The sequence below is a fragment of the Flavobacterium daejeonense DSM 17708 genome, assembly GCF_000425425.1.
GTDB lineage: Bacteria > Bacteroidota > Bacteroidia > Flavobacteriales > Flavobacteriaceae > Flavobacterium > Flavobacterium daejeonense.
Window position 1 is genome coordinate 1 of the sequence record NZ_AUDK01000015.1, and the last position, 57671, is coordinate 57671.

General features: G+C 34.6%; 47 protein-coding genes and 1 pseudogene (1 of these 48 running past the window's edge). 13 read left to right on the plus strand and 35 right to left on the minus strand.

Going from position 1 to position 57671, the window contains the following annotated elements:
- Positions 1-328: IS3 family transposase (locus tag H599_RS0111225; RefSeq protein ID WP_026714225.1), on the plus strand; the 328-nt coding region annotated here is incomplete at its 5' end.
- 56 nt (positions 329-384) lie between these two features.
- Here the strand turns inward: H599_RS0111225 and H599_RS0111230 are convergent.
- The gene (locus H599_RS0111230) at positions 385-765 is read right to left on the minus strand and encodes a DoxX family membrane protein (protein WP_026714226.1); all 381 of its coding nucleotides are present in this window, start codon (positions 763-765) and stop codon (positions 385-387) included.
- Positions 766-1157: 392 nt separating this feature from the next.
- On the opposite strand from H599_RS0111230, the gene H599_RS0111235 reads away from it, so the two are divergent.
- Positions 1158-2444, plus strand: a complete 1287-nt coding sequence (locus H599_RS0111235; RefSeq protein ID WP_035141494.1) for an anthranilate synthase component I family protein — start codon at positions 1158-1160, stop codon at positions 2442-2444.
- A 17-nt stretch (positions 2445-2461) separates the two neighbouring features.
- Entirely contained in the window at positions 2462-3775 is a 1314-nt protein-coding gene (gene tilS, locus H599_RS0111240; RefSeq protein WP_026714228.1) for a tRNA lysidine(34) synthetase TilS, read from the plus strand.
- Positions 3776-3840: 65 nt separating this feature from the next.
- Here tilS and H599_RS0111245 read toward each other — a convergent pair whose 3' ends face one another.
- Positions 3841-4446 (minus strand): REP-associated tyrosine transposase, encoded by a 606-nt coding sequence (locus H599_RS0111245; RefSeq protein ID WP_026714229.1) that lies wholly within the window; start codon positions 4444-4446, stop codon positions 3841-3843.
- Between the two features lie 570 nt (positions 4447-5016).
- On the opposite strand from H599_RS0111245, the gene H599_RS0111250 reads away from it, so the two are divergent.
- From H599_RS0111250 to H599_RS0111265, 4 genes are read left to right on the plus strand one after another with little or no spacing between them, the layout of a single operon-like run.
- Complete coding sequence (locus H599_RS0111250; RefSeq protein WP_026714230.1) at positions 5017-7221, plus strand: Helicase associated domain protein; 2205 nt, start codon at positions 5017-5019, stop codon at positions 7219-7221.
- Positions 7211-7393 (plus strand): DNA modification system-associated small protein, encoded by a 183-nt coding sequence (locus H599_RS0111255; protein ID WP_026714231.1) that lies wholly within the window; start codon positions 7211-7213, stop codon positions 7391-7393. Before H599_RS0111250 ends, H599_RS0111255 begins: the two co-directional genes overlap by 11 nt.
- On the plus strand, positions 7390-9492 hold the full coding sequence (gene dndD, locus H599_RS0111260) for a DNA sulfur modification protein DndD (RefSeq protein WP_026714232.1): 2103 nt from the start codon (positions 7390-7392) through the stop codon (positions 9490-9492). The genes H599_RS0111255 and dndD overlap by 4 nt, the downstream gene beginning before the upstream one ends.
- Positions 9482-11059 (plus strand): DndE family protein, encoded by a 1578-nt coding sequence (locus H599_RS0111265; protein ID WP_026714233.1) that lies wholly within the window; start codon positions 9482-9484, stop codon positions 11057-11059. The genes dndD and H599_RS0111265 overlap by 11 nt, the downstream gene beginning before the upstream one ends.
- A 71-nt stretch (positions 11060-11130) precedes the next feature.
- Here H599_RS0111265 and H599_RS0111270 read toward each other — a convergent pair whose 3' ends face one another.
- Positions 11131-12666, minus strand: a complete 1536-nt coding sequence (locus H599_RS0111270; protein WP_026714234.1) for a YifB family Mg chelatase-like AAA ATPase — start codon at positions 12664-12666, stop codon at positions 11131-11133.
- Positions 12667-13068: 402 nt separating this feature from the next.
- Between H599_RS0111270 and H599_RS0111280 the strand changes: the two genes are divergently transcribed.
- The 6 genes from H599_RS0111280 (at position 13069) to H599_RS0111305 (ending at position 19900) form a co-directional block, all read left to right on the plus strand.
- Positions 13069-14538: a sodium:solute symporter family protein gene (locus tag H599_RS0111280; RefSeq protein ID WP_026714235.1), complete on the plus strand. Its 1470-nt coding sequence runs from the start codon at positions 13069-13071 to the stop codon at positions 14536-14538.
- The gene (locus H599_RS0111285; protein ID WP_026714236.1) at positions 14519-14953 is read left to right on the plus strand and encodes a GNAT family N-acetyltransferase; all 435 of its coding nucleotides are present in this window, start codon (positions 14519-14521) and stop codon (positions 14951-14953) included. Before H599_RS0111280 ends, H599_RS0111285 begins: the two co-directional genes overlap by 20 nt.
- 6 nt (positions 14954-14959) lie before the next feature.
- On the plus strand, positions 14960-16114 hold the full coding sequence (locus tag H599_RS0111290; protein WP_035141511.1) for an amidohydrolase: 1155 nt from the start codon (positions 14960-14962) through the stop codon (positions 16112-16114).
- Positions 16104-17255 carry an alanine racemase gene (alr, locus tag H599_RS0111295; RefSeq protein ID WP_026714238.1) on the plus strand — a complete coding sequence of 384 codons (1152 nt, stop codon included), beginning with the start codon at positions 16104-16106 and terminating at the stop codon, positions 17253-17255. The genes H599_RS0111290 and alr overlap by 11 nt, the downstream gene beginning before the upstream one ends.
- Complete coding sequence (locus tag H599_RS0111300) at positions 17255-18328, plus strand: alanine/ornithine racemase family PLP-dependent enzyme (RefSeq protein ID WP_026714239.1); 1074 nt, start codon at positions 17255-17257, stop codon at positions 18326-18328. The genes alr and H599_RS0111300 overlap by 1 nt, the downstream gene beginning before the upstream one ends.
- Positions 18329-18586: 258 nt before the next feature.
- Positions 18587-19900: an ammonium transporter gene (locus H599_RS0111305; RefSeq protein ID WP_026714240.1), complete on the plus strand. Its 1314-nt coding sequence runs from the start codon at positions 18587-18589 to the stop codon at positions 19898-19900.
- 79 nt (positions 19901-19979) lie between these two features.
- Here H599_RS0111305 and ypfJ read toward each other — a convergent pair whose 3' ends face one another.
- The 32 genes and pseudogenes from ypfJ to H599_RS0111465 all read right to left on the minus strand — a co-directional run.
- Positions 19980-20861 carry a KPN_02809 family neutral zinc metallopeptidase gene (gene ypfJ, locus H599_RS0111310; RefSeq protein WP_026714241.1) on the minus strand — a complete coding sequence of 294 codons (882 nt, stop codon included), beginning with the start codon at positions 20859-20861 and terminating at the stop codon, positions 19980-19982.
- Positions 20862-20884: 23 nt separating this feature from the next.
- A complete protein-coding gene (locus H599_RS0111315; RefSeq protein ID WP_162174258.1) occupies positions 20885-24907 on the minus strand; it encodes a PAS domain S-box protein in 4023 nt (1340 codons plus the stop codon).
- 156 nt (positions 24908-25063) lie between these two features.
- Complete coding sequence (locus H599_RS19565) at positions 25064-25816, minus strand: DUF2189 domain-containing protein (protein WP_035141498.1); 753 nt, start codon at positions 25814-25816, stop codon at positions 25064-25066.
- Positions 25817-25891: 75 nt separating this feature from the next.
- Positions 25892-26581 carry an RluA family pseudouridine synthase gene (locus H599_RS0111325; protein ID WP_026714243.1) on the minus strand — a complete coding sequence of 230 codons (690 nt, stop codon included), beginning with the start codon at positions 26579-26581 and terminating at the stop codon, positions 25892-25894.
- Positions 26582-26669: 88 nt separating this feature from the next.
- Entirely contained in the window at positions 26670-27455 is a 786-nt protein-coding gene (locus tag H599_RS0111330) for a glycosyltransferase (protein WP_026714244.1), read from the minus strand.
- 68 nt (positions 27456-27523) lie between these two features.
- Positions 27524-28342, minus strand: a complete 819-nt coding sequence (panB, locus tag H599_RS0111335) for a 3-methyl-2-oxobutanoate hydroxymethyltransferase (protein WP_026714245.1) — start codon at positions 28340-28342, stop codon at positions 27524-27526.
- A gap of 67 nt (positions 28343-28409) precedes the next feature.
- Positions 28410-29705: an acetylxylan esterase gene (locus tag H599_RS0111340; RefSeq protein ID WP_026714246.1), complete on the minus strand. Its 1296-nt coding sequence runs from the start codon at positions 29703-29705 to the stop codon at positions 28410-28412.
- A 92-nt stretch (positions 29706-29797) separates the two neighbouring features.
- Positions 29798-31126: a rhamnogalacturonidase gene (locus H599_RS0111345; RefSeq protein WP_026714247.1), complete on the minus strand. Its 1329-nt coding sequence runs from the start codon at positions 31124-31126 to the stop codon at positions 29798-29800.
- A gap of 165 nt (positions 31127-31291) precedes the next feature.
- Positions 31292-32590, minus strand: a complete 1299-nt coding sequence (locus H599_RS0111350) for an APC family permease (protein ID WP_026714248.1) — start codon at positions 32588-32590, stop codon at positions 31292-31294.
- Positions 32591-32674: 84 nt separating this feature from the next.
- Positions 32675-33370: a sensor histidine kinase gene (locus tag H599_RS19570; protein WP_051590719.1), complete on the minus strand. Its 696-nt coding sequence runs from the start codon at positions 33368-33370 to the stop codon at positions 32675-32677.
- A 492-nt stretch (positions 33371-33862) separates the two neighbouring features.
- Positions 33863-34435 (minus strand): uracil-DNA glycosylase family protein, encoded by a 573-nt coding sequence (locus H599_RS0111360; RefSeq protein WP_026714249.1) that lies wholly within the window; start codon positions 34433-34435, stop codon positions 33863-33865.
- A 229-nt stretch (positions 34436-34664) separates the two neighbouring features.
- A complete protein-coding gene (locus H599_RS0111365; protein ID WP_026714250.1) occupies positions 34665-35156 on the minus strand; it encodes a flavodoxin family protein in 492 nt (163 codons plus the stop codon).
- A gap of 64 nt (positions 35157-35220) precedes the next feature.
- A complete protein-coding gene (locus H599_RS0111370) occupies positions 35221-35790 on the minus strand; it encodes a cysteine hydrolase family protein (RefSeq protein WP_026714251.1) in 570 nt (189 codons plus the stop codon).
- Positions 35791-35833: 43 nt separating this feature from the next.
- On the minus strand, positions 35834-36397 hold the full coding sequence (locus tag H599_RS0111375; RefSeq protein WP_035141500.1) for a GNAT family N-acetyltransferase: 564 nt from the start codon (positions 36395-36397) through the stop codon (positions 35834-35836).
- Between the two features lie 139 nt (positions 36398-36536).
- The gene (locus tag H599_RS0111380; protein WP_026714253.1) at positions 36537-37037 is read right to left on the minus strand and encodes a GNAT family N-acetyltransferase; all 501 of its coding nucleotides are present in this window, start codon (positions 37035-37037) and stop codon (positions 36537-36539) included.
- Between the two features lie 260 nt (positions 37038-37297).
- Entirely contained in the window at positions 37298-40642 is a 3345-nt protein-coding gene (secA, locus tag H599_RS0111385; protein WP_026714254.1) for a preprotein translocase subunit SecA, read from the minus strand.
- Between the two features lie 77 nt (positions 40643-40719).
- Entirely contained in the window at positions 40720-40941 is a 222-nt protein-coding gene (locus H599_RS0111390; RefSeq protein WP_007138072.1) for a DUF2795 domain-containing protein, read from the minus strand.
- 242 nt (positions 40942-41183) lie between these two features.
- Complete coding sequence (locus H599_RS0111395) at positions 41184-41753, minus strand: cob(I)yrinic acid a,c-diamide adenosyltransferase (protein WP_026714255.1); 570 nt, start codon at positions 41751-41753, stop codon at positions 41184-41186.
- An 80-nt stretch (positions 41754-41833) separates the two neighbouring features.
- The gene (locus tag H599_RS0111400) at positions 41834-42523 is read right to left on the minus strand and encodes an ABC transporter ATP-binding protein (protein ID WP_026714256.1); all 690 of its coding nucleotides are present in this window, start codon (positions 42521-42523) and stop codon (positions 41834-41836) included.
- A gap of 116 nt (positions 42524-42639) precedes the next feature.
- Positions 42640-43434 carry an O-methyltransferase gene (locus tag H599_RS0111405; RefSeq protein WP_026714257.1) on the minus strand — a complete coding sequence of 265 codons (795 nt, stop codon included), beginning with the start codon at positions 43432-43434 and terminating at the stop codon, positions 42640-42642.
- A 135-nt stretch (positions 43435-43569) separates the two neighbouring features.
- Complete coding sequence (locus tag H599_RS0111410) at positions 43570-44238, minus strand: 3-keto-disaccharide hydrolase (protein WP_051590721.1); 669 nt, start codon at positions 44236-44238, stop codon at positions 43570-43572.
- Between the two features lie 32 nt (positions 44239-44270).
- Positions 44271-44609, minus strand: a complete 339-nt coding sequence (locus H599_RS19575) for a cupin domain-containing protein (protein ID WP_051590722.1) — start codon at positions 44607-44609, stop codon at positions 44271-44273.
- Between the two features lie 640 nt (positions 44610-45249).
- Positions 45250-46851 (minus strand): annotated as a pseudogene (locus H599_RS0111420) (RagB/SusD family nutrient uptake outer membrane protein); the annotation flags it as partial.
- 18 nt (positions 46852-46869) lie between these two features.
- The gene (locus H599_RS0111425) at positions 46870-50193 is read right to left on the minus strand and encodes a SusC/RagA family TonB-linked outer membrane protein (protein ID WP_081810550.1); all 3324 of its coding nucleotides are present in this window, start codon (positions 50191-50193) and stop codon (positions 46870-46872) included.
- 495 nt (positions 50194-50688) lie between these two features.
- Complete coding sequence (locus tag H599_RS0111430) at positions 50689-51957, minus strand: bile acid:sodium symporter family protein (protein ID WP_026714261.1); 1269 nt, start codon at positions 51955-51957, stop codon at positions 50689-50691.
- Positions 51958-51967: 10 nt separating this feature from the next.
- On the minus strand, positions 51968-52630 hold the full coding sequence (locus tag H599_RS0111435; RefSeq protein WP_026714262.1) for an aspartate/glutamate racemase family protein: 663 nt from the start codon (positions 52628-52630) through the stop codon (positions 51968-51970).
- Between the two features lie 15 nt (positions 52631-52645).
- The gene (locus H599_RS0111440; RefSeq protein WP_026714263.1) at positions 52646-54031 is read right to left on the minus strand and encodes a four-carbon acid sugar kinase family protein; all 1386 of its coding nucleotides are present in this window, start codon (positions 54029-54031) and stop codon (positions 52646-52648) included.
- On the minus strand, positions 54031-55272 hold the full coding sequence (locus H599_RS0111445) for a ribulose-bisphosphate carboxylase large subunit family protein (RefSeq protein ID WP_026714264.1): 1242 nt from the start codon (positions 55270-55272) through the stop codon (positions 54031-54033). Before H599_RS0111445 ends, H599_RS0111440 begins: the two co-directional genes overlap by 1 nt.
- A gap of 387 nt (positions 55273-55659) precedes the next feature.
- Positions 55660-55872, minus strand: coding sequence for a helix-turn-helix domain-containing protein (locus tag H599_RS0111450; protein WP_026714265.1), 213 nt, complete (start codon positions 55870-55872; stop codon positions 55660-55662).
- A gap of 3 nt (positions 55873-55875) precedes the next feature.
- Positions 55876-56355, minus strand: a complete 480-nt coding sequence (locus H599_RS0111455) for a DUF2975 domain-containing protein (protein ID WP_026714266.1) — start codon at positions 56353-56355, stop codon at positions 55876-55878.
- A gap of 86 nt (positions 56356-56441) precedes the next feature.
- Entirely contained in the window at positions 56442-57122 is a 681-nt protein-coding gene (locus H599_RS0111460; RefSeq protein ID WP_026714267.1) for a family 16 glycoside hydrolase, read from the minus strand.
- 49 nt (positions 57123-57171) lie between these two features.
- A protein-coding gene (locus H599_RS0111465; protein ID WP_026714268.1) for a DUF4982 domain-containing protein crosses the window boundary here: on the minus strand, positions 57172-57671 show its 3' end. It continues 1954 nt past the right edge of the window; 500 of the gene's 2454 nt are visible here — the last part of the coding sequence; its start codon lies off the right edge, out of view; the stop codon is at positions 57172-57174.

The window sequence follows — 57671 nt, forward strand, 5'->3', positions numbered from 1 at the left end:
ATTTAAAAAAATACCAAACAATACTAATCTAATCTTACATTCAGACCAGGGTTGGCAATATCAAATGAAACAATATCAATTTTTATTAAAACAAAAAGGAATCATACAAAGCATGTCGAGAAAAGGAAATTGTTTGGATAACGCTATTATTGAAAATTTCTTTGGAATAATCAAATCAGAGCTATTTTACCTTAAAAAATATAACTCTATAATTCAATTGAAAGAAGAAATTCATCAATACATTGTCTATTATAATAACCAAAGAATTAAATCAAATTTAAACAAAATGAGCCCGATACAATATCGAGCTCATCATTATCAAAATTAATTATTAATTTGTCTAAACTTTTGGGTGCAGTCTATTTCGGGACGGGTTTTGTTTTTCTAACCATTCATTTTAAACAATCCTTTGTAGTTTTGCCAGTGCGAATAAATCAGGAAGAGATTCCCTAGAAAAACAGCAATACCAATAGGAAGATTGTTTGGGGTTAAAAAGTAATTAATTAACAGAATATTGATAATTACGGGAAAAATGACAATATTGGCCAGAGTGGTAAATTTTCCGGTAATAAATGACAAGCCACATAAAAATTCAACTGATTTTGCTAAAGGCATTAAATAAGTTGAAGCGATTAAACCAATTTGGAACGCTTTGAAATCTCCTGTAGTTGTTGGTTCCGGATTAGAGAGTACAAAATAACTAATAGAAGTACAAAGAAATATGGCTCCCATGAGCGTACGAACAATAAGGGTTGCAATTTTCATGATATATTAGATTTTATGGGTTAGCAAATCAAAAAAATCAGGTTGCGGTCCGGCACTTTCATTGTTGGTAAAAACTCTCTTTAGATAACCGTTTCAATCAGAAAAAACCAGTATTTGCAGTTAGAACAAACTACTTTTAGCGGCTTTTGTTTTTCTGTTCTATTGTAAATTTACAAAAAATGCAGCTGATTTTGTGTTTTTTAAGAAATTATTATTTGTTGAAATGTTAATTTGATAATCTATTGGTGATTTGCTTTTAAATTTAATGATAAAACTTTTGTTTGTAATTATGATTTTCGAATTCCAAAAGTCATTGTTCTGTGTTAAAATCTGAAAGTAAAATCCCCAATAAGTCGCGTATTTATTGTAATTTTACCCTTTAAAATTTTACTTTGAGAACATTCTTTACAAAAGATATAACAGGCTTACAATTCCTTAAAAAACAGCTTTTGTTGTGGTCACAGCAGTTTCGGGAAGTGACTTTTTTGGATAGTAATCAATACCAACAGGAATATTCCAGTTACGACTGGATTTTGGCCGTGGATGCTTTTACTTCAATTAAAACCGATTATTTTAATGCTTTTGAAGACTTAAAACAATACCAACAATCCAGCAGAGACTGGTTGTTTGGCTATTTGTCTTATGATTTAAAAAACGATACCGAAGCATTAACTTCTGAGAATTTTGACGGTTTGCATTTTCCGGATTTGTTTTTTTACCAGCCAAAAAAGCTTTTTTTAGCCAAAGGAAATAAATTAGAAATTAGGTATTTGCATTTTTGTGATGATGAATTTGAAGAAGACTGGAAGGAAATTATTTCTTTGACAGCTGATTTTGAAGTTACAGCCACAACTTTGCCTATACAGCAACGTATTTCAGAAGAGGCTTACAAGCAAAAGGTAAGTAAAATGCTGGATTATATTCACAGAGGAGATTTGTATGAGGCTAATTTTTGCATGGAATTTTATGCCGAAAACGCACAAATAGATCCATTAGATACTTTTTTAAAACTGAATGTTATTTCCAAACCGCCTTTTGCAGTATTTTTTAAAAATCACAAACAGTTTTTATTGTCGGCTTCACCCGAACGCTATTTGAAGAAAGAAGGAGATACACTTATTTCGCAGCCGATAAAAGGAACAGCCAAGCGTTTTTTGGATCTTGTTGAGGATGAAAAGTCTAAAAACGAATTGGCAACCAATGCCAAAGAGCGTGCTGAAAACATTATGATAACTGATTTGGTTCGGAATGATTTGTCGCATACGGCTCAAAAAGGCTCTGTTCAGGTAACGGAGTTATGTGGGATTTATTCGTTTCTACAAGTGCATCAAATGATTTCAACTATTACTTCAAAACTTGATACGCAATACACTGGTGTTGATGTTTTAAGGTTTACTTTTCCGATGGGAAGTATGACCGGAGCTCCAAAGATTTCAGTAATGAAGATTATTGAAGAACTGGAAGAAACGAAAAGAGGTTTGTACAGCGGAGCCGTAGGTTATTTTACTCCTGAAGGTGATTTTGATTTTAATGTGGTTATCCGTAGTATCTTATATAATCAGGAAAATAAATATTTGTCTTTTTCGGTAGGAAGTGCCATAACTTCGCTTTCGGTTCCGGAAAAAGAATATCAGGAATGCTTGTTGAAAGCAAAAGCCATGTTTGAAGTGTTGCAATAAATTTTAATTGATAATTCATGTTCGAAAAGTTTGAAAAACATATCCGTCAAAATTTTCCTTTTCTGGAAAAAAGTCGCTTGCTTTTGGCTGTTAGCGGAGGAATTGACAGCATGGTTTTAGTTCATTTGTTACATCAATTGAAGTGTAATATTGCGTTGTGTCACTGTAATTTTCAATTACGTGGATTGGAAAGTTTTGGAGATCAGCATTTTGTTCAGGATTATGCTGATGCGAATGCAATTCCGTTGTTTGTAACGCAGTTTGACACCGAAGCTTTTGCGGATGATTTTAAACTATCTACACAAATTGCTGCACGGGAATTGCGTTACAATTGGTTTTACGAATTATTAGAAACTGAGAATTACGATTATATTTTAACGGCGCATCATGCCGATGATAGCATTGAAACTTTTTTAATTAATTTAAGCAGAGGAACCGGATTAGAGGGTTTGACGGGAATTCCGTCTCAAAATGGTAAAATTATTCGTCCCTTGTTGTCTTTTTCGAGAGCTGAAATTTTGGAATACGCTAAAGAAAATCATATTCAATGGCGCGAAGACAGCAGTAATGCTTCGGATAAATATTTGCGAAATAAAATCAGACATCATATGGTCCCTTTGCTAAAAGAATTAAATCCGCAATTTTTGGAAAGCTTTCAAAAAACACAGACTTACCTTCAACAATCTCAGGAATTAGTTGAAGATGCCGCTATAATGGTCTTTCAGCAGGTTGCGAAAGAAGAAGGAGAGATAATTGTTTTTGATTTGAAACAATTGTTGAAATTGCCTAATTATTCTTCGTATTTGTACCAATGGCTGCATGAATTTGGATTTACTGCCTGGGAAGATATCTATGATTTGGTGGAAAGTCAGTCCGGGAAGCAGGTTTTTTCAGCTAATTACCGTTTGTTAAAAGACAGAGGGCAATTGATTCTTAGTCCGCTTCAATTAGAGATCGAAAATTCCGAATACTGGATAGAAAAGGATTGCGGTGTAATTGATACTCCTTTACATCTTCGTTTTGAAAAAGCTGATAATATTGAAAATACTTCGACAAACACAATATTTGTTGATGCGGATAAATTGCAATATCCTTTGGCCTTAAAGCCTTGGCAGGAAGGCGATGCTTTTCAACCTTTTGGAATGAACGGAAAATCCAAGAAGTTGAGCAAACTTTTTAAAGACGAAAAATTATCTTTAATTGAAAAAGATAATTGCTGGGTTCTTTGGTCAGCTAATCAAATTGTTTGGGTAGTGGGAGTTCGTCAGGACGAAAGATTCCGAATTTTGGATAGTACAAATAATATTTTGAAAATTACTTTAGAATTTTAAACCACTAACCCAAGCTCCGCAAAGTCTCCGACTTTGCGGATGTGATTAAAGGTCTGCGACCTTCATTACCAATTGTATATTGTATTGATTGATTGTGGTTTCAAAACGTCTATTACTGGATTATCTACTTTTGTAATTGTTATAATTCCATTATTGTTAACATAATTTGAAGCACTGGAATATAAATAATGAGAAGCTTTGGAAACAATTCCTGCGCGAACAGGATTCAAATGGATATAATCCAATTTCGACCAAAAAAACTTTTCAGAGTAAATTTCTTCGGGATGATTACCATACTGCCAAAACTGATATTTTTCATTTCGATTATGACTTTTACAAGCAAATTCAAAACGTTTCAGCATCCAATTGGCTCTACTTTCTGGCTCTGTTTCTATTTTATTCAAAATGGTTTTTGCTGTAAACTTCTTGAAATCCCGAATCAAATCGGATAATTTACTGTTTTCTGACTGAATGATTAAATGAATATGATTAGACATAATTACAAAGCCATACAAAATCATTCCTTTGTTTTTTATACAAAAATCCAAACTTTCTATTATACAATCTTTATATGTTTTTCTAGAAAAAACATCAACCCAGTCTACAACCGTTGCGGTTATAAAATGCACTTTGCATTGATCTCGAATTATGTATCCTTCTTTTTCTTTCATATTTTTTTAAAGGTCAGTCAGAGACTGAAAATCACATCCTCAAAGTCGGAGACTTTGCGGAGCTTGGGTGATTCAACAAAAAGCATTCTTCAAATTAGTTTAGAACTTTAAGCCGCAAACTACAAATAAAAAAAACATTACCCCAGCCAACCATCTCTGTCCAGACTTCGATATTGAATGGCTTCGGCAATATGAGCAGCAGCAACTTCCGGGGAAGTTTCTAAGTCGGCGATAGAGAGTCTCTTTAAGTGTATTTTTTATAAGTATTAAAAAACAAAAATAATTTTAAATACTTGTAATATTTTAGCTATATTGCAAAATAAATATTAGACTACACAAAATAGTGCAAATGTACCTGGATAGGTATGAATAGTAGGTGTTTAATAGTATAAATAAATTGTATTTAATGCAGGCATATTTGGTTTTTTGTTAATACAAAAGCTAATGCTGAAGAAATCTAAAGTGCTTTTTTGTAACATTTAAAGAAAAGAGGAAAACCATAATAATAAACAATAAATAAAATAACTGTATTTTTAGGATATTATTAAAAATAACTGATTTGCAAAAAGAATGACAATTGACGAAATCTATAAAAAAGAAGAAATAAGTGTTAGATCTTATCACGTTTGCAAATACAACGAATTACACTTTGTATCTGATTTAAAGAAGTATTATTACAAAAATAAATCCTTCGAGAAACTTCGAAATTGCGGTAGGAAATCAAATGAAGAACTCATTGAGATATGTAATAAATATCTAGACGACTATATTGAAAATAAAGATATTGAAGTCAAAAAAGAAAATCCTCTAAAAACAATAATTTCAGAGTTAACAAGAGTTCAAAGGGAAGTAATAAATAGTTTCATTTATGTAAATACTAACAGCTTATCAGTAAGAAGTAAGAATGCAATATCACTGCATTTAAAAAACAACTTAAAGGTTAAAAGCTTTATAGAAAAAATACTGCTTTCCGAAAGTTTCAATGTTCAAAATATAAAAAATGTTGGTGCTAAATGTGTACCTGAAATAGAAGTTTATATTTTAATCATTAAGGATTTCATATTTGAAGTAAGCCAAACAACAGATGAAAATTATTTAATTGCATTAAAAAATAAATTTTTAATACAACGAACTTTCGATATTCCATTAGTTCCTAGTGAAATATTAGAGTCAGAATCAATTTTTCAACTTACAGACTTTCTCTTAAATCAAAACGCATTTTTTGATGAAACTCAAACAGTTATTGTTAAGCGAGCGTTGAAGTTATTCAATAATCAAAAAGAACTTACACTTGATGAGATAGCTGAACAAGTTGAACTTTCTAGAGAAAGAGTAAGACAAATAAGAAAACTTTGTTTTGAAGAATTATTTAACAAGCTACTTTTTATTTCTAATTTCAATGACGATTTATTTCAAAAATATAGCATAGATGTTGAATCAATGTATATTGAAATAAACACAGATATTTTAGATAAAATCAACCAATCAAATAACACAGATTTTTCTAGAGAATTTATCACTTACATACTTTCAGCATATCTAAAAGATAGTTTTTCTGTAGTTGGGAATTATGAAGATGTATTACAACCAAAATATTTTAATTCACGCAACAGACACAATTGGAATAACTTCTATTTAGTAGAAAAAGAATTATCCTCGGAATTTGATTTCACTTCTTTTACTAATGATATTTCAAACAGGTTAAGCGATAGAATTGAAGAATCGTATTTCTTTAATTTCAAAAGCTATTTATCAAAGTTTCTATCAAACAGCAATATTGATATTCTAGACTTGTTGTTTCCAATTTGTGAGAAAATAATTAATGAAGAATTTGAAATTTATCTTGATTTAGATGAAAACATAAATTTCAAAAGAAACACTACTCGACAAGCACACGAATATGCTTTTGAAGCACTTGAACATTTAGGAAAACCTTCAAAGGTTAAAGAGATTTTTGAAAAGGTAATAGAACTGCATCCCAACTATGACACAGAAGAAGCAAAAATCAGAGTTTCAATGAAACGGAAAAATGGTTTTGTGCCAATTGGTAGAAAAAGTGTATTTGGTTTGAAAAAATGGGAAAGTGAATTGGACAATTTCAAAGGAGGTACAATACGAGATATTGTTGAAGAATATTTAATGCAATTTTCTGTACCGATACATATTTCACACATAACAGAACACGTTTTAAAATTTCGTCCAAAATCAAATCAATATAGCATTCTTCAAAATTTAAAACTTGATGAATCTGGATTGTACATATTTTTTAAAGGTTCGCATATAGGATTAACAATAAAAAAATACAAATCTGACTTTAAGAGAATATCGGAAGTCCAGAAAACCGATAAGAAAACGTGGGAAGAAAGGTTTGAAATGCTTCAAAATTTTGTCTCAATAGAAAAAAGGCTACCATTTTCAAATGGTGTGCCTGATAAAGAAATAAAACTTTACCGTTGGCTTAATGTTCAAAAAAGTACGCAAAATAAAGGAAAATTAACTAAAAATAAAGAGGATAAGCTAAACAGCTTATTAGCGAAATATCCAAGTATTAATGGTAGACAAAGATTGAACTCAAATGAGAAGTATCAAGAATTAATCTCATTTGTTACGAATAATCATAGGTTGCCTTCAGCTAATAAAAATGGTGAGGAAAATTTATATCAATTCTTTTACAAACAGAGAAAGCTATTTGATAAAAACGAACTTGACAGCAAAGAACAAAATAAATTTATTGAAGTTGCTAAACTTCTTCAAAATATAAAATATGAAAATTAAAGAAGCTAAACTATTGCAAAATCAAAGACTCAAAGAGATTTGCAATGATAAGGAAGTCAATTTTGAATCTATTGAAACATTATTGGATTCAGTTAAAACAAAGAAGTTGCTGAAAAGAAATAATTACCATCAGCAAAAAATTAATGATGTTATTGAAAAAGCAATAAAATGAAATTCTCAAACATAAAAATTAACAATTTTAGACAATATTACAATGCTGTAAATATTGATTTAACAACTGATACCGACCAAAATATCGTTGTTATAGGTGGTAGAAATGGTTATGGTAAAACAAATTTCTTGTTATCAATAGTTTGGTGTCTTTATGGTGAAAAAATTTCACAAATTGATGATAACTTTAAAAAGGAAATCCAAAAAGAAAAAAACTATTCATCTTTTATGCAACAGTCTATAAATTGGACAGCAAAAAGAGAAAATAAAGATACATTTTCGGTTAGTATTAAAGTTTCAGAAATAGAATTACCAGAATTGAGTAAACTAAATTCAAACTCTGATAGTGTTATTATAACTAGAACATTTAATGTTACTAGTATGAATGAAACACTTTCTATTTCAGATACTAATTCGAATATGGAAATATTTGATGATGAAGCTGATAAAATTAATTTCATCAATGATTATATAATTCCAATAGATGCTGCAAAATTTGTGTTTTTTGATGCAGAAAAAATCTCTGAAATAGCAAATTTATCTATTAAGGAAGAAGGTAGTTTTATAAATGATGCATTAGGAAAAATATTAGGTCTTGATACATACGACACTCTAATTGAAGATATAGAGTTTTACATTAATACCTTAAAAAAAGAAGGAGCAACTAAAAATTTACAAGAACAAATAGTAGATAAAGAAAAAGCAATTGAACTCTCTGAAATTGATATTGAAAAACTTGAAGAGGAAAATGCCGAAAAACTTAAAGAGATTGATGATTTAAAGAAAACCATAAGACAATATGATAATCTTATATCGCAACACAGTAAACAAGGCAATTCAACATTTGATAGAGATTCAATTTTATCAGAAATAGAAAAGTTAAAAGCAAAGGAATCTGAACTATCTGAAAGATTTAATGAATTAAGCGAGATAATTCCGTTAGCAATTTTAACAGGTAAACTTGAAGAGGTAAGTGAACATCTTGAAATTCAAGAGAAAAACACAATATCCCAAAATTCCTCAAAAGAAAATTCTGAAAAAATAGAGAATTTTATTGAACTACTTTTTAATAAACCACCTGAACCTGAAAATTCTACTATGTCATTCAAGGATAAGCTTTTTTATTACGATAAGGCCAAAAATTTAGGTTCAGAATTGTTTGCCTCTAATGGAGATTATCAGGATTTAGAATTTGAACACGATTTAAACAATTCTGAAAAAAGCTTAATCTATGATGCAATTAATCTTGTAAGTTCTCAATCAAAAGACTTATTCGAAACAACAATTGAAGAATTCAACAAGACAAGAATCAAACTTGCAGAATTAAACAAAACGTTGAGCAAAGTTGATGCTGATATGGAAGATGAATTGATTTTAGACTATTCATCAAAAAAAGAAACAGCAGATTACAACATCACAGAAAATAATAGAAAAATTGGAGAGAATAATCAGCAAATAAACAAACTTAAAGGTGACATAATACGACTAAACCAACAGTTATCTGTTTTAGTTAAAAAAGTTGATGTTAATGCCCAAAACAAAATTAAGATTAAAGAAAGTCAAAAGTACATTGACGTCTTAAATTCATTCCTTGAAGAACAGAAAAACAAACATAAAGACAGTCTTGAAAAAACAATTTTAAGCGAGTTAAAAATTTTAATGCACAAACTTGGAAGCGAAGAAAATAGTAGCAAGTTTATTGAAGATGTAAAAGTTACCATTTTAGCATCTGGCCAAGGAATGAAAATAACTCTTTTGGATCAAGACGATAATGAAATTAGAAAGGAGAGCTTATCTTCTGGTGAAAAACAAATTTATATTTCGTGCTTAATAAAAGCAATCTTAAACGAATCGATACAAAGTTTACCAATATTTATAGATACACCTCTTGGAAGACTTGATGAAGAACATAGAGATAATATCACTAAAAAATATTATCCTGCTCTTTCTGAACAAGTTGTATTATTCTCTACAAATAGCGAGATTACGCCTAAAAGGCATAAAGACATTTCAGCAAATATTTCTAAATCCTATTTATTATTTAATGATGGGGCAAACACAAATTTAAAAACAGGTTATTTCCAAGGTTATGAGAATTAAAATAAGCAAAGAAAATGACGAATTATTATATAAGCTAAAAACCTTATACAATTTTAAAAATGACGGTATAGTCCCTCGTATTGCATTTTCCAATAGTTTGCTATCAGGGAAAATATTTGACATTGAAAATGATATTATTCCAAGCTCTGATGGTAAAGAATTTAGAGATGATAAAGCAATTTTTGGAACTGTTATAGGGAATGGTTCAAATACAATAATTTTTAAATCTATTCTTGACCAACATTATGGCAGAAATACATTTGAAGATGAATTTATAAAACTATTTAAGCTTCATCTAAATCACGGATTAGAAATTTGGAATAGTAAAATTGAAAAAGCCAACATATCTAAAGGTGACCACATTGATATTCTTTTAAAAGTTGTTAAAAGCGGACTGGATTTAAGGAAAAACGTTGTTAAAACAAACATTTCCTCAAAAAACATTGATGTCAAAGAGTTTGAAGACCTTTTAACTTTTGAATTAGGCCAAACAGTAGAAGGTGAAAATGTTGTTATAAGAATTAATGATTTAAGAGAGTTTGACAATAGAAATATAGCAATTGCTGGAATGGCTGGTTCTGGTAAAACGCAATTAATGAAAGATATTTTATATCAAATTTCTAAAAACACTAATAATGAACTGAAGTTTATCTTCTTTGATTACAAAGGAGAAGGAAACCCAGAACAATTGAAGCCTTTTCTAGATGCTACTAAATGTGAGTTTGTTGATATTGTAAATGATGGTGGTATTGAGTTTAACCCATTTTTATCTATAAATCTTGACGAAAGACAAAGACCTTTTAGCATAAGAGCTTTTGTTGATACGATATCTACTTTCGTTCCTAGAATGGGTGTGAGTCAAGAGAATATATTAATTACTCTAATTAATGATTTATTAGACAGTAAAAATGGTAGTTATCCCACTATTTTAGAATTATTTGAGGAATTAGAAAACTACTATGAGGAAAACAATATTAGGCAAGATACTTTATATTCAATTATACGTGATTTGTCTACAAACATCTTTAACTGTGACCCGAATAATCTAAACATTTTAGATAAAAGTTTATATCTCAATCTTCCACCAGCTTTGTCTGACACTTTAAGACAGTTGGTTGTATTCTTATTATTGAGATATTTCAACTCTTATTTTAGTTCTACGAATGATTGTGAGCCAAAAGACCATATTTTTCCATTACGTTATGTAATTGTAATTGATGAAGCACATATATACTTAAAAAATAAAAATGCTAGAAAGGCACTTGAAGAACTTTTGAGATTATTAAGGTCAAAAGGTGTTATTATCGTTATGCTTTCACAAGGAGTTGAAGACTACAAAACAAAAGACTTTGATTTTGCTTCACAAGTAAAACTTCCTATTTGTTTGAATGTTCAAAATAAGGATTATAAATCCATTAGTAATTTTGTTGGTACACCAAGCAGTAAGTACAAATTGGAAACTGAAATCAAAAAATTAGAATCAGGAAAAGGACTTATAAATATTGGCGAACCAAAAATGATTGAATTAAGACAATGGTGGAAAACGAAAAAAGAAGAGAATATTTAGAGAAGCAAGTATCGCAATCTCGAAAGCTTTCGGGATTGCGGAACGAAAGTTGAGCTAAAAACTAAAAAACATTACCCCAGCCAACCATCTCTGTCCAGACTTCGATATTGAATGGCTTCGGCAATATGAGCAGCAGCAACTTCCGGGGAAGTTTCTAAGTCGGCGATGGTTCGGGCAACTTTCAAAATTCGGTCGTAGGCTCTGGCGGAAAGATTCAGTCGTTCCATCGCATTTTTTAATAAGGTTTTGGAATCTTCGTTTAAGGCGCAAAATTCGCGGATGTGTTTCGTATTCATTTGCGCATTGTAATGAATATTATCCATTTTTTCAAATCGTACCGATTGAATTTCGCGGGCAGCAGTCACTCTTTTTCGAATGGTCACGCTGTTTTCGGCTTTTTGATTATCGGATAATTTTTCAAATGGGACAGGTGTAACTTCGATATGAATATCGATTCGGTCTAATAATGGCCCTGAAATTTTGCTCAGATAACGTTGCATTTCGTAAGGCGAAGCGGTTTGCGCGGCATTGGGATCATTGAAAAATCCACTCGGACTGGGATTCATACTCGCAACCAGCATAAAAGAGGAAGGGTAAGTCACCGTGAATTTGGCGCGTGAAATAGTAACTTCTCTGTCTTCAAGAGGTTGACGCATGACTTCCAACACATCACGTTTGAATTCAGGTAGTTCGTCTAAAAATAAAACCCCATTGTGAGCCATCGAAATCTCACCCGGTTGCGGATAACTGCCGCCGCCCACCAAAGCCACATTAGAAATGGTGTGATGCGGACTTCGAAAAGGACGCTGATTCATCAAGCCAACTTCTTTTAGTTTTCCGGCAACGCTATGGATTTTAGTAGTTTCCAGAGCTTCGTGTAAGGTCATAGGAGGGAGAATGCTTGGTAAACGTTTGGCTAGCATGGTTTTTCCGGCTCCCGGAGGACCAATGAGAATAATGTTGTGACCGCCTGCTGCGGCAATTTCCATACATCTTTTAATGCTTTCCTGACCTTTGACATCCGAAAAATCAAATTCGGGAAAGTCTAATTCTTTGTAAAATTCGGCTCTGGTATCGATTTTTGTAGGTTCCAAATTGCCTTTTCCTTCAAAAAAATCAATGACTTCCTGTACGTTTTCTACTCCGTAAACGTCCAAATCTTTAACTATTGCTGCTTCTTTGACATTATGTTTAGGGAGAAAAAAGCCTTTGAAACCTTCTGCTTTGGCTTTGATAGCAATAGGTAAAGCCCCTTTTATGGGTTGTAAGCTGCCGTCAAGCGATAATTCGCCCATGATAATGTATTTGTCGATTTTGTCTCCTTTTATTTGGCCGGAAGCAACCAAAATGCCTAAAGCAAGTGTCAGGTCGTAAGCAGAACCTTCTTTGCGTAAATCGGCAGGAGCCATATTGATAGTGATTTTTTTGCCGGGCAGCATATAACCATTGTTTTTTAAAGCAGCCGCAATGCGAAAACTACTTTCTTTAATAGCATTGTCAGGCAAACCAACTAAATGGTATCCGACACCTTTATCAACATTAACTTCTACGGTGATGGTAGTGGCTTCTACTCCAAAAACGGCACTTCCAAATACTTTTATTAGCATATAAAATGATTCTGAATAGTGATTAAAAATAAGAATTTTTTTATTACAAAAGTATTTTTTGATAAGGTATTTTTGAGGTTATAAGAAAGCATAAGTTTTAAGTTTTATGTTTGGAAAAGCTGTTCAAATCCGATAAAAAGTAAGCTTAAAGATTAAGGTGTGTAAATAGTAATGCTAAAAAAACATCTGTTTTTGGCTGTTTTTTTATATATTTGCGAATATTTATTTGTTTTTTCAGGGTTTAATAGTGGAAAATAAGTCATTTTTTCATTTCCCTTTTTCTGATTTCAAATTCTTGAAATCGTTGTTACAAAATAATTCTTTTTTGCAGTTAGCTGCATCTTTAGCCTCTTGGAAGAATTCCTTATCGGGCTTTAAAATAATCGTAATAATTAAAAGAAAATGCACATCATTGATTATGCAATTTTTTTTGTCTATATGCTGCTAATGCTCGGCGTAGGACTCTATTTTTTTAAAAAAAATGAAACAGCAGAAGATTTTTATGTAAGCGGTCGAAGTATGAATGCCTGGCACATTGGTTTGTCGGTGGTTGCTACTGATGTTGGAGGCGGATTTTCTATTGGTTTGGGAGGTTTGGGTTTTACGATGGGATTATCAGGTTCATGGATGCTGTTTACCGGAGTTTTAGGAGCCTGGTTAAGTGCTGTTTTTTTGATTCCAACCATTAGTCGATTGGGACATAAACATAAATTTTTCACATTTCCTCAGGTTTTTAGTCACTTTTATAATGGAAAAGTAGCTTTTCTAGCCGGTATTATTTCAGCCATTGGTTATATAGGATTTACCAGTTCTCAGGTTTTGGCCGGTGCCAAATTAGCTTCGGCAACCATTAAAGGTTTGGATATTCAAACGGCTTTGATAGTTATGGGAATAATTGCGGTGGCTTATACCTCAATTGGGGGATTAAAAGCGGTAATTTATACCGATACGATTCAGTGGTTGGTCTTGATTTCCGGTTTGGTTTTTATAGGAATTCCGGTAGCTTATCATGCAGTAGGTGGATATGAAGTTATAAAAAACTCTTTGTCTGCTGAATATTTATCACTCACCAATGTTTCTGTTTATCAAATCATCAATTGGTCGGTAACGATAATTCCCATTTGGTTTGTAGGAATGACATTGTACCAACGAATTTACGCCAGTAAAGGGGAAAAAGAAGCTAAGAAAGCCTGGTTGATTGCAGGTGTTTTTGAATGGCCAATAATGGCTTTTATGGGAGTTATTTTAGGAATGCTGGCTAAAGTTGCGGCCAATCAGGGAATGTTTGCCGGAATTACGGATGCGGCTTCAATGGATAGTGAAATGGGATTACCGGTTTTATTGGCTACTATTTTACCTGTCGGATTAATGGGATTGATGTTGTCCTCTTATTTTTCGGCCATACTTTCCACAGCGGATAGTTGTTTAATGGCGGCTTCAGGAAATATAGTTACTGATATTATAAGCAAATTTGCTAAAAACAAATTGACTCATAAAAGAGAATTACAGCTCTCACAAATTGTAACGTTATTGGTGGGAATATTTGCCATTTTTTTGGCTTCGCAAATGCAAAATGTACTGGAGCTTATGCTGTATTCCTATGCGTTCATGGTTTCAGGATTGTTTGTACCTGTTTTGGGAGCTTTGTTTTGGAAAAAAAGTCATTCTATTGCGGCTTTTTGGAGTATGCTGTTGGGAGGAGGAATTACCATTTTGCTGATTCTTACCCAAAATAAGTTGCCATTTGGCATACAGCTTTCAGAAAATTTAGATGCTAATATTTATGGAATAAGTCTTTCGCTTATTTTGTTTATTACAATTTCAATGTATCATCATAAAAAACAATTAAAAAATGAATTTCAAGTTAATTAATACAACAACTGGAGAAGATAAAATCTATTCTAATCAGATAATTGCCGAATTTTTATATACACATTTGGAGCAATACGGCGATAAGATTGAAGATATATTAAAATGTATTGCTTATGTAATGAATCCCCAAAAAGGCGGAAATATCATCGTAGGAATTGATAATGATGCCATTGTAGGGGTTGTGATTTTGAATAATACCGGGATGAAAGGTTTTATTCCTGAAAATATATTGGTTTACATCGCGGTTGATAACAATCAACGAGGGAAAGGCTATGGAAAAAGTTTGATGGAAAAAGCAATTTCAATAGCGGATGGCAATATAGCCCTGCATGTAGAACCTGAAAATCCAGCGAGAAAATTATACGAAAAACTAGGTTTTACTAATAAATATTTAGAAATGCGTCTGATAAAATAGTTGCAAATGGAATATTTTAAAAAACAGCTCAATTCGTTGATTCGCTTTCGCAAAGAGTTGCATCAATTTCCGGAAGTTTCGGGTAAAGAAGTGCAAACAGCGCAAAAAATTTGTGCTTTTTTGGAACAATTTCCACCTGACGAATTAATTAAAAATTTAGGTGGAAACGGAGTTGCGGCTGTTTATAAATCCGGAAAATCCGGTAAAAAAGTATTGTTCAGAGCTGAACTGGATGCTTTGTCAATTGAAGAAATTAATGATTTTGAACATCGGTCACATTATAAATCGGTTTCGCATAAATGTGGTCATGACGGACACATGGCAGTTTTATGTGGTTTGGCAATCGAATTGCATTACAAAAGACCCGAAACAGGAGACGTAATATTTTTGTTCCAGCCTGCTGAAGAAGACGGTACGGGAGCACAAAAAGTGATTCAGGAGTCTGCTTTTTTAACCTTACAACCAGATTATGTTTTTGCCTTGCATAATTTACCGTCTTTTCCGTTGCGTCAGATAGTGGTTAAAAATAATAGTTTTAGCTGTGCGGTTCAAAGTATTATTATAAAATTGAAAGGCAAAACTTCGCACGCAGCCGAACCCGAAAAAGGTATTAATCCGGCATTGTCAATTACCCAAATAATTAATGATTTTCATCAGTTAATACAATCGGATATACGTCAAAAAGACTATTGCCTGATTACACCTATTTATATTCAAATGGGAAAAAAAGCTTATGGTGTGTCGGCCGGAGCTGGTGAAATTCATTTTACTGTTAGAACAACTACAGATACTCAAATGCAAATAAAGGAGCATTTATTAGAAAGTATTACCCGAAAAATAGCCAGTGAACATCAACTTTCAATAGAAACTAAATGGATTCAGGTTTTTCATGCTACTGAAAATAATTCAGAAGCAGCAGATGAAATTCGGAAAGCCGCTCAGAAATTAACATTGGATTTAAATGAAATTGAAAGTCCTTTTAGTTGGGGAGAGGACTTTGGCTTATTTACCCAAAATTACAAGGGAGCTTTATTCGGAATTGGAGCGGGTTTAAATATTCCGGCGCTTCACAATCCGGATTATGATTTTCCGGATGAAATTCTGCCAACAGCAATCCGTCTTTTTTATCAAATTAGTAAACAAATTACAGATGCAAACTAACTCTCTGATAGAACTTAGTCATTCGGCTTATCAAAAAAACATCGATTTTTTAAGGCAGCTATTTGGGAAAAAAGTCATTTTTTCGTCGGTTGTTAAAGGAAACGCTTATGGACATGGAATTCCTGAATTTGTTACAATGGCTTCGGCTTGCGGTGTTCGTCATTTTTCCGTTTTTGATGTTAGTGAAGCCAGAGAGCTTAAAATGGTTTTAAATGATAAAATTACCATTTTAATTATGGGTTTTTTGCAAAAAGAAGATTTGGAATGGATTATTGAAAACGGAATAGAATTTTTTGTTTTTGACAGGAAAAGATTGTCTGAAGCTTGTCAAATAGCGAAAAAACTTCGAAAAAAAGCAATCGTTCATATTGAAGTAGAAACCGGAATGAACCGAACCGGATTTGAAAAATCCGAATTAGCTGCAGTAACTTCTCTTTTGAAAAATGAAAAAGAATATTTAGAATTTAAAGGTTTGTGCACCCATTATGCCGGAGCCGAAAGTATTTCCAATTATTATAGAGTAGAAAGACAAATTGTACGTTTTAAAGAAATAAAACAATACTTTTTAGAAAATGATTTAAAACCTCAAATTTGTCATTCGGCCTGTTCGGCAGCTTCGGTGATGTTTCCGGAAACCAGAATGGATTTGGTACGAATAGGTATTATGCAATACGGGTTATGGCCCAGTCAGGAAGTATTTATCACTTATTTGAATGCAAAAAAAATGAAGCTGGATCCTTTGAGCCGTGTCATTACCTGGAAAAGTGTAGTTATGAGTGTCAAAAAAATAAAGACAACTAATTTTATTGGTTACGGAACCAGTTTTATGGCAAAAAGGGATATGAAAGTCGCTATAATTCCTATTGGTTATGCGCATGGATACAGCAGGTCGTTAAGTAATCACGGGAGAGTACTTATTCAGGGACAGCGTTGTGTAGTTATTGGATTAGTGAATATGAATATGATTGCAGTGGATGTCACTGATATTAAAACAGTAAAAAAAGGAGAAGAAGTGGTTTTAATAGGAAGTCAAAATGAAGGGGTGATTTCTATTGCTTCTTTTGGAGATTACAGCAATCAGCTGAATTATGAATTATTAACCCGAATTTCTAAATCAATACCAAGAAAAATTATAGACTAATGGCATTTATTAAATTATATAGAGAAAAATTAAAGGAAAATTATCAGTTTTTAGATTCAATTTTTAAATCCAGAGGAATTCATTGGGGAGTTGTTTCGAAAATGTTGTGTGGAAATGAGATTTATTTAAAAGAAATTATTGCGTTGGGTGTTCGGGAAATTCACGATTCCAGAGCGAGTAATTTGCGAAAAATAAAAGCATTGGATCCGGAAATTCAAACAGTTTACATCAAACCACCGGCTAAACGCAGTATTGAAAGTATTGTGCGCTATGCTGATGTGAGTTTTAATACCGAAATATATACGATTAAGTTGCTTTCTAAAGAAGCCCAAAAGCAAAATAAAATACATAATATCATTATTATGATTGAAATGGGGGATTTAAGAGAAGGTGTAATGGGAGAAGAGTTGATAGAATTTTATGGTAATGTACTTAGTTTGCCAAATATTGAAATCCGTGGTATAGGAACAAATTTAAATTGTTTGAGCGGAGTGATGCCTACACAGGACAAACTGATTCAGTTAAGTTTGTACAAACAATTAATTGAAGCCAAATTCAATATTCATATTCCCTGGGTTTCCGGCGGAACTTCGGTGGCAGTGCCGTTGATTTTAAAGAATGCCCGTCCGATGGCGGTGAATCATTTTAGAATAGGAGAGGCTCTTTTTTTTGGGAAAGACTTATTTAACGGAGAAACCATAGAGGGAATGCATCACGATGTTTTTAAACTCTACAGTGAAATTATTGAAATCACCGAAAAGCCAGACACACCTACCGGTGAGCTGGGAGAAAATGTAGCAGGACATACATTTTCTGTCGACAAAGCCGAAGATTTAGGAAGTACTTCTTTAAGAGCTATTTTGGATGTAGGATTGTTGGATATGCAACCGCAGTATATAAATCCGGAAGATGAGGGAATTACTATTATTGATGCCAGTTCGGATATGTTGGTAATTGATATTAGTAATTCGAAGCGGAATTACAAAGTAGGGGATTTGGTATCCTTTAATTTAAGATATATGGGAGCACTTTATTTGCTAAATTCTGATTATATTGAAAAAAAGATTGGGTGAAATTCTTTTTTTATTGCAAAATTGTAAATGATATAAGAAATGGATTTCAATTTTGTTTAAGATTTTGCTGTGAGAGCATGTTTTTAGGAGGTGAAATTTAATAAATTGTTATTTTTTGGTGATTTTTTGGTTTGTGCTGTCAAAAAATAAGGGGTTAAACTGTTTAAGTAATAAAAATTTTTGTCTTTAGGGGTGTTTTTTGTGGGGGTATGTTTTCGTTTTATATTTTTGTAAAAAATTTAAACCAAATAAAAAACAATGAGAAAAGTAACTTTAAGTGTAATAATGATTGCGTTGTTAGTCATTACATTATTTTCAAGTTTTATTTTAACTGGAAGCCCAGTTCCATCAGAAGCTGTTGCATTTGATACAGGAGATACTGCCTGGATGATTGTAGCTACAGCTTTAGTTTTACTTATGACTCCGGGATTAGGATTCTTTTACGGAGGTATGGTAGGTAAAAAAAATGTTATCAGTACTATGTTGCAAAGTTTCATGGCAATGATAATTGTTACCGTATTATGGATTGTAGTTGGATTTAGTTTGTCTTTTGGTACTACCATTGGAGGGATTATTGGGGATCCAACGACTTATCCGTTTTTTCAGGGAGTAGGAACTAATACAACATGGAGTTTGGCAGGAACCATTCCATTTATGTTGTTTGCTTTATTCCAGGCTAAATTTGCCATCATTACCCCGGCTTTAATTACGGGAGCTTTTGCCGAAAGAATTCGTTTTTGGGCATATATGTTATTCATGGTATTATTCATTTTAGTGATTTATGCTCCATTGTGTCATATGACCTGGCATCCTGATGGATTATTCTTCAAAATGGGAGTTTTGGATTTTGCAGGAGGAACAGTCGTTCACATGAGTGCCGGATGGGCAGCATTAGCAGGAGCTATGTTCTTAGGAAAAAGAAAAGTACAAAAAGTAAATCCGGCTCGTATTACTTACGTTTTATTAGGAACAGGATTATTATGGTTTGGATGGTTTGGTTTCAACGCTGGTTCGGCTTTAGGAGCTAACGGATTAGCAGTTCAGGCTTTAGGAACTACTACTGTTGCTGCTGCTGCTGCTGGTATGGCCTGGGTGTTTATGGATAAAATTTTAGGACACAAGTTATCTGCTATGGGAGCTTGTATTGGTACGGTTGTAGGTTTAGTTGCAATTACACCGGCAGCCGGTTTTGTAAGCTTACCACATGGAATCTTCATTGGTATGTTCAGTAGTGTTGTAAGTAACTTTATGGTAAGTAAATTTCCTAAAGGAAAAATTGACGATGCTTTGGATGTATTTGCCTGTCACGGTGTTGGAGGTATGGTAGGTATGTTGTTAACAGGAGTTTTTGCTTCTAAAGAAGTAAATTCGGCTGTAGCTGACCAAGGATTAATCTTTGGAGAATCTACTTTGTTTATCAATCAATTTACAGCATTGGTAGTCGTATCTGTTTTTGCATTTTGTGCTTCTTATGCATTATTCTTTATTGTAAACAAAATTACTACTTTAAGAGTTACAGAAGACAAAGAAGAATTAGGTTTGGATATTTCTCAACACGGAGAATATTTATAATAAACTCTTTTATATAGAAAAAAAAGCTTAGTTGAATTGCCAACTAAGCTTTTTTTGTTTTAGGGTATTTTTATTTTTTTTAGTTCAAATTATAACCAAATTCTCTAAAAGTATTTCCCTGTTTGATGTCACCTGATTTATAACCTTTCATAAACCAGTATTTTCTTTGTTCAGAAGTACCATGAGTAAAGGATTCCGGAACAATATGCCCCTGCATTTTTGACTGAATGGCATCGTCACCTACGGCATGAGCCGCACTTAAAGCTTCGTCCAAATCCCCTTCTTCTAAAATATTATTCATTTCCTGATTATAATGTGTCCAAATTCCAGCGTAAAAATCAGCCTGAAGTTCTAAACAAACAGATAATTTATTGGCTTCAGTTTTAGATACACCTTGTTGCATTTGTCTCATTTTAGCCGAAGTTCCTAATAAAGTTTGAACGTGGTGTCCTATTTCGTGCGCTATGACATAAGCCGTTGCAAAGTCGCCTCCTTTAGCGCCAAAACGGGTTTTGAGTTCTTCAAAGAAAGTTAAATCCATATATACTTTTTGATCTCCGGGACAGTAGAAAGGTCCTGAATCGGAAGTAGCATTCCCGCAGGCTGTTTGTACTGCTCCGTTAAATAATATAACGGAAGGTTTTTTGTAACTAAGATTGTTTTCTTCAAAAATTCGGGACCAAACGTCTTCGTTGTCTGCTAATAATGTTTTAACAAAAGCCTGCTCTTCGAGTTCCTGTGCCGTTAAATCCCGATCCCTTTGTCCGGATGTTTGCTCGCTTTGTCCCTGATTCAGTTGTTCTAAAACCGGAGTAATCATTTGGGCATTTTCGCCACCAAAAACATTAAGTAATAAAATGATAATTCCAAGAATTCCACCTCCTACAATTGTTTTTCCACCGGAGGACATACCTCTGCGGTCTTCCACATTGTCACTTTGTCTTCTTCCTTTCCATTTCATAGCTTTTAATTTTAGTTAATAGTTTATTTAATCCATTTGAGCAGTGTTTTTTCGATGATGCCTTTTACTATTGGTTTCGAAATATAATCATTCATTTGCATTTCAAGGCATTTGTTTTTTTCTTCTTTTTCGGTTCCGGCGGTAATGGCTATAATCGGGACTTCTTTTCCGTGGTCTAATTCCCGAATGGCTTCCGTGGCTTCATAGCCGTTCATAACCGGCATTTGGATATCCATAAAAATAATGTCCGGAAGAATATTTTCAAATTGCTTAACCGCTTCAGCACCATTTGCAGCTTCAAAAAGTTGGGCTTCCGGAAGACTGTTTTTTATAATGGTTTTTAACAAAAGCATATTGATTTTATTGTCTTCTACCAGTAAAATTTTGCTTTTTGCTAAATTAGAATTAGCCGTTAGCATTGCCGGCGTATCCATATCGGAAACTGTTTTGTTTTCTTGTTGTTCTTTCGGTAATTCGGAATTTGTTTGTAAATCAATATCAAAATAGAAATGACTACCTTTTCCAATTTTACTTTTCAATTTTAATCGGCTGTCCATTATATTTAAAAGCTTATTTGAAATGGTTAATCCAAGACCTGTTCCTCCAAATTTTTTGGTCGTAGAACTATCTTCCTGCGAGAAGGCTTTGAATATTTTTTTCTGATTTTGTTCTAATATTCCAATTCCGGAATCGATTACCGAAAAACGAATTCTGGTTTGGTTTTCGCCTATTTTCTCTTTTAAAATAACATTTAGTTGTACGCTTCCTTTTTCGGTAAATTTCACCGCATTGGATAATAAATTAATAAGAATCTGTTTGATTCTCACGATGTCTATCCAGGCATAACGCGGAACTTCGGTATCAATGTTTAATTCCAGTTTCAGGTTTTTTTGATTGGCTTCAAATTGAATTAAATCAATCACCTGCTCCATTAATTCTTTCAAATCGTGTTTTTCAATATGTAATTCCAGTTTGCCGGCTTCGATTTTTGAAAAATCCAAAATATCGTTTACAATTTCCAATAAAGTATGCGCCGACTGATTGACCGTTATCATGTGTTTTTCCTGAATACGATCCAGTTTGGTTTTCATCAGCAAATCGGTAAATCCGATAATTCCATTAAGCGGAGTTCGGATTTCGTGGCTCATATTGGCTAAAAATTCCGATTTTGCTTTGTTAGCCGCTTCGGCATATTCTTTGGCTTTAATAGCTTTTTCGGCATCTTTTCGTTTGCTGATGTCGAGCATGATTCCTTCAATGTATTTGATTTCACCATTATTAACCACCGTATCCACAAATTCGTCAACCCATACGATTTCGTTATTTTTGTTTATAATGCGGTAAGCAAGATGAAAAGGCTCTAATCGGGATAGTTTTTGGGTGGTTTTGAGTAATGTTTTTTCTAAATCATCCGGATGGATTAAATCTTTGAAAATGATTCTTTTTTCCAGAAAATCTTCTTTCGGATAACCCGTTAGTTTTTCAATTTCATCGTTGAGGTAAATTTTGGTGAAATTCTCGTCGTTTTCAGACAGATAAACCGTTCCGGGAATATTATTGGCCAACAATCTGAATTTTTCTTCACTTTCGTTAATTGCAATTTCGTTTTCTATTCGTTCAATAGAAGAACCAATATTCATCGTTAGTGTTTGCAAAATTTGAATTTCATCATCAGCCCAGTTACGATCTTCGTTCAAATCGTTTAAGCCCATGAAACCGTGAAATTTATTTTTTACGAAAATGGGTAAAAGAATTATAGAACCAACTTTTAAGACTTTCATTTTTTGTCTTAAGGTTTCGCTTTTTACATTAGAAATCGTATTGTGATAAATTTTATTTTCTAATAAAGGTTCCAGTAAATCTTCAAAAAAAGGATATTCCAAATTTTGGAAGGAATCATCTATCTCCGTTAAAGTTTCATGTCCGGTTGTCCAGCGGTATTTTTGGCTGATGGTATTGTTTTCCGGATTGTTTTGGTAATAAAAACTGCGATAAGATTTAGTTGCTTTTCCAATAATAATTAAAACGTCAGCAAAAACTTTGTCGATGTCTTTTACATTTAAAAAACGTTCGGTACAAAGGTTCATCGCAGCAAGCAGTTCACTTTTGTATTTAAGTTTGTGCTCGGCTTCCAGTCTTTTTTTCGATTCAAAGGCAATAGCAACGCTGTCGGCAATGGCTCTGGAAAAATTAATATCCTCATTATCCCATTGCTTGATTGTTTCAATCATTTCGATACACACTAATCCGATAAGCGCACCGTTGATAAAAACCGGGGTTTTGATTACGGAGGAAACGCCGGGCATATCCGGACTGTCGGGATATAATTCTTTTATTATTGGATTGTTTTTTACATTCGAAGCTACCAGCGGCGTTTTGCTTTCTAAGGATAAAAAGAAATCCGGATAGTCTTCTTTGGTGATGATTAAACCATTGGTGAAAGTGTTGCTGTTAAGTTCGTATGATTGTAAGCAGCAAATTTTATCTTCAAGATATTCCCAGTAACTCGTTCTGCTGGCGCCAATGGTTTTAGCCGCATTTTCCAGAATCGATTTTAATTTGGTCTCTAAATTTTCTTCGGTTGAATAACTTTTTGCGGTAAATTTTAATAAGTTCTCATTATATTTTTTGTTTTTATCATCTCGTTTTTGCTTTTCTACATCAATATTTTTCATAAAAGTGATGTCACGGGCAATTGCCGAATAACCGTTGATTTTCCCAAAATCATTTCGGCTGATGATAACTTTTTGGGCCACCCATAAAGTGTCTCCGTTTTTCTTCAAAACTGGAACTTCCAATGTTGGGAAATCTACGCTGTTTTCGCTATTGTTACGGTAAAATGACTCCAAAACGCTCAGATAATCTTTTCGGACAAAAAGAGAATAATGCTGGTTTACAATTTGTTTTTTGGTATAATTAAGGCTCTTTAAGGTATAATCATTGACAAAAGTAATGTTTCCATGTGTATTCAGTTCATAGATGAAATCCTGAGCATTTTGAACCAGATTTTTATATTGATTTTGAATTTGAATCTGATTACTGATATCCTGACCAATTCCGATAATTAAATCATTAGAAAATTGTTTGTTTTTCCATTGAATGTATTTGTATTCACCGTTTTTACATCTTAATTTTCTAACAAAAACTCTATCGTTTATCTGGCTTTCAAAAGTTTCATTAGCCGTTATTTCGGGATTGTCTGTCAAATTATAATAACCATACCCCAGTAATTCTTTGGAATTGTAACCCAAAACTGTTTGTACACTTTCGCTGCAAAAAACAATTTTGTTTTGATTGTTTTTGGCCATTATCAACGAATTTCCTTTATGAATAATCTGATTGTAAAATTGGAATTTATCATTTAAATCCTGTATTGACATGTGACGGATGTAATTGACAAAAACAATAATTAAAGTGTAATTAAAAAGAATTGTAATCCGGTTTAAGGGCGCTAATTTGAGTAAGGAAATTCCAATGAGTGTACTGAATACAAACAGTATAAAAGACCAGTAAAGTTTGCCGGGTTTTAAGGTAGTGTATGAAAAATAAATAAATAGTAAAAAGGTTAAAAACGGGATGTTGTCCGCATCCAATTTGATTACATTGCGGAGTGTATTGAGGAAGGCAACAAAAAAAACAACTCGAAATATTTTTACGATATTTTGAAATACAAAATCAAATTTTGTACTAATAAAACTCACGAAAATTAGAAAAAAAGCAATACTCACATTAGTGATTAACATGCTTTTAGGTCTTAAATTAAAATATTCGAAAGTGATTTCCAAGATTAAAACAATCAATCCCAGAAATAAAAAATAGAGTTGGTATTCTTTTCTTTCGGAGTTTTCAGGAGTAAAGTTTTTAATAAAACGATTCCCAAAGGAATATTTGATTTGATGAAATTTATAAATCAATAAAAAAATAATCAAAAAGATAAATGGAATCACAGTTCGATAAAGATTTTTATCAATAGGTAACTGATCTACAATGTCAAAGGTATTAATAGAGTAAAAATTAATGAAGCCACTAACACTGTTTGTAAGCATTTTTAATACAATGAGAAATTGTGGCATCATAATTTGATGGATTAAATCTTAAATTTAGCAAAATTATTTGGGGTAATTTCGTTAAAAATAAGAATGTTTGAAAGAAATTGGTAGTTGTTTTGTCAAAAAAATGAGTTTTTAAGGGAAATTAAATGGTTATTCGAAATCTATAATTGATTTGTAAATTGCGTAATACATGGAATACAAAAGCGGCAAAGTAAAAAACAAACCGATGAAAAACATGAAAACACCCGTTATGCAAAATAAATAAGTAACCGTTAGCAGTCCTAAAAGCACCAGTGGTTGTTTTGAAACCAAAGTAAAGCTGGTGTTGATGGCTTCGAAAACTTTAAAATCACGGAAAATAATTAACGGAACTGTGAGTACATTCAGAAGCGAAATAGCTAATGAAGCCAAGAATCCTAAAATAGGCAATCCGCTTAAATCTGCCACAGAGGAAACGCCCATGTTTAAAATTGTGATGAGCAAAGTGGCTAGGAAAAGTGATTTGAAATATTGGAATTGGTAATATTGAAAAGCTGCCGAAAGGTGAAATTCTTCGTCTATTTCCGCGCAATGAGCCATTTTTATAATTCCTGCAAAAAACGGACTCACCAAGCAACTGAATAAAGTGACGCTGCCAATATAAATAATTAAAAATTCATCAGAAAAGTTGTTTGGATCTAAATTTTCCGGTTTGATGAATTCCTGGAAATTTTCTATTCCGAAAGTGAAGGCTATAATTACGAATGCCAACATTCCAAGTAAGACGGCTGAAACTAAAAACAGTAAACCGGCATAGACCACTATTTTTTTATAATTTTCAAAAGCAAGGTTGAAAACCGCCTCAAAACTAAGTTGATAACCGTTGGTTTTTAATTCCTGAATTCGGTCTTTATTAGATTTCATAAGTAATGCTGTAAGAATAATTGATTGAAAATTTGAAGCGTATAAAGCTACGTTTTATTTTTCTCTTCTAAAATACTAAATCGCGTTCCAAATTACATCGTTCGGAACGGGCGCAACAATAGTGAGTATTTCTTTAGAAACCGGATGCACAAAAACTAATTTTCGGGCATGTAAATGAATTCCACCATCAGAATTACTGCGGTCAAAACCATATTTTAAGTCGCCTTTTATTGGTGAACCGATGGCTGCCAACTGCGCTCTGATTTGGTGATGTCTTCCGGTGTGTAAGTTGATTTCTAAAGCGGTGTAATTGTTAAGTTCTTTGATAATTTTATAATCCAGGCTAGCTGTTTTACTGTCCGGAACTTCTTTTAAGTGCGCTTTTGAAGTGTTGTTTTTTTCGTTTCTTTTAAGGAAATGTACCAATTTGGCTTCCTTTTCCAGCGGTTTATTTTTTACAACAGCCCAATAGGTTTTTTGGGTTTCTCTGTTTTTAAATAAATCATTCAATCGGGTTAAGGCCTTGCTGGTTCGGGCAAAAACGACAATTCCGGTTGTGGGACGGTCTAAGCGGTGTACTACGCCTAGAAATACTTCTCCGGGTTTGTTGTATTTTTCTTTGATATATTCTTTAATGACTTCACTTAGTGGTTTGTCTCCGGTTTTATCGCCCTGAACAATATCACCAACCCGTTTATTAACTACAATAATATGATTGTCTTCATGTAAAACCTGAAGATTATTTTTGTTAGAAAGTTCTTTCATCAACTACTTTATTAGATTGCAAAAATAGCAGTTTTATAATTGTTATCTTTTAACAATAGTGTCACAAAAACACTTTTTTTCAGATTTTTTAGGCTGTAGTTTTTACCAGATAAGGCTTGAATGTTTTGCTTTTTGCCGTTTTGTACGTTTTTTTAATGAAATATAAATCAAGCCAGAGTTTAAAAAAATAGCTGGGTTTTACTTTCGAATTTCCTTTTTCAATCCAGGATTTAAGTGGAATTTCGTTCATTTTTTTCAGCGCGTTTTCTTTGCCAAAATGCTTTATCATTCTAAAGAATAATTCGACATCAAAAAGCCATTTGGATATAAATTCTTTTTGAAACAGAAGTAGGGCAATTTCACTTGTGAAAACTTTACACCCACATTGGGTGTCATATACTTTTAAATCTAAAATATTCGAAATAAAAGTAGCGATAATACGTCCGATAAGAAAGCGACTGTTTTCACGGTTGATGGTAGAACCTATTTTTCGAATTCGGGAGCCAAAGCAAAAGACAATTTCGTTATCTAAATTGTTTTTTACCGCCATAAATTCTTCCAGAGTTGTGGCCAAATCAGCATCAAGATAGCCGATGTGTTTGGGTCTGAAATTTTTAGTACAAAACAGTATGCCCTGTCTGACTGCTTCGGCTTTTCCGCTGTTTTGAGGCAAAGGTATCAGCTGAATTTGTTGCGGATGTTCCTTTTGGATTTTTTGTAGAACAAGGAGCGTATTGTCGGTAGAGCCGTCATTTACAAAGCAAACAGAGGCTTCGGGGTGATTTTGTAAAAAACGGGAATATTCAATGCCCGAAATAGCTTTTTCTTCATTATAACAAGGAATAACAATAAAGGTTTTTGATATTTCGGGCATTTCTTTTTTTTTTTGGTAAATATAGAATTACCAAAGAAGTGCTACTTTATATAGAGTTTAAGAAAAAGTTAATATTGCTCTTTCTCGTTCGGAAAGTCTTTTGACTTCACATCTTCAACATACTGACTGATTGCCGAAGTCATCCCTTCATATAAATTCATGTAACGACGTAAAAATCTAGGACTGAATTCATTATTCATTCCCAGCATGTCGTGGATTACCAAAACCTGTCCGTCAACTCCGGAACCGGCACCAATTCCAATTACCGGAATAGAAATGCTTTCGGCAATTTGCTGGGCTAATTTAGCAGGGATTTTTTCTAATACTAAGGAGAAACAACCTAGTTTTTCCAGAAGTTTGGCATCTTCAATTAATTTTAACGCTTCCTGTTCTTCTTTGGCTCTTACGGTATAAGTTCCAAATTTATAGATGGATTGTGGCGTTAATCCCAAGTGTCCCATTACCGGAATTCCGGCATTTAATATTTTTTTAATAGAATCTTTGATTTCTTTTCCACCTTCTAATTTCACCGCATGACCGCCACTTTCTTTCATAATTCGAATTGCCGAACGCAAAGCTTCTTTAGGGTCAGACTGATAACTTCCAAAAGGTAAATCGACTACAACCAAAGCTCTGTTGGCACCTCTTACCACCGAAGAAGCGTGATAAATCATTTGGTCTAAAGTGATCGGCAGGGTTGTTTCATGTCCCGCCATTACATTGGAAGCCGAATCTCCCACAAGAATCACATCAATTCCGGCCGAATCCACAATTTTAGCCATCGTATAATCGTAGGCAGTAAGCATGGAGATTTTTTCTCCCTGTGCTTTCATATCAATTAAGGACTTAGTTGTAATTTTTTTATAGTCTTTTTTTGCTGTTGACATAGTAGTAAAATTAGGAACTGCAAAAGTAGTAAAACAATTTTGGATGAAATATAGAAAAGCTAATTAACTATTGAATCCCGCATTTTTCACGTAACCATTTTATAGATTGAGTATTGGTTTCTCCAAAGCGCCAATGGGCAGAAATAGGAGTGATTACAATTTCTTTTGGTGCTTTAACCGAATTAAAAGCCGAAAGGGTAGAAGTAGGCGGGCAGGTATTATCGTTGTACCCTGATGAATAGAATCCGGGGATTTTTATTTTTTTAGCAAAATTTACTACATCATAATATTCCATAGTTTGTAGCTTTTCAGCGTTGTTGTTTTTGTATTTATCGCTAAACATATGTGGCCAGCCTCCGGCACGATCATGTAAATAACCTGAATTATCACAAAGTGCCGGATAAAAAGCAGCAATACAATTAACTCTTTTGTCGATTCCGGCAGTGACCATAGTTAAGGCACCGCCCTGACTGCCGCCGGTTACCACCACGTTTTTTTGATCAAATTCAGGAAGGCTTGTCAGGAAATCAATGGCTCTGACACAGCTTAAATACACACTTTTGTAATAATAGTTGTCCTTATTGTCTAAGTGAATAGCCCAATAATCTGTAAGTTGTTTACGGATTTCCTGAAAATCTGTTTCGTTTATTTCGGGAGAAACACCGTGAATTTCAGTTGTAAAACTGATGAAACCGTCATCTGCATAAGAGGTTATCGGATTGATTTTCTTGACTCCCGCACCCGGCGGATTGAATAAAACGGGATGTTTTTTATCGTCTTTTGGTTTGCTTAAATAACCATAAAGATAGTGCCCTAATTTATAGTTTTGTAAACGAACCAAATAAACGTCAACTGTTGGAGTAGATAATTCCGGTTTGTGTGTGATTATGGCATCCATTGGGATTTTGCTGTTTTCGGCTTTGGCTTTTTCCCAAAAATGGTCAAAATCATTAGGCATTTTTACCGTTGGCTGAATTTCAAAAGGAGCAAAGCCTACTTTGATTTCGTTTTTATAAACGTAACCATCAATTTTGGTTTGAACTTTCAATTGTCGAAAGCCCGGAGTATTCATCGTTCCAATGTTAATCTCACCAATTCCGTGAGTTAATTTCAGCGTTCCTTTTTTTTCGGGAGCTAATTGTTCGGGACCGTATTGGTATTCAATTTCTACATTTTCAACAGCCGATCCATATCGCAGAACGCTAATTTTTACGGTAGCTTCTTCATTGAGTTTGTAATTCCAATCGGGATGACTGGCAGTAAGTAGAATATCAATCAGTTTGATGGGAGCGGGCGTATTTTGTGCGTTTGTATTTACACTTAAAAAAAGGAGGAGAAGAACTAGTTTGTAAATAATTTTCATAGCAAAAGATGTTTAAAAACGGCAAAGGGTATAATATGTTTGATATTATACCCTTTGCTGTGTATTATATTATTTTAAAAATAGAATCATTTTTATTTGATGCTTTTGTTGTTCACTACTACATTTTTAAGTTTTAAACCTGTAATGATTGTTTTATCCATCTCCTCTTTTTTGGCTTCGATTTTTAAATTTTCAAAAGTGAAGTTGCTCAATTTGTCGTACTGTGTAATGGCCATATCATAGAAAACATCACATTTGATATCGATATTTCGCATAGTAATGTTGTCGCAATAAGATAACGGAACGTCTTTTCTTCCTTTTAAGTCAAAAAACTGAGTCCAGGGTTTTACATAAATCATACTTTTAGCATAACCTTTAATGTTTTCAACGGTAATGTACTCGTATTTTTGAGGGGTATCCGGACGCATTTTTAACCATAAAAGTCTAATGGCATTGTCAACAGTACAATTGCGAACAATAATATTTTTGTTGTGAATAGCTTCGCTTCCGCTGGTTAAAGCACCGTGGCAAAATCCGAAATCGCAATCTTCGATAATGATATTTTGATTGGCTCCGTTGCTTGGGTCTTTATCCGCCCAAGGACCTTTTCCACCTTTTAAGGCAATAGCATCATCATTTACCGCCATATAACAACCTTTAATTAACACATTGGTACACACGTCAATATCAATAGCGTCAGTACTTGGTGCTTTTACAGGAGCATGAGGCGAAGTAATATGAACATCCAAAACTTTTACATTGTTACACTGATAATAATGGCTGGTCCAGAAACCCGAATTGTGCAATTTTACATCCTGAACCTGAACATTATCGCATTTCCAGATAAAAACTAAACGCGGTCTGGAAACTTCCAGGTTTGTACATTGCGGATTTTCTTTTCTTCTTTGCCAAAAAGCTTCCCAAAATTTCAAACCGTTTCCGTCAATAGTTCCTTTTCCGGTAATGGTGAAACCGTTGATACCGTAAGCATTTACCAAAGCTGTGAAATATTCAATACTTTGTCCTTCAATTCGGGAAGGCATAAAAGGATAATCATTAATGTTGTCTGAACCTTTTAGAACCGCTCCTTCAGATACATGAAGATGGGTGTTTGGTTTAAAAAATAAAGCCCCGCTCATAAAAGTACCTTTTGGAATCACTACCACACCGCCGCCGTTTCGGTACGCTTCGTCAATGGTTTTTTGAATGGCTGCAGTTTGTACTTTGGTACTGTCATTTAACGCACCATAGTCGGTGATGGAATAAAATTTACCTAAATCCGCCGGATTGATTTTGGAAGCATCCGAAAACCATTCCGGAATTGGAGTTCCGTCAGGAAAAATATTTTTATCGTTTTTTTGCGAAAATGAGTTTGTTGTTATTGCTAATGAGGCAAGAAGGAATAAACAGATTTTTTTCATTTTTTCTATTAAAGGTTAATAATGATTGGTATCACCACAAAAAAGATGCCTGAGTTATTGGTTTTATCAGTGCTAAAATTTTGTGGGAACACGAAGATAAGCAATTTAGGAGGAAAACTTTATCCTGTTTAGTAAGCAGGACACTCATAAAAGGCCATTGTTTTTTTATTTTTTAGTGTTTGAAAAACGAATCAAGGCATAAATTGCAGTTAAAACGATAATTGCAATTACCGTCCCAATGATTTCATTTTGAGCTAAATTGGATAAAAAATAAAGAATAATACTGATGGAAAGAACAGGAATTATTAAGCCACCCGGAATGGTAAATTCGTCCGATTTTGTTGGTTGGCTGTAGCGTAATTTAATGACTGCCAAAACAACTCCGAGGTAAACCATCAGGATAGAACTGCTGGCAATAACTACTAAACTTTCAAAACTTCCTGTGACAGCAATTAAAAAACCAATTGCAGCATAGAGTATAATAGACAAATAAGGCGTTGCAAATGAAGGATGGATTTTAGCCAGCGCTTTAATCGGGATAACGCGGTCACGAGCTAGTGCGTATAAAGTTCTGGGATTGTTTAAAATATCACCACTTAAAAATCCAAACATAGAAATTGCCGCACCAATAGTTAAAATCAGGAAGCCAATAGGTCCAAAAATCACTTTGGCGGTAGCAGCCAGCGGGGTAGCAGTGTATTGAGGTAATTCGGTACCTAAAACGCCCTGCGCAACAGTTTGAATAAGCATATAAAGAACCACCACAGCGGTAATGCTGATAAAAATAGCCTTTGGAATGGTTCGTTTGGGATTAATTACTTCACCTGAAACCACAATTCCGGATTCGCAACCCTGAAAGGCAAAAAATAATACCAGTGAAGTTTTGCCCAGTTGTTGAATATCAGGAAAACTTTCGATAGTAAGATTAGCAGTAGTAACCGCTTCCCATCCAAAAGTGACTAAAAGCAACAGTGGAATTAATTTTGCCACCGTATTGATTTTTACCAGTCCAATTCCCTGTTTGACCCCAATCACATTGATAAAAGCCAAACCAAAAAACACTATGGTTAAAAAAGAAAAACGTACCAAAGTTTGTTGGAAAAAAGGATGAGCAGCAGCCAGTACATTGACTAAGGCGTTAGAAACTGCGGCATCGGCCAGTAGCGTTCCCGTTACAGTAAAAACTCCAGCCAGAAATCCGGCATAAGGACCAAAAGCCGTTTCAATATACGAATAAACACCTCCGGTTTGGGTTACTTTACTGGAAGCTTCGGCAAAGCAGAGCATAATCAATGCCATTAAGAGTCCGCAAAAAAGATAAGCTATAATACTTGAAGCGCCCATAGAAGTCGCTACAATGGCAGGCAATGCAAAGATTCCGGCGCCAATAATTACATTCATAATATTGGCAGATAGGCCAAAAACTCCTATGGTTCGTTTTAATTCTTCTTCCTGGTGACTCATTTTTATGTTTTCTGAAGTTTGTAATTAAAACGAATTTAGGTAAAATATGTTTTTATTAACAAAATAAAATCGAAGATTTTGGTTTTATAGCTTGTTTGTTTTGTCAATTGAAAGGTGAAATGTTGTTCCGTTATTTTCGGTACTTTCAAACCAAAGTTGTCCGTTGAGTTCTTCGGTGAGCTTTTTACTGATGTAAAGTCCCAAACCAGTCGAAACTTCGTTTTCAGTTCCAGTTCTCTCTGTTTGTGGTTGTTTATCAAATAGAGTAGAGTGAAAACTTTTGGGAATTCCTATTCCGGTGTCAATTATTGAAATAAGGGCTTTGTTGTCTTGTTGTGTCAGTTTTGTTGTTATGAGTCCTTTTCGAGGTGTAAATTTCAGGGCATTGTCGAACAGATTGTTTAGTACACGGATAAGTTTAGTTCGATCGGTTCGGAGATAAATATCTTTGTTGGAGAATGATACTGTTAACGTTATATTTTTACTGTTGGCACGGTGTTGGTGTGTTTGTTGTAGTTCAGTAAGCAATTCGTTAAGATTAAACCAGCTTTGTTGGTAGGGCAAAATGAGTCCCGAGGTTAGTTCTGTTCCAAGTTCGCATTGTGTGGCAATCAATTTTAGGTATTCCTGAATTTCGGGGTCTGCATCTCTGTTTAGTTTTTCGGATAGGAGTTGGTTCAGACCATAAATACCGTTGATGATGTTTCTGAAATCGTGTGCTGCCAGAGCAATTTGTTCTGATATTGTCGGACTGTTGCTTAGTTGTGTTTCATTTTTCATTTGGACTTTTGGTTTTATGTTATATTACCGATGTCCCACAAAAAAGAGCGTGGGACAGATGCAAACTCGTAACCGTGGGAGTCCAAGCCCAGAGAACAAAGTAAGGCAAAAGCCCACGCCATGCGCGAGCGTTTTGTCTAAACTTCCCTGTTCTCTAATAATTTTGGACTTTTCGGTTACAGGTAGCGTAGCAAACGCAATATTGTTATTTTATAATTTTTATTTTTTTGACTCTATACTTTTTGTTTTTGTTGGTTGTTAAATCATTAAGTTTTAATAGTAAACCTTAGTAAAAAATGGATTTAATTTAGGTAGATGAATGACAAAGAGGTGTACTTCATTACGAATCAAATATATTGTTTTATTTCTTACAAAAAAAGAAATTTTTAATTGTTGTTTGAAAATTAAAAAAGCTCTTAATAGTTTAGGATAAATATAGAAAATAGCTGCTTACGATAGACACACGAAGGGATTTGTGCCTGAGGCTTTGATTTACCGAAAAATTTGTGTGATTTCTGCTTTTAATTCGGGTAAAACTTCCTGAGCAAACCACTCGTTTTTAGCCATCCAGATATTGTTTCGGGGAGAAGGATGCGGCAGCGGAAAATAGTTTGGCAAGTAGTTTTTAAAATTTCTAACGGTTGCTGTGAGTGTTTTTTCAGCATTGTTGCCCAAGTAATAATTTTGAGCATATTGACCAATGAGCAAAGTAAGTTTCGCCTTAGGCATTTGTGTGATTAATTGTTGATGCCATAACGGAGCGCATTCCGGGCGCGGTGGTAAATCGCCGTGTTTTCCGGTGCCGGGATAGCAAAATCCCATCGGGACTAATGCTACCAGATCAGGATTGTAAAAGTCGGTTTTGTCAATATCCAGCCATTTTCTCAGTGTGTCACCGCTTTTATCATTCCAGGGAATTCCTGTTTGATGCACAATTCTTCCCGGTGCCTGACCAATAATGATGAGTTTGCTTTCGGTTCCTGCTGCTACAACCGGACGAACGCCATCGGGCAGATAAGCTTCGCATACGCGGCAGTTTCTTATTTGGCATAAAAGTTCTTCCATGATTTTTTATCAAAAGTTGTATGCTTAAAAATAAGAAAAAAAAGTTGATATACATATTGTGTAAAAAGAAATTCGACCGCTTTTTAATTTTGCCGCAATCTTGTCATGCTGACGGAGGAAGCATCTCATCTATTAACTCGACAAAGTTATTTGCTCACTGTTGCAGGCACAGAATGCATCCCGAAACTTCGGGACTGCGCTAACGGTTGTGTATATCCGAGCGGTCGGGTTATTTTTCAATTAGTTCTATAAATTCAGTTATTTTTAATTCGTTATCTTCTCCTTTTATTGTATGTGAATTTCCAATATATTCCATTCCTAAATATTTTGCTGTTTCGGAAAAAGGAAGCCAAAAATATTCTTCAAGATTTTCTCCTATTGAACAACTTAATACCGCCATTTTCTTTCCTCGAAGTTTTCGTCCGAGTTCTTTTTCAATAGTGAGTAAATCAGTAAATCGGTCAAAAAACACTTTCATTATTCCGCTCATTGAGTACCAGTAAACCGGGGTTACAAAAATTAACGTTTCATATTTTTCTACAATACTCTTTATTAAGTTTAAGTAGTCATCATTTCGGTTTTCGTGTTTGTAATCAAAATAGCTGAATTCATAATCGTTTAAGTTTAATAAGTCCCAATTTGATTTCTCAATCAGTTTTTTTGTCAAATTTGTTGTGTCTCCATCGTTTCTTGAACTACCCACTATTATTACTTTTTTCATTCAGGATTTCTTTTTTTAAATGTGTTACAATGTCAGTCTAAAGGATTCTTGTGTTAGCAGGGAACTATGATTTTATGGACAATATTGCAATATCATTTTTTATTTGGTCAAAGTTTTTTACTTCTATTTTTCCCTTTGTAGGTATCATATTTTGCCAAACCCAGTTGTAATGTTCAATTACTTTTTCTGCTCTCAAGTGGGGTCTATCTCCAGTTGTATGTCCGTCTGCAACTACTGTAATATTATAATCTTTTGCTAAAGCAGACTGAACAGTGGATTCTACACAAAAGTCGGTCGCACATCCAGTAATAAACAATTCAGTGACATTTAGTTCTGTCAGCTTTGATTGAAGTCCTGAATTGTAAAATACGTCATTTGCATATTTATCAATCAGAACATCAGTAGATTCGATATTTAATGTATCTAATAATTCCCATTCTGATGTGCTTTTTTCAAATTCTCCGGTTCCAGTTCCATCATGTTGAATATAAATTACAGATAATTTTGCTTTACGAAATAATTTAGCAAGTTCATTGATTCGCATAACAACGCTATCTGTGTCAAAACGAGGTGTTTTCGAAGTGAAAGAACCTTTTTGCATATCAATTATTAAAAGACTTTTTCTGTTTTTCATTTATTTACAGTGATTTTTGGTCTTATTTACTTTTTGAAACAAATTAATTTTTCCATTCTTCTTTTAGAATACTGTAGACGTAAGTTCCGTCACTTTCTCCATAAGATTGAATGTTGTAATTTCTCAAAATTCCCTCTTTAATAGCTCCAATTTTTTCTATTGCCTTTTGTGACTTTATGTTTTTAATATCTATTTTAAATTCTACTCTTCTTAAATTAAGAGTGTTAAAACAATAATCTAAAAGAAGTTTTTTGCAAATCGTATTTATACCTGTTCCTTGGAACCTTTCCCCAATCCAGGTCCAACCTATTTCTAATCTTTTATTACTAAAACTAAAATTTCCAAACATCGTCACTCCAATTGTACTATTGTCTTCCTTTCTGATAATTATTAGAGGATAAAGCTCTTTTTCTTTTTTTGCACCTAGACAGAAATTAAAATAATCCATTAAATCATTTCTGTTTTTTACTTTTGCTCCAAATTCACCTAATTCCTTATTATAGCTTATAGATTCTATTGTGTCAATGTCATCAAAAGATAATGGGCGCATTAAAATTGACTCATTTTCAAGAGTCAATTCGCATGAGAAAAAATTATCTAAGTTCATTTTTTGTGATTGTATTTATTTTTATTGTGCGTTAGAAGTTTGTATATTAAGATTGATTTTCAAAGTATATTTTACAAATTATCAATATTAATGACAAAAAAATACTTAATTTGTCTGACCTCTTGTTATTACCAATAGTTTAGTTTCTGTTTATAATACTCATATTGTAAGTTGACCAATATTCATTGCCAACTTTTGAATTCTCTTTGAATAATCCTTCGATTTCTAATCCACAATCCTTGTAACACTTGATTGCTTGTTCGTTGAAATCATAAACTCCTAAATCTAATCTATGTAATTTTAAATCTTCAAATCCAATTCTAATGAGTTCTTGAATTAGCGTTTTACCGAATCCTTTATTTCTATTTTGTTTATCGCCAATCAATATTCGGCATATCCTTGCATTACTATTTTTTTTGTCTATATTATTTAATTCGGCATGTCCAATTATCTCGGAAGTTTCAGAATTTATAACTTTATATATTAATCTATTGTCAGCATTTATATATTTATCAAGTTGCTCAAATGTTATTGGGAAATTAAAAATAGGTCCGCTAAATTGAATCATTGATTGTTCTGAATCAATCCAGTTTATTAATCTATCATAATCATTTTTATCAAATTTTTCTAATCGAATCATTTCTTCTATATTTTTTACTATGGGTAACAACTAGTTTATGTGTATGATCCTCAAATATATTAAAATATTCTTACAAAATTGATTAAGAGATTAAAAGTTGTTTTTAGCCCCGATATAGCCTATATCCTAGTAGCGGAGTGTAGAGATAAAGGCGAAAGCGGGAGGGATTCTTATTGAAATACAAAAAGTACCGCTCCTAAAACAAAAAATCCCCAACTACTTTCGTAATTGAGGATTTCTAAATTTATGCGGTCTGCAAACTATTCATTAACAATAACCCATTCGCCGGTAGCTAAAAGGGCTTCGGCTTTTTTGTATTTCATGGATTCCGTTTTTCCGGTAGCAATTTGTTGTACGGTAACGGTATCGTTGCGATTGATTTTTGGCATCTCTCTAACGATGGTTTCTGTTACCTGACGTTGTTGCGTCTCTCCGGCTTCGCGGTTCATGCTTTCGCTGTTAGGAATTTCATCTTTTGTTAATTGTAACTTTTCTTGTGGTCGCTCAATTTCTCTTGCTTCCTCAATTGGAGCCTGTTGTTGTGGCAAATCTCCTTTAAATAAGAACGAAATCACTTCTTTGTTGATACCGTTCAACATATTGTTGAATAAGTTGAAAGCTTCAAATTTATAAATAAGCAACGGATCTTTTTGTTCGTGAACGGCTAACTGAACTGATTGTTTCAATTCGTCCATTTTACGTAAATGTTTTTTCCATGCTTCATCCACAATCGAAAGCGTGATGTTTTTCTCAAAATCGGCAATTAATTGTTTTCCTTCAGTCTCGTAAGCTTTCTTCAAATCAGTTACCACGCTTAAAGCTTTCACACCATCAGTAAATGGTACTACAATGCGCTCAAACTGATTGTTTGGATCTTCGAAAATGTTTTTTACAATCGGGAAAGCTTCTCTGGCACTACGCTCGCATTTTTCGTTGTAGTATTTTAAAGCTTCTTTGTACACTTTTCCGGTAATTTCCAGTTCGTTTAATCGGCTAAATTCAGCTTCAGTAACTGGTGAAGTGATTGAGAAATAACGAATTAAATCGAATTCGAATGTTTTATAATCATTAGTAGCTTTAGTATTTTGAACGAATAATTCGCAGGTATCATACAACATGTTAGCGATATCCAGTTTCAAACGCTCGCCAAATAAGGCGTGACGACGACGTTTGTAAACCACCTCACGTTGTGCATTCATAACGTCATCATATTCTAATAAACGTTTACGAACCCCAAAGTTGTTTTCTTCTACTTTTTTCTGAGCGCGTTCGATAGATTTGGTCATCATCGAATGTTGAATTACTTCTCCTTCTTCAAGCCCCATTCTATCCATTACTTTGGCTACTCTTTCAGAACCAAATAAACGCATTAGGTTGTCTTCCAAAGAAACATAGAATTGTGAACTCCCCGGATCTCCCTGACGACCGGCACGACCACGCAGCTGACGGTCAACACGACGCGAATCGTGACGCTCCGTACCTACGATTGCTAAACCTCCGGCAGCTTTCACTTCGGCAGATAATTTAATATCGGTACCACGACCCGCCATATTAGTCGCAATAGTCACTACTCCGGCTTTACCGGCTTCTTCTACGATTTGAGCCTCCTGTTTGTGCATTTTAGCATTCAATACGTTGTGCGTTACACCACGCATTTTCAACATACGGCTTAATAATTCAGAGATTTCTACCGAAGTTGTACCAATCAATACCGGACGACCTGCTTTAGATAATTCGGTTACGTCTTCAATTACGGCATTGAATTTTTCACGGGTAGTTTTATAGATAAAATCTTCTTTGTCATGTCTTGCAATCGGACGGTTGGTTGGGATTTCCACTACGTCTAATTTGTAAATTTCCCAAAGCTCACCAGCCTCAGTCACTGCAGTACCGGTCATACCACCCAGTTTGCTGTACATTCTGAAGTAGTTTTGCAAAGTTACTGTTGCAAAAGTTTGCGTTGCCGCTTCGATTTTTACGTTTTCTTTGGCTTCAATGGCTTGGTGTAACCCGTCAGAATAACGACGACCATCCATGATACGACCTGTTTGCTCGTCTACAATCAGGATTTTGTTATCCATGATTACATATTCTACATCTTTTTCGAAAAGGGTATAGGCTTTTAAAAGTTGCGTTAAGGTATGGATACGCTCGCTCTTCACGCTGAAATCCTGGAATAATCTTTCTTTGGCTTCCGCCTCAGCATCTTTTTCTAATTTTTGTTTTTCGATGTTGGCAATTTCAGTTCCAATGTCCGGTAAAACGAAGAAATCAGCATCCGTGTCACCAGAAAGAAATTTGATTCCGTTATCGGTCAATTCTACCTGATTATTTTTTTCTTCAATTACAAAATACAAGGCTTCGTCAACTTTTGGCATTTCGCGGTTGTTGTCCTGCATGTATTGGTTTTCTGTTTTTTGAAGCAATTGTTTGATTCCCTCTTCACTTAAAAACTTAATCAAAGCTTTGTTTTTAGGTAAGCTTCGGTAAGCTCTCAACAACATGAAACCACCGTCTTTGGTGTTTCCTTCTTTGATTAATTTTTTAGCTTCGGTTAAGAATCCTGTTGCCAACTGACGTTGTAAACCAACAAGTGTTTCGATTTTTGGTTTTAATTCGATGAATTCGTGACGATCTCCCTGAGGTACCGGTCCTGAAATAATCAATGGTGTACGGGCATCATCAATTAATACCGAATCCACCTCATCGACAATAGCAAAGTTGTGTTTTCTTTGTACCAAATCAGATGGCGAATGTGCCATATTATCTCTTAGGTAGTCAAAACCAAATTCGTTATTGGTTCCGTAAGTAATATCAGCATCGTAGGCTTTTTTTCTTCCTTCGGAGTTTGGCTGATGGTTGTCGATACAGTCAACAGTCATTCCGTGGAATTCGAATAAAGGTGCTTTCCAGGTGCTGTCACGTTTAGCCAAATAGTCGTTCACGGTTACTAAGTGAACTCCGTTTCCGGTTAAAGCATTTAAGTAAAGCGGAAGAGTTGCTACTAAAGTTTTTCCTTCCCCTGTTTGCATTTCGGCAACTTTACCCTGGTGTAAAACCATACCACCAATCAACTGAACATCATAGTGAATCATGTCCCAGGTAATGTCTTTTCCGGCAGCATTCCATTTGTTTAACCAAATGGCTTTGTCTCCTTCAATAGAAATATAACTTTTAGTAGCCGAAAGTTCGCGGTCTCTGGCAGTAGCAGTAACAGTAATTTGTTCGTTTTCTTTAAAACGACGCGCCGTTTCTTTTACCACAGCAAAAGCTTCCGGAAGAATATCCATTAAAGTTTTTTCAGAAACAGTATAAGCTTCTTTCTCCAGATTATCAATTTCTGTATAAATATCTTCTCTTTTGTCAATATTTTCAATGCCTTCTACTTCTGATTGAAGAGTTGCAATTTTGGCATCAATTGCGGCACGGGCTTCTTTAATTTTTTCTTTGAAAAAAATAGTGCGTGCTCTTAATTCATCATTGGATAAACTGCTTAAGTTGCTTTCAAAAGTTTTAATTTTATTTAAGTAGGGCTGTAAAGACTTTACATCTTTCTCGGATTTGTCTCCTACAAAAATTTTAATAATGCTGTTTATGAAACTCATAATGTTTGTATTTCTAATTAATTTTTTCTCTTTAAATGAACAAAAAAAAAGTCTCTTTTGAGACTTTTTCTTAGTTTTTAATATTCATCCTCATTCCAAAGGTAATCTTCGTCAGTAGGATAATCCGGCCAAATTTCTTCCATTGACTCGTATATCTCGCCTTCATCTTCAATAGATTGCAGGTTTTCTACTACCTCTAATGGGGCTCCAGCACGTATAGCATAATCTATAAGTTCGTCTTTGTTAGCAGGCCATGGTGCATCACTAAGATAGGAAGCTAATTCTAATGTCCAATACATCTTTTGTCGATTTAGTTTTGTGCAAAAATAAATTTTTTACTGAAAAAGGCAAGTAAAAAATCATTTATTTTAAAAAAAATTAAGAACGTGTTTTTTTAATTCCAAAAAAGAAATTCCAAATTCCAAAAACAGAATGGAAATCTCAATATTTTAAATTCCAAATTCAGAAAAAAATCTCTTGGAAGTATTGGAATTTGGGATTTTATACCCGAAGCTTCGAAATTGGAATTTTTAAGAAGTTCTTACTTCCTCGGAATCCATTTAATTTCCTCGGCGTTTAAATCGAGGGTCAACTTTCGTGCCAAGACAAAAAGGTAGTCAGAAAGTCGGTTTAAATAGCTGATGGTAATCTCAGGAATACCTTCATTATGGCTTAAATGTACTGTTAAGCGTTCGGCACGACGGCAAATACATCTGGCAATATGACAATGTGACACTGTAGGGTGTCCGCCCGGTAGCACAAAATGTGTCATTTGTGGTAATTGGGTTTCCATGCTGTCAATTTCTTTTTCTAATAATTCAATATCACTTTCTAGAATACCTAAATTTTGCAATCTGGATTTGCCATTTTTTAAAATGGTTTTATCTTGCGGAGTTGCCAAAATGGCTCCAACCGTAAAAAGGCGATCCTGAATTTCTATTAAAATGTTTTTGTAATGTGTGTCTATTTCCTGATCGCGAATCAATCCGATGTAAGAATTGAGTTCGTCAACCGTTCCATAACTTTCAATGCGGATATGGTCTTTAGGGACTCGGGTTCCGCCAAAAAGAGCTGTGGTTCCTTTGTCTCCTGTTTTAGTGTATATTTTCATTCTTGGTTGTTTAATCGTTTAACTGTTTAATCGTTATCCGTTAAGTGTTGATTCGGTTAAACACATTAACAAATAAACGGTTAAACTTTACTCGTGTCGCTTTCAATCATTCCGTCTCGTAAACGAATTACGCGATGCGCATAAGCGGCAATTTCTTCTTCGTGAGTTACTAAAATAACGGTATTTCCATTAGCATGAATATCATTAAAAAGATTCATGATTTCTATTGAAGTTTTACTGTCCAAATTTCCTGTAGGTTCGTCAGCCAGAATAATGGAAGGTTTATTGACTAAGGCTCTGGCTACAGCCACACGCTGGCGTTGTCCTCCGGAAAGTTGGTTGGGTTGATGGTCCATTCGGTCGGCAAGATTGACCTGTTTGAGTACTTCAACGGCTCTTTTATTGCGTTCAGGTTTTGGATAACCCGCATAAATCATAGGTAAGGCTACATTGTCCAGAGCGGTAGTTCGGGGCAATAAATTGAAGGTTTGGAACACAAAACCGATTTCTTTGTTACGAATTTCGGCCAGTTCATCATCTTTCATTTGGCTGACATCTTTTCCGTTTAAAATATAAGTTCCGGAAGTTGGCGTGTCTAAACAGCCTAAAAGATTCATCAGCGTTGATTTTCCGGAACCCGAAGGTCCCATAAGTGCCACATATTCGCCTTTGTGAATTTCTAAATTGATTCCTTTTAAAACATAAACAGTTTCGTCTCCTAATTCAAAATTACGTTTGATATTGGATATTTTGATTAATGGTTTGCTCATCATTTAAAGCCCGATTTAGAATTTATTTTCGAAAAACCAAAGCTAAAAAATCATTTACTAATATCTGGGTAATATTGTGAAAATCTTATGATAAATAATACAAAATAACTTGAAAATTACACGCGGATAACGAAATGTTCTTTGGGTTGTTCGCGTCGGAAGAAAACCAGTCCCCATTGAAAAGTATCGATAGTTACACTCACTTTTGGGCGTTTTTTGATGGCTTCCCAAGCTTCTTCCATTTCGGCTGACCAGTGAATGTCGTCAAAAATCCAAACCGAATCGTTAGTGATAGTAGGTAATAAAAGTTCGAAATAGTCTAAAGTAGCTTGTTTCGAATGATTACCGTCGAAGTAGATTAGATCGTGAGTTGTGGGTTGTGAGTCCCGATAGCTATCGGGATGAGTTTTCAGGTATTCTGAAAATTCAGTTATAACGCATGCTACATTATTAATATTGAATTTTTGTAATTGCAATTGACATTGATTTGCTGTATTCGGGCAGCCTTCCAGAGTTATAATTTGAGCATTTTTATTTCCAAGAGCCATAGCTGAAGTGGCTAATCCCAGAGAAGTGCCTAGTTCTAAAATATTTTCCGGTTGGAAATAATTCAAAATTCTAAATAATAATCGGGCTCTTTTAGCCGAAATTCCTGCTGTTTTGGCTATTTGGGCAATTTCTCTTTTGTTGGATTTAAAAACTTTGGAACCAGCACCAAAGTCGGTGACTTCAATCGAATTTTTATTTTCTAAAAGTGTGTTGCGGTATTGCTGTAAAATGGCGTACTCTGGTTTTGATTTTTTGTCATAAAAACATTTGGTAATCAAATTGAATACAAAAGGGGAGTGCACCGCATGTTCATTTTTAGAATACCAAAGGAATTTTAGGTAGGATTTTATTTGGAAAAGCATAGATTTAGAAAGTTTTACTTTTGGTTTTAAAAAAGCCACAGATTTAAAAGATTATCACAGATTAATCCGTGCTAATCTTTTAAATCTGTGGCAAAAATAAAAGAATTTAATAGAGGCTTTAATCTGTCAAATAAATTATCTACTCTTTTTGATACTTACTTTTCTAAAATCAATAGGGAAACCTTCATATTGCAATAAAACTCTTCCTTCAGTAACCGAAGATTCGATGCCTTCATTTACTAATTTTCCGTTTAGTTTTTGAGTAATTTTTCCATTTTTGGATATTACAACTAATTTATTCCATTCTCCAATCGGTTTTTCAGCATCTGCAAAACGTTTGCTAACCACACTTTTTCCTGGCTCTGATTTTTTACCATTAATGTTTAAAGTTACTTCCTGAAGAAAAACAAAATCGCCGGTAGCTCCTTCTTTTATTTGGAACTGAATGCCTTTTGGCCATAAAACATCGGGAGTTTCAGCAGGAACCAGATACATTACACCACTGTTTTTGCTGTTGCTTTTTCGAACAAAATTAACATCGGTATTCCATCGGTATTCTACTGATAGTTCAAAATTACGAAAGGATTGTTCTGATATTAAGTAGCCCGCCTTTGGGCCATGCATTCGGATCATATTATTTTCTACCAAAAATAGTTCAGAGGCATTGTTTGCTTTACCTTTTTCTTCTCCAAAAGCATACCAGTTTTTTAAATCTTTTTGGTTGAAAAGTTTGATACGTTGCGCATTGCTATTTTGTGAAAACAGAAATAAAACTATAAATAGAAAACGATATACAGGATTCATAACGGGATTTTTAAATATATAAATTGGAAATATTAAGAAATAAAATTTTCGCGAAGAGGAGTGAAGCTGTCAACCAGTTTCACATATTCTGATAAGGTTTGAATGCTGTGATTTAAGTTGGATTCAATTTTATAAACATCACCTTCGTTTAAAAGGTATTCCCGGTCTTCTACAAATAATTTTAAAGAGCCAGAAGCAACATAAGTTATTTGTTCGTGAATATGTTTGTGAGGTGGATCCGGAGTTTCCATTGGGCCGTTGTGAAATTCAAAAATAGTCATCATCAAATGGTCTAAGTGAATCACTTTGCGCATTAATGACCCATTCGGATGGATCGCTTCAAATCCTTCGGTGCTTTTAGTTACTTCCATGTTTTTTTGTTTATAAGTGCTTCAAAGTACTTAAATATTTTTTGTAAAAAAGCTAAATATTCAAAAAAAATCCTCCGTTTTAAAAAAACGGAGGATCATAATTTAATCAATCTTTTTGTTATTCGGAAGCATGTCCGTAACCTTGGGTAATATTACCATTGGATTGAGAAAGTGTTTGATAAGAGAAAGCTCTTATATAACGCGGTGGATATCCTGCTGTGTAGTAATTATCTTGATACCCCTTAAAAATATCGGTGGTATATTGACTTTCATTGGCTACAATGTTGATTCCCCATTTTGTTTTTACATATCCTGCATTTTGTAAATCTGTTGCTTCTTGGCTATTTGGATCAATATATCTGTATAAACCTTTGATCGCAATATTTCTATTACCAGAAGAAGCGGTAAAACCGTTTCCAGAATTGTAAGAGGTTCCGGTCCATTTGTCACAGTTTCCTCTCCAACCAGGTGTTAACACAGGATAATTTGGATTGGATTCGTCCACATTAGCATTTCCTGTTAACATAGTTGGAATTCCAAAAGAAGTCATGTTTACTGCTTTTGTCCAAATATAATTAGAGATAGTTAAACCTGTTTCAGGGAAAGTGTAATATCCGTTTGTTTTCAAACCATTAACCATTGCAATTTGTTGGTCGCGAAGTTTTTTGATTCTCTCCGGCATTTTTCCTGATAAAATCATATCCCAACGAGTATGTCCTTCTCCGGCTAATTCCAATTTACGTTCCTCTTGTATTCCGTCAATTAAGGCTTCTCCGGATAGAGCATTTACGTAGTTTGTTACTTTTGCAGTTTGATCGGCAGAGGAAAAGGCACGACTACGTACTTTCGTTAAATTTAATTTTGCATTTGGTTCATCACCTAAAAGGGCATAGGCATAAGAAAGATTTAAGATGACATCACTCATACGCATTTGTACCCAGTTACAACCTGAAGAACGTTGAGCTGCAGTATAAGGATCTTTCATGCGGCTTTCATCCAGTTTGTTGTTAGCTAAACCTCCTTTTTCTCTACTACCTGGAGAAAAATCGATTAATTTTTCTGAACAAGCTCCTGAATTAGCTGTTACTGCAACGGTTACATCTCGACGCATATCTTTAGGATCAAATTCCCCATAGTAAAAAGAAGCGTAAATACGGCTTTGTCCATAAGATTTACAAGGGAAAGCATTAGCTCCACCACCACCTGATGGACGACCAAAGGCGTAAGGGAATTCCGAAACACCAACTGCTCTCGTTGTTCCTGTTTCAAAAATGGATTCAGGACTTACAGTTAAATCCATGATGTATTGAAAATGTCTTTGGAAAGGATTGTTGAAATTTCCAGCTCTTTCATCAGTTGTAATTAAACGGGCTGTACCCGAATTGTCTACAAGCTTCTGTAAGTATTCTTTAGCAATAGCAATATAGTTTTTGTAATCGGTACGGCGAACGTATTTTGAGTTCCAATTCACAGTACCTTTTTGTTCAAAAGTAACCGATCCGTAATCAAAATCAGTGCGTCTGGTTTGCCATCCTCCGGCAGCGAGAGCCATTTTTCCAATCAATCCCTGAGCAAAAGAGCGGGTAAAACGTTCGGCTGTTAAACCTCCTTCTCCAATACGATTCATAAGTGGTTCCACTTTTTTAAGAGCTTCAATTTCTTTGTCGTAAATTTCATCTCTAGAAGTTAATCCTGTTGTTTCTAATTGTTCTAAGTTTCTTACCGGAACATCAAAATAAGGTACATCACCAAAATATTTAATTAAGTATTGATACATATTTGCTCTGAAAACTACTGCTTCTCCATATAATTGTGTCCATTCTGTTATCTTATTGGCAGCAACCGCATCCTGGTATTCTTTTTTAGCACCAATAGCCTCAATCATAACATTAGAGCGACTAATTATTTTGTAAGCATTTGCAAAGAAACTTTTTGGATTTGTTTCGTTAATGTTTAATTCAGTGGCAAAAAGTCCCTCTGGGATATGTCTAGTTTGAGCACTATAGGCCTCTGGATGACATTCTGAGTCAGAACCTACGATTTCTGTGTCATAGAACATAGGAGAATCCGCAGTTACCCATATAGCATAGTTACCAACCATAGCTTTATAGGCCTCACTTGGAGAGGAGAAAACGAAATCTTCATCTACCTGCGAAGGAGATTGTACTTCTAAGAAATCTTTGTTACAGGCTGTATTTGATAAAATAGAAATACAAAGAATAAAATATATTAGCTTTTTCATGATTCAATAGATTTAAAATTAAAATGCAACATTAACTCCCAATGTAAACGAACGTGGGCGTGGATAGGAACCATAGTCAAGTCCCGGAGTTGGGTAATCTCCGTTTCTTGATGAATCAGGGTTAACCTCTGGGTCTAAACCATTATAACCTGTAATTGTGAACACATTATAAATTGTTCCATAAACTCTCAAATTGTTGAATCCTATTTTTGTTAAAATACTCTCAGGTAAAGAATAACCCAAAGTAAAAGTGTTAAGTCTCAAGAAAGAACCATCTTCAATAGCATAAGTAGAAGTCATTGTTTTCTCTGCAAATGGGATGAAAGTGGTTGCATTAGCATTTAGAGCATCTAAATCTGCAGGCGCAACAACCTCTGTAATTTGTCCATTTATTACATCATAAATCTTATAAGCTCCTGCTAATTCTTGCAATCTGTTTCTAAATAAACCAGATTCTTTATTTCCTTGGTAAGCATTTAAATGATTGGCGTTATATATATCATTTCCGTAACTCCAGTTGAAATCAAATCCAAAATCAAAGTTTTTATAATTACCGCTCAGATTGAAACCCCCCGTATGTTTAGGATTCATGTTTCCAATTACGGTTAAGTCGTCATCATTAATAATGCCATCATTATTAAGATCTTTATATTTTGGAACTCCCGGATAGGCAGTTTGTGAACCAGGTTTGTGGTTTGTAGTTCCATAAACTGTAGAAAGATAACCACTTGCAATATCAGGAACCCCTGTTTTTAAGGTATAGGTACCTGCTCCAGCAGCATTATAATCAAAATCGCTTGTGGTGTACCAACCATCATAAATCCAACCACGAACTAAACCAACAGGTTTTCCAACTTCAAAGATATAATCACCCGAAGCAGGTGTATTGTTTATTCCTCCCCAAGCAGAGCTATAGGTTGGATTTACCCCTTCACCTAATTTATCAACGTTTCCTTTGTTAATGTTGATGTTGATACTTCCGTGTAAATTAAAATCTTTTGTTTTTATTAAATCTCCGTTTAATGAAATTTCAATTCCTTTATTGCTGGTAGTTCCTAAATTATCATACATGGCAGAAAAACCACTTACTTCAGCAATTGGTCTTAGTAATAACAGGTCCTTTACTGAATTTTTATAAACATCGATCGTACCTTTTAATTTGTTATTGAATAGGGCAAAATCAAGACCAATGTTTCGGGTTATTGTCGTTTCCCATTTTAAGTTAGGGTTGTTAAGGGTTGAAGCAGGTACATAAGATAATTGTTGTACTTCATTCAAAGAATATCCGGTTAAACCTCCTGATTCCCAGTTCATTTTCCATAATCCGGCATTAATACCATCATTACCTACAGATCCGTATGAGGCACGTAATTTAAGACTGCTTACCCAGTTTACGTTTTTCATAAAATCTTCATCAGAAATTCGCCAGCCCACTGCAGCTGCAGGAAAATAAGCCCAGCGATTTGTAGGTGCAAATCGGGAAGAACCGTCTGCTCTAAAGGTTGCAGTAAATAAATATTTGTCTAAAAAAGAATAGTTAACGCGGCCAAAATAGGAATTAGAGCGGTTAGCTGTTCCAATGTTGGAGCTAAAACCTCCATATTTTGTATCAGAGTGGTCATAAGAATCCATATTTGCAAAAGCACGTTCATCGTTAAATGAAACAGGGAATCTTCTACCGAAAACATAAGTGCTTTCAGAATGAGAGTCGGCAACTTCCATCCCTCCAAGTATAGTTAAAGAATGCTTATCACCTAATCCCTGTACTTCATAATTAAGTGTATTGAACCAACGGTAGTTCCATCCTTCAGAAGCATTAATAGACGCATCTCCAGCGAAAGTTTTATTACCTTGTGAATCTACATAGCGTTGATATATAGCTCCTTGCCAGATTTTTCTTCTACCCCAGTTAGTAGTTAAACCCAAGCTTGTTTTTGCAGTTAGTCCTTTTATAATTTCCCAACTAAACGCCGTATTGGCTACTAAATTTCTTGAAATATTAGTGTCTGTGTAATCATTGATTCTTTTTACAGGGCTGTAAATGTCATTTAATAGTGTTTCGTAATCTCCTAATTGCGTGTTGACAGTTACATCTGATTCTCCCAATATATCATTAGTAGCTATTGGACGAAACCAATAAGCCGAAGTTAAAAGAGAACCTCCTCCGGAACTTGTTCCTTCATTACCGGTTGTTTGTTCCTGACTATATCTGGTATTAAAAGAAAATGTTACTTTTTCGCCTAATTTTTGATCTAGTTTAAAGTTAACATTGGATCTTTTATAAGATGAATTTATTTTCATTCCATCTTGATCCAAATGATTTATAGCAAAAACATATTTTGTTTTTTCATTTCCGCTAGTGATGTTAAAATCATGATTATGGCTAAAAGAACTCTTGTAAACTTTTTTGCTGAAGTCCTCACTTTTAACGGTTTTATAATAGTCAATACCAGCTGTATTGCTACCATTAAATTCATTACCAATTAACCATAATTTCTCCCAAGCATTGGCATAACCGTCTCCAATAGCTTGTGCATAAGCCCAGTTGTATTTGATATAATCATAACCATTCATCACAGGTAAGTAGCCAGTTGGAGTATTGAATTGTGTATAACCATCATAGGTTACTTTTGTTTTACCTTCTTTTCCACTTTTAGTTGTTACTAAAATTACCCCGTTTGCTCCCTGAGCTCCATAAATAGCTGTAGCAGAAGCGTCTTTTAGTACATCGATACGTTCAATCTGACTTCCCGGTATATTACTAATAGAAGATACCTGAAATCCATCAACAATGTAAAGAGGTTCGTTACTTTGAGAAATAGAACCTCCACCACGTACACGGATAGAAATATTTGCTCCTGGTCTTCCGTCCTGAGCAACTACGTTTACACCAGGAAGTTTACCTTGTAAAGCCTGAGCGACATTAGCAACAGGAGCTCTGGTAACTTCTTCACTGGTAACTGAAGCAACTGAACCTGTTAAATCTTTTCTTTTGGCAGTCCCATATCCAATTACTACAATTTCATCTAACTGATTGCTCTCTTCCGTTAGACTGCTATTGATTGTGGTTTTTCCATTTACAGGAATTTCTATCGTTTTATAACCGATGAAACTGAATTGCAGAGTGGATTTAGCATCAGTTTTGATAGTATAGTTACCATCAAAATCAGTCGAAGTACCGTTTGTGGTACTTTTTATAAGTACGGAAACCCCCGGTAGAGGGATTCCTGTTTTGGCGTCTTTAATTACACCCTTTACAGTAATTTGTTGTCCAAGAACTGGGAGATAAAATAATAAACCTATTAAAATTAGGTAGTATTTTTTACTAATGTTTGTGTTCATATTTGTTGTTTGTTGGTTAAAAATAATAGTTTGTTTAGTTAATAAATTAGTATTAACAGGTGTTGTGTAGCTTCATACTTTTTTAAATTATAGATTAATAAAAAATTGTTAATAAAAATGGAATATTTAATTTGTAATAATGTTTTTTGAGAAATGTAATCGATTACTCTGTACTTTAAAATTTTTACTAAAATAACAAAAAAAGATAGTAATCGATTACTAAATGTAAAATTTTAAAAAAAAACAATAAATTAAAGTTATTTGTGTTTTTATTGTGTTGTTTTTTTGTTAATTCCTATTTTACTTAAATAAATGTTAAATGTTTACCGTAGGTATTGGTTAAATAGTTTACGAAAATATAGTTGGAATTTTAGAAAATGATATATTGGCTTTGTTAAATAGGGTATTAATTCTTTAGGGACCATAGAAAAAAATCACCTAAGGGTAAACAGATACCTAGGTGATTTATTAATATGATCCTATTGTTAGAATGATTTATTCTTTTTCTTCCTTTTCAGCTTTTTTTCGCCAATAGTTGGCTAATAATGAACCGGAAACATTCATCCACGGACTAAATACTGCCGAAGCTAAACCTACAGTAGCCAGTTTTCCCATGGAGCCGGCCAGTCCGGAAGCCATTCCGCCGTTTTGCAAGCCTACTTCGAAGGCAATGGTACGGCTGCTGCTTTTGTCTAAACCGCAAATGCGACTCAGGTAATAGCCAAAGAAATAACCTGCTCCGTTGTGAAGAATAGCTACTAAGAAAAGAATAAATCCAATTTGGATGAGATTATCTCTTCCGGCAGCGGTAGTCACCAGTGTAAAATAGATAATTCCAAACATGGAAAAATAAGGCATCAGACCGTCAATTTTTGGATAGGCTTTGTATGCCAGATGATACATTTTACCAACTAAAAATGCACCGGCTATAAAAGCACTAATTTCAATCAGATGGGCAATAGTACTGGTTGTTTCATAGTTAAAAGAAGAGTTGAAAAACAAAAGTATTACTAACCAAATGGCAGCGATACTGCTTAAAATATCAATTTGTTTGCGTGCAGTAGTGCCATAATTTTTTAAAATATCATGAATCATCGCTGCCGAAAGCGGAATCAAAACAATCTTGATAATTTCCATCATCATATTGAAAAATTTCACATCTACCATAGTTCCGGCAAAAATTTTCATCAAAAATGGCGTCATAATTGGCGCTGCCAAGGTAGAAATAGCGGTTACCGTTACCGATAAAACCAAATTTCCTTTGGCAATATAGGTCATTACATTTGAAGCCAAACCACTGCTGCAGGAACCAATTAGGATGATTCCCGCTGCAATTTCCGGTTCAAAATGAAAGGTTTTTGCCAAAATAAAACCCGTAATCGGCATGATGGTAAAATGTCCCAATAAACCTATCAAAACTCCTTTTCCCGATTTACGAATGCCGGTAAAATCTTCAATGCTCATTTGGGTTCCCATGCCAAACATCACCAGTTGGATGATGATTAAAATGAGCCATTTGTTGCGTAAATCGACTTCTCCGATATGCAGAAATGTTTGCGGGTAAATCAAACCGGCACAAACTGCGGTAATAATCCAGCAGGTGTACTGGTAACCACTCAACAATTTGCTGTGTCCAATTCCGATGGCTAAACTAGAAAAAGCAGTGATTAAACTAATTTTCCAGAGGTTGTCAATTTGTGAAAACCAACCAATTGCTGCCAGAATAAATAGGAGAGGACTAATCCAAAGGAAGAATTTACGCATAAGATTTTTATTAGAAATAGATTTCGGCTAATTTTTTCATGGCAATCGCCGGACTGGCTAAGATTGGAACTACTTTTTCCGCTTCGCTTAATCCGTCCACTACACGAGCCATAGAGGCCTGAGCCAAGACAATTACGCCCACTTCCTGCATTAATTCTTTTAAGGTTTTGGCAACCATTTCGTCATGTTTGGCCGCATCGCCGCTCATTAAGGCTTCAAAAGCTCCCTCGCATAATTTAGATGTAATATTTACGTCTTTTCCTGCTGCTAAGGCTCTTCTTCGTACCAAATCAGAGGTTGGTTCTAAAGTAGTTGGCAAGGTCGCAATTACGCCAATTTTATTACTAATTTGGACAGCTTCGTCTGCCATAGCCTGATCCACACGTACCACCGGAACCGAGCTTAAAGTTGCAGCTGTTTCGATCGCGACACCAATAGAAGAACAGGTTACCAAAATCACGTCGGCACCGGCTTCTTCGGCAGCTTTTACATGATTGACCACTCGGGCAGCCGTGTTAGGCATTAATTTTCCTTTTTTGATAACATCTTTAATCAAACTGTCATCTACAATATTGAAGGTTTCTACACCACTTAAGTGTTCCGCTGTTAATTGTTGGAATAAGGGAACTAATGTCGCTGAAGTATGTACGAATCCTAATGTTTTTGCTTTCATGTTTTTTTTTATGTATTATAATTTTTCTCCTTGTTGTACTTTGATAAAATAATCAGGCGTACCTACCTGACCTCCTTTAAAATTAAGTTCTAAACCGTTTACTTTTTCATCTTCAGAAATGGCTTTGCAAAGCGGAGCACCTGGTGCCAGTGGTGCAATCATTTCCAAAGCAAAAATGCCTAATTCAGAAGCGGCATAACTGGAAGTATCGCCTCCGGCAAAAAGGATGCGTTGTATTTTTACCGATTGTAAAGTCGTTTTGATAATTTGTCCCAAAACCCTTCCGTAAATTTTACTGCTTTGTTTTTGGACTTCTTTTGCCGTTAAACCGCTGTGTTTTAAATAAGCTTCGGTTTCGGCAATTCTGGAATCATTTGAACCAATACTGGTATGCAAAACGATATTTTTTCCGGCTTTTAAGAGTTCGGTGATTTTTTCGGCTACTTCGGCAATGCTTTGTTCCTGATGGTCGTGATGCATGACTTTAGAAGCTAATGCTACGCTTTCAAAACCATTTGTCGTTGCAAATTCAATTTGCCCTGCGGTAACCGGCGAACAGCTTCCTGATACTACTAATAACGGACTTGCTGCTCCGGGGTTTTTGAATTCGAAGCTATTTTGAATGATTTTGTCGGCATTCCATGCCAGTCCTAAAGCCATTTCGATTCCGGAAGAACCCACCGTAAAAAGTGTTTTTTCTTTTCCTTTTTGGTGCAAAACCGTTCCGATGGTTTTTAAATGTTCCTGATTCAGTCCGTCCAAAAACAGAATTTGGACATGTTCTTTTGCCTGAATTTCATCTAAAACAGCATCTGAACCTTTTTCAATAGTCGTAATATTGATTAAATCAATACTTTTTGTTGTTTGCTGTGCCAAATGCAATCTCAAATCGGCTTCATGAGCCGGAGTTACCGGATGCTTGCTCATGGACGGATGACGGTCAATGCGGTGGATTTCGCCGTTTCCGCTGGTACCCATTTTGGCAAATAAATTTCCAAAAGCACAATAACGTCCTAAATGTGGAGCAGCTGGTGAAACGAAAGTTGTTTTTTGATTGAAAACTTCGCTGCCAATTTCTATGGCTTTACCAATGTTTCCCACATGTGGCGCCGAATCGAATGTCGAACAAACTTTATAGTGTACCTGCTCGGCATTGAAATCTCTTAAGGTTTCAAAGGCAGGGAATAACTCTTCTTCCATTTCTTTGGGAGCCATCGAACGGCTTTTTCCCGCCAATCCAATAGCCTGAACCCCGGGAAAAAAATCCAAATCTTTATGCAACGGCGGACGAAGAAAAAGAACCGTTTTAATTCCGGCCAAAGTCAGAAATTCCAAGGCATCGGTGGAGCCTGTAAAATCATCTCCATAGTATGCTAATAATAGGGGATGTGCTTTGTTCATTATTTTGAGAATTTTTTTACTGATGCTGCAAATTCAGGATACTGCAAAGCGGCTTTTTCAACAGATAATCCGTCAACAGCTGCTTTCCAGGCTTGTTGTAAGGCGTTAACACCCGCAGTGGCTCCCATTGGATGGGCTAAAATTCCACCTCCGGCCATGTATAATAAGTCGGTGGTTTGGGTTCTTCTGTAAGTTTCAGGTGCTTGTCCGCCCCATTGTCCCGAAGAAACTACCGGCAAAGGATTGTTGCCACACACAAATGGTTTTAAACAGGATTGTATCGATTTTACAACCGAATCGTCCGATTCCCAAAACTTATTCTGAATTCCGTTTACGTGCATTTGATCTACACCGGCTAAACGCCAAATTTTTTGGTAAGCCGGAAATTCAATTCCTAATAACGGATGGCGGTTCAACATACCCCAACCGTTTCTATGACCGTGAATAACCAATTCACCCTGATCACATATTTTTTTTGTACCGCTCAATCCAACACTGTTAATGCTAATCATGGCACAAGTTCCTTCGTTTTTTTGAATATGCTCGTATTTGCGTTGCATCGCATCAATTTCGTCACTGATGTTGAATGCATACATTACTTTTTTGCCGGTTTTGTGGGCATGTTCGTTAATTACTTTCATAATAACGTTTACACGGTCTTCAAAAAGAGAGTTAGCTGTAGTTCCCATTAACTCATCATCCTTGATAAAATCGATTCCTGCATCGATTAAGGTTTTAACCAAAGCGGCAGTTTCTTCAGGACTCATCCCCACGCTTGGCTTGATAATGGTTCCAATCATCGGTCTGTCGTCTACGCCACAAGAAGCTTTAGAACCTTTGATTCCAAATTGCGGTCCGCGGAAATGATTTTTAAACGAATCCGGAACTTCAAAATCCATTAATTTCAATCCGGTAAACTGACTGATTTCGTATAAATTACCCTGTAAAGTACTAATTAAAACCGGCAGATTGTAGCCAAAATTTTCGATGGACCAACTTACCTGAACCTTGGCTCTTTGGTATTTTTTACCCGAAATTGCATTACCCGGAATCGAAGGTTCGTCAACCAAATTCAGTTTTTCAATATGTTCTACACGGGCAGCAAAACGCTGTTTGAGTTCGGCAGTTTCTCCAGGAACGGATACAAAAGTCCCTGAGGATTGTTCGCCGGCCAAAACCGCAGCAGCCTGTTCCACTTCATAAGGTGTTTCGATATAATATTCTGCAAAAATTCGTTCCATTTCTTTTATTACGCTACTTGTTATTGTTTTTGTATTCTTGTAAAATTAAGACTTAAAATCACAATTACAAACGAAAAACAGATTTTTCGAAAAAAATAAATAATTTTCGAAAATAAAAGCAAATAAAAAACAAATCAGCACGATTAGTTTATTGCCGGAGGAATTTATTATTCATTGGGTTAAATCAGTAATGCCATCACTTCGAGTGTTTATGGAGCGTAACGGAATAAAAAATGTCCCGATAGCTATCGGGACGAGAAGTTTTGTTTGTAGAATGGTTCTCGATACTTCAAACCAATTTTCTGTCGCAAATTGGTTTTCAACTCGAACAGACGCAAATTGAACATCAAAAATGAATTTTCCTTTATTGTTCTGCCTTTTTACTCTTTATTCCTCATCATTGACATATTCTAAGATATCGCCAGGCTGACAGTCTAAGGCTTTACAGATGGCTTCGAGTGTACTGAAACGGATGGCTTTGGCTTTTCCGGTTTTAAGAATAGAAAGATTGGATAAGGTCAAATCTACTTTTTCAGAAAGTTCGTTCAGGGACATTTTTCGCTTAGCCATCATCACGTCAAGGTTTACAATAATAGGCATGGCTTAAATGGTTAGGTCATTTTCATTTTTCATATCGATAGCGTTTTGCAGCACTTTTTCAAGCACCGCCACCGCAGTTGCCACGGCAATCCCAATAAAAATAAGAATTATACACATAGCCAGAAATCCCGCAGGATCATCATCGGGATGATGAAAAATCCTGATATAAATTCCGGCTCCAGCTATCAAAACACATAAGATAATGGCGCAAAATTTTATGCTTTTTAAAGCTTTCACCGTGTTTGTGGTAAATAATTCATTTTTTCGTATAAAGCCTAAAATTTGAAAAGCTTTGTACAAAGCCACAAAAAACGCAATGGATGAAGCATAAGCATAAAGGATAAGCGGGTCAGCATAAATGTGGAACAGGTCTAAGTTTTGGGCTCTGCCTTCGGTCATTGGAAAGCGAATCAAAATGATTAATGCAATTAAGCCAATAAGCAGTACAACTGTTTGGAGGAATACTATTGAAATGCGTTTCATAAAGGATAGGATAAAAGTGAAACAATAGTTCAAAAGTACTAAATATTTATTGATATTCAATAAAAATTTATTATTGTTCGTTGTTTTTATTGTTTGATTACAATTTTATCTATTTCCCAAGAAGATCTAAGACACTGCTGAATTCCAATAGAATTACCAGCAGTTATTTTGATTTTTTTGGATAATACTTTAATGTCGTTAATTTTAATTGTGCAGTAATTACCCTTTTGGATAATTTCATATTTGTTAAATTCATTGGCTTTTACTGGATAATAAACTGTTTTGTCTCTGTCCTTTTTTTGAACAGAAAATTGATTAGAAGGAGTAATATTATTTAGAGCTAATTTTTTTTCAAACAAATAAGACCAGCCTTTGTCAAAATAATTGAGACGGATCAAGCCAGAGTTTCCAAAATCAATTTGATAAAGTCTCTTTTGATTACTATTTAAATCACCCCATTGAAAATCAATATGATTAACAACATCTTCACATTTAATAATTTTTGCCATAAATTGTATTGAAAAATCCTTAGAGGTATCAAAATTCTTTATTTCTTTTTTATACCAAAGACATCCATTGTTAATACGGTTTAGAGAAAATTTCTCAACATGTAATTTACCTTCTGCGATATTGACCAAAAACTCTTTGTTATCTTTATACAGTTCCCAATTATTATCATTGTTATTGAAGTCTTCACTGAAAATAGTTTTACAGGAAAAGAGAGAAGTTAATAATACAAAACAAGCAACTATTATTTTGATTTTCATAAGAGTTTTTTGATTTATAAATTAATTTTTTAGAAGTTATTTTGAAAATTTACTTCACCTCCAATGGTAATTTCCCGGATTTAACCCCTTTAGCTTTAGCTTCAAAAGTCAGTTTTCCGTTTTTTTCACCCGCTTGTACAATGGCGGTTAACTGTCCGTTGAACAAGTGCATTTTTGGCAAATGAAACAAATCCAGACAAGTAGGATCCCCATTGGCAGCGGCTCTGTAATTTCCTGCTCCGGCTGCTGTGAATTGAACCAAATCTTGTGCATTTGGACACAAATTACCGTCTTTGTCTACCATTCTTACAGTGATGTAAACTAAATCGCTACCATTGGCCTGCATTTCGGTTCTGTCCGGAATCAATTCGATATGGTGTGGTTTTCCGGCGGTGCGGATAATTTTTTCAGTTTTTTTAGTACCATTGGCATCATAAGCAACGACTTTTATCTCGCCCGGTTCGTATTTGACATCCATCCACATCAATCGGTAACGGTTTTCGATGGAGACATTGTTTTTAGTTTGTTTGCCGTAACTTTTTCCGTTTA

Excerpts from the sequence above, each read along its gene's own strand:
- H599_RS0111230 (WP_026714226.1), bottom strand. The coding sequence starts at position 765 with ATGAAAATTGCAACCCTTATTGTTCGTACGCTCATGGGAGCCATATTT.
- tilS (WP_026714228.1), top strand. The coding sequence starts at position 2,462 with ATGTTCGAAAAGTTTGAAAAACATATCCGTCAAAATTTTCCTTTTCTG.
- H599_RS0111245 (WP_026714229.1), bottom strand. The coding sequence starts at position 4,446 with ATGAAAGAAAAAGAAGGATACATAATTCGAGATCAATGCAAAGTGCAT.
- H599_RS0111250 (WP_026714230.1), top strand. The coding sequence starts at position 5,017 with ATGACAATTGACGAAATCTATAAAAAAGAAGAAATAAGTGTTAGATCT.
- H599_RS0111255 (WP_026714231.1), top strand. The coding sequence starts at position 7,211 with ATGAAAATTAAAGAAGCTAAACTATTGCAAAATCAAAGACTCAAAGAG.
- dndD (WP_026714232.1), top strand. The coding sequence starts at position 7,390 with ATGAAATTCTCAAACATAAAAATTAACAATTTTAGACAATATTACAAT.
- H599_RS0111265 (WP_026714233.1), top strand. The coding sequence starts at position 9,482 with ATGAGAATTAAAATAAGCAAAGAAAATGACGAATTATTATATAAGCTA.
- H599_RS0111270 (WP_026714234.1), bottom strand. The coding sequence starts at position 12,666 with ATGCTAATAAAAGTATTTGGAAGTGCCGTTTTTGGAGTAGAAGCCACT.
- H599_RS0111280 (WP_026714235.1), top strand. The coding sequence starts at position 13,069 with ATGCACATCATTGATTATGCAATTTTTTTTGTCTATATGCTGCTAATG.
- H599_RS0111285 (WP_026714236.1), top strand. The coding sequence starts at position 14,519 with ATGAATTTCAAGTTAATTAATACAACAACTGGAGAAGATAAAATCTAT.
- H599_RS0111290 (WP_035141511.1), top strand. The coding sequence starts at position 14,960 with ATGGAATATTTTAAAAAACAGCTCAATTCGTTGATTCGCTTTCGCAAA.
- alr (WP_026714238.1), top strand. The coding sequence starts at position 16,104 with ATGCAAACTAACTCTCTGATAGAACTTAGTCATTCGGCTTATCAAAAA.
- H599_RS0111300 (WP_026714239.1), top strand. The coding sequence starts at position 17,255 with ATGGCATTTATTAAATTATATAGAGAAAAATTAAAGGAAAATTATCAG.
- H599_RS0111305 (WP_026714240.1), top strand. The coding sequence starts at position 18,587 with ATGAGAAAAGTAACTTTAAGTGTAATAATGATTGCGTTGTTAGTCATT.
- ypfJ (WP_026714241.1), bottom strand. The coding sequence starts at position 20,861 with ATGAAATGGAAAGGAAGAAGACAAAGTGACAATGTGGAAGACCGCAGA.
- H599_RS0111315 (WP_162174258.1), bottom strand. The coding sequence starts at position 24,907 with ATGCTTACAAACAGTGTTAGTGGCTTCATTAATTTTTACTCTATTAAT.
- H599_RS19565 (WP_035141498.1), bottom strand. The coding sequence starts at position 25,816 with ATGAAATCTAATAAAGACCGAATTCAGGAATTAAAAACCAACGGTTAT.
- H599_RS0111325 (WP_026714243.1), bottom strand. The coding sequence starts at position 26,581 with ATGAAAGAACTTTCTAACAAAAATAATCTTCAGGTTTTACATGAAGAC.
- H599_RS0111330 (WP_026714244.1), bottom strand. The coding sequence starts at position 27,455 with ATGCCCGAAATATCAAAAACCTTTATTGTTATTCCTTGTTATAATGAA.
- panB (WP_026714245.1), bottom strand. The coding sequence starts at position 28,342 with ATGTCAACAGCAAAAAAAGACTATAAAAAAATTACAACTAAGTCCTTA.
- H599_RS0111340 (WP_026714246.1), bottom strand. The coding sequence starts at position 29,705 with ATGAAAATTATTTACAAACTAGTTCTTCTCCTCCTTTTTTTAAGTGTA.
- H599_RS0111345 (WP_026714247.1), bottom strand. The coding sequence starts at position 31,126 with ATGAAAAAAATCTGTTTATTCCTTCTTGCCTCATTAGCAATAACAACA.
- H599_RS0111350 (WP_026714248.1), bottom strand. The coding sequence starts at position 32,590 with ATGAGTCACCAGGAAGAAGAATTAAAACGAACCATAGGAGTTTTTGGC.
- H599_RS19570 (WP_051590719.1), bottom strand. The coding sequence starts at position 33,370 with ATGAAAAATGAAACACAACTAAGCAACAGTCCGACAATATCAGAACAA.
- H599_RS0111360 (WP_026714249.1), bottom strand. The coding sequence starts at position 34,435 with ATGGAAGAACTTTTATGCCAAATAAGAAACTGCCGCGTATGCGAAGCT.
- H599_RS0111365 (WP_026714250.1), bottom strand. The coding sequence starts at position 35,156 with ATGAAAAAAGTAATAATAGTGGGTAGTTCAAGAAACGATGGAGACACA.
- H599_RS0111370 (WP_026714251.1), bottom strand. The coding sequence starts at position 35,790 with ATGAAAAACAGAAAAAGTCTTTTAATAATTGATATGCAAAAAGGTTCT.
- H599_RS0111375 (WP_035141500.1), bottom strand. The coding sequence starts at position 36,397 with ATGAACTTAGATAATTTTTTCTCATGCGAATTGACTCTTGAAAATGAG.
- H599_RS0111380 (WP_026714253.1), bottom strand. The coding sequence starts at position 37,037 with ATGATTCGATTAGAAAAATTTGATAAAAATGATTATGATAGATTAATA.
- secA (WP_026714254.1), bottom strand. The coding sequence starts at position 40,642 with ATGAGTTTCATAAACAGCATTATTAAAATTTTTGTAGGAGACAAATCC.
- H599_RS0111390 (WP_007138072.1), bottom strand. The coding sequence starts at position 40,941 with ATGTATTGGACATTAGAATTAGCTTCCTATCTTAGTGATGCACCATGG.
- H599_RS0111395 (WP_026714255.1), bottom strand. The coding sequence starts at position 41,753 with ATGAAAATATACACTAAAACAGGAGACAAAGGAACCACAGCTCTTTTT.
- H599_RS0111400 (WP_026714256.1), bottom strand. The coding sequence starts at position 42,523 with ATGAGCAAACCATTAATCAAAATATCCAATATCAAACGTAATTTTGAA.
- H599_RS0111405 (WP_026714257.1), bottom strand. The coding sequence starts at position 43,434 with ATGCTTTTCCAAATAAAATCCTACCTAAAATTCCTTTGGTATTCTAAA.
- H599_RS0111410 (WP_051590721.1), bottom strand. The coding sequence starts at position 44,238 with ATGAATCCTGTATATCGTTTTCTATTTATAGTTTTATTTCTGTTTTCA.
- H599_RS19575 (WP_051590722.1), bottom strand. The coding sequence starts at position 44,609 with ATGGAAGTAACTAAAAGCACCGAAGGATTTGAAGCGATCCATCCGAAT.
- H599_RS0111425 (WP_081810550.1), bottom strand. The coding sequence starts at position 50,193 with ATGAACACAAACATTAGTAAAAAATACTACCTAATTTTAATAGGTTTA.
- H599_RS0111430 (WP_026714261.1), bottom strand. The coding sequence starts at position 51,957 with ATGCGTAAATTCTTCCTTTGGATTAGTCCTCTCCTATTTATTCTGGCA.
- H599_RS0111435 (WP_026714262.1), bottom strand. The coding sequence starts at position 52,630 with ATGAAAGCAAAAACATTAGGATTCGTACATACTTCAGCGACATTAGTT.
- H599_RS0111440 (WP_026714263.1), bottom strand. The coding sequence starts at position 54,031 with ATGAACAAAGCACATCCCCTATTATTAGCATACTATGGAGATGATTTT.
- H599_RS0111445 (WP_026714264.1), bottom strand. The coding sequence starts at position 55,272 with ATGGAACGAATTTTTGCAGAATATTATATCGAAACACCTTATGAAGTG.
- H599_RS0111450 (WP_026714265.1), bottom strand. The coding sequence starts at position 55,872 with ATGCCTATTATTGTAAACCTTGACGTGATGATGGCTAAGCGAAAAATG.
- H599_RS0111455 (WP_026714266.1), bottom strand. The coding sequence starts at position 56,355 with ATGAAACGCATTTCAATAGTATTCCTCCAAACAGTTGTACTGCTTATT.
- H599_RS0111460 (WP_026714267.1), bottom strand. The coding sequence starts at position 57,122 with ATGAAAATCAAAATAATAGTTGCTTGTTTTGTATTATTAACTTCTCTC.